The organism is Heliorestis convoluta, assembly GCF_009649955.1.
In the GTDB taxonomy this organism is placed as follows: Bacteria; Bacillota; Desulfitobacteriia; order Heliobacteriales; family Heliobacteriaceae; genus Heliorestis; species Heliorestis convoluta.
Map to the genome: position 1 here is coordinate 634,384 of NZ_CP045875.1, position 57,671 is coordinate 692,054.

General features: G+C 40.3%; 55 protein-coding genes, 1 tRNA gene and 1 pseudogene (2 of these 57 only partly in view). 10 read left to right on the forward strand and 47 right to left on the reverse strand.

The window, feature by feature from the left end; translation table 11 throughout:
• The 10 genes and pseudogenes from FTV88_RS02870 to FTV88_RS02915 form a co-directional block, all read right to left on the reverse strand.
• Nucleotides 1–361 carry the beginning of an SGNH/GDSL hydrolase family protein gene (locus tag FTV88_RS02870; RefSeq protein ID WP_207707902.1) on the reverse strand. 449 nt of this gene lie to the left of the window's left edge, so 361 of the gene's 810 nt are visible here — the first part of the coding sequence; the start codon lies at nt 359–361; its stop codon lies off the left edge, out of view.
• Between the two features lie 234 nt (nt 362–595).
• On the reverse strand, nt 596–1,846 hold the full coding sequence (locus tag FTV88_RS02875; RefSeq protein ID WP_153724320.1) for a hypothetical protein: 1,251 nt from the start codon (nt 1,844–1,846) through the stop codon (nt 596–598).
• 144 nt (nt 1,847–1,990) lie between these two features.
• On the reverse strand, nt 1,991–2,224 hold the full coding sequence (hfq, locus tag FTV88_RS02880; RefSeq protein WP_153724321.1) for an RNA chaperone Hfq: 234 nt from the start codon (nt 2,222–2,224) through the stop codon (nt 1,991–1,993).
• Between the two features lie 21 nt (nt 2,225–2,245).
• A complete protein-coding gene (gene miaA / locus FTV88_RS02885; protein WP_153724322.1) occupies nt 2,246–3,214 on the reverse strand; it encodes a tRNA (adenosine(37)-N6)-dimethylallyltransferase MiaA in 969 nt (322 codons plus the stop codon).
• A complete protein-coding gene (locus tag FTV88_RS02890; protein ID WP_153724323.1) occupies nt 3,211–4,017 on the reverse strand; it encodes a class I SAM-dependent methyltransferase in 807 nt (268 codons plus the stop codon). The genes miaA and FTV88_RS02890 overlap by 4 nt, the downstream gene beginning before the upstream one ends.
• Nucleotides 4,014–5,951, reverse strand: a complete 1,938-nt coding sequence (gene mutL, locus FTV88_RS02895; RefSeq protein ID WP_153724324.1) for a DNA mismatch repair endonuclease MutL — start codon at nt 5,949–5,951, stop codon at nt 4,014–4,016. Before mutL ends, FTV88_RS02890 begins: the two co-directional genes overlap by 4 nt.
• Nucleotides 5,951–8,676, reverse strand: a pseudogene (mutS, locus tag FTV88_RS02900) (DNA mismatch repair protein MutS). Before mutS ends, mutL begins: the two are co-directional and overlap by 1 nt.
• A gap of 51 nt (nt 8,677–8,727) precedes the next feature.
• Nucleotides 8,728–10,050 (reverse strand): tRNA (N6-isopentenyl adenosine(37)-C2)-methylthiotransferase MiaB, encoded by a 1,323-nt coding sequence (miaB, locus tag FTV88_RS02905; RefSeq protein WP_153724325.1) that lies wholly within the window; start codon nt 10,048–10,050, stop codon nt 8,728–8,730.
• A 167-nt stretch (nt 10,051–10,217) separates the two neighbouring features.
• Entirely contained in the window at nt 10,218–10,952 is a 735-nt protein-coding gene (locus FTV88_RS02910) for a cytochrome c biogenesis CcdA family protein (protein WP_162007870.1), read from the reverse strand.
• 58 nt (nt 10,953–11,010) lie between these two features.
• Entirely contained in the window at nt 11,011–11,763 is a 753-nt protein-coding gene (locus FTV88_RS02915; RefSeq protein WP_153724327.1) for a hypothetical protein, read from the reverse strand.
• Between the two features lie 188 nt (nt 11,764–11,951).
• Here FTV88_RS02915 and FTV88_RS02920 point away from each other — a divergent pair.
• A tRNA-Trp gene (locus FTV88_RS02920) sits at nt 11,952–12,027 on the forward strand.
• A 157-nt stretch (nt 12,028–12,184) separates the two neighbouring features.
• Nucleotides 12,185–15,295 (forward strand): type I restriction endonuclease subunit R, encoded by a 3,111-nt coding sequence (locus FTV88_RS02925; RefSeq protein ID WP_153724328.1) that lies wholly within the window; start codon nt 12,185–12,187, stop codon nt 15,293–15,295.
• 677 nt (nt 15,296–15,972) lie between these two features.
• On the opposite strand, the gene FTV88_RS02935 is transcribed toward FTV88_RS02925, so the two are convergent.
• The 7 genes from FTV88_RS02935 to FTV88_RS02965 all read right to left on the reverse strand — a co-directional run bounded on the left by FTV88_RS02935 (nt 15,973) and on the right by FTV88_RS02965 (nt 21,403).
• Complete coding sequence (locus tag FTV88_RS02935) at nt 15,973–16,233, reverse strand: hypothetical protein (protein ID WP_153724329.1); 261 nt, start codon at nt 16,231–16,233, stop codon at nt 15,973–15,975.
• Nucleotides 16,230–16,523, reverse strand: coding sequence for an HAD family hydrolase (locus FTV88_RS02940; protein WP_153724330.1), 294 nt, complete (start codon nt 16,521–16,523; stop codon nt 16,230–16,232). The genes FTV88_RS02935 and FTV88_RS02940 overlap by 4 nt, the downstream gene beginning before the upstream one ends.
• Nucleotides 16,524–16,525: 2 nt before the next feature.
• Complete coding sequence (locus tag FTV88_RS02945) at nt 16,526–16,750, reverse strand: hypothetical protein (RefSeq protein WP_153724331.1); 225 nt, start codon at nt 16,748–16,750, stop codon at nt 16,526–16,528.
• A gap of 85 nt (nt 16,751–16,835) precedes the next feature.
• A complete protein-coding gene (locus FTV88_RS02950; protein WP_153724332.1) occupies nt 16,836–18,425 on the reverse strand; it encodes a VWA domain-containing protein in 1,590 nt (529 codons plus the stop codon).
• A gap of 67 nt (nt 18,426–18,492) precedes the next feature.
• The gene (locus FTV88_RS02955) at nt 18,493–19,749 is read right to left on the reverse strand and encodes an AAA family ATPase (RefSeq protein WP_162007871.1); all 1,257 of its coding nucleotides are present in this window, start codon (nt 19,747–19,749) and stop codon (nt 18,493–18,495) included.
• 56 nt (nt 19,750–19,805) lie between these two features.
• Nucleotides 19,806–20,747, reverse strand: a complete 942-nt coding sequence (locus tag FTV88_RS02960; RefSeq protein ID WP_153724334.1) for a DUF6744 family protein — start codon at nt 20,745–20,747, stop codon at nt 19,806–19,808.
• Nucleotides 20,748–20,941: 194 nt separating this feature from the next.
• Nucleotides 20,942–21,403: a single-stranded DNA-binding protein gene (locus tag FTV88_RS02965; protein WP_153724335.1), complete on the reverse strand. Its 462-nt coding sequence runs from the start codon at nt 21,401–21,403 to the stop codon at nt 20,942–20,944.
• A gap of 589 nt (nt 21,404–21,992) precedes the next feature.
• Between FTV88_RS02965 and FTV88_RS02970 the strand changes: the two genes are divergently transcribed.
• From FTV88_RS02970 to FTV88_RS02980, 3 genes are read left to right on the forward strand one after another with little or no spacing between them, the layout of a single operon-like run.
• Nucleotides 21,993–22,910, forward strand: coding sequence for a hypothetical protein (locus FTV88_RS02970; protein ID WP_153724336.1), 918 nt, complete (start codon nt 21,993–21,995; stop codon nt 22,908–22,910).
• The gene (locus FTV88_RS02975) at nt 22,853–23,299 is read left to right on the forward strand and encodes a hypothetical protein (protein ID WP_153724337.1); all 447 of its coding nucleotides are present in this window, start codon (nt 22,853–22,855) and stop codon (nt 23,297–23,299) included. The genes FTV88_RS02970 and FTV88_RS02975 overlap by 58 nt, the downstream gene beginning before the upstream one ends.
• 2 nt (nt 23,300–23,301) lie before the next feature.
• Entirely contained in the window at nt 23,302–24,471 is a 1,170-nt protein-coding gene (locus FTV88_RS02980) for a hypothetical protein (RefSeq protein WP_153724338.1), read from the forward strand.
• 249 nt (nt 24,472–24,720) lie between these two features.
• On the opposite strand, the gene radC is transcribed toward FTV88_RS02980, so the two are convergent.
• The 13 genes from radC to FTV88_RS03045 form a co-directional block, all read right to left on the reverse strand.
• Nucleotides 24,721–25,455: a RadC family protein gene (gene radC / locus FTV88_RS02985; RefSeq protein ID WP_151620507.1), complete on the reverse strand. Its 735-nt coding sequence runs from the start codon at nt 25,453–25,455 to the stop codon at nt 24,721–24,723.
• A 106-nt stretch (nt 25,456–25,561) separates the two neighbouring features.
• Nucleotides 25,562–26,980 carry a RecB family exonuclease gene (locus FTV88_RS02990; RefSeq protein WP_162007872.1) on the reverse strand — a complete coding sequence of 473 codons (1,419 nt, stop codon included), beginning with the start codon at nt 26,978–26,980 and terminating at the stop codon, nt 25,562–25,564.
• A gap of 87 nt (nt 26,981–27,067) precedes the next feature.
• A complete protein-coding gene (locus FTV88_RS02995; RefSeq protein ID WP_153724340.1) occupies nt 27,068–28,231 on the reverse strand; it encodes a DUF3854 domain-containing protein in 1,164 nt (387 codons plus the stop codon).
• Nucleotides 28,232–28,243: 12 nt separating this feature from the next.
• On the reverse strand, nt 28,244–28,528 hold the full coding sequence (locus FTV88_RS03000) for a hypothetical protein (protein WP_153724341.1): 285 nt from the start codon (nt 28,526–28,528) through the stop codon (nt 28,244–28,246).
• A 145-nt stretch (nt 28,529–28,673) separates the two neighbouring features.
• Nucleotides 28,674–29,573, reverse strand: coding sequence for a hypothetical protein (locus tag FTV88_RS03005; protein ID WP_153724342.1), 900 nt, complete (start codon nt 29,571–29,573; stop codon nt 28,674–28,676).
• Nucleotides 29,574–30,128: 555 nt separating this feature from the next.
• Nucleotides 30,129–30,644 (reverse strand): DUF1643 domain-containing protein, encoded by a 516-nt coding sequence (locus FTV88_RS03010; protein ID WP_162007873.1) that lies wholly within the window; start codon nt 30,642–30,644, stop codon nt 30,129–30,131.
• A gap of 179 nt (nt 30,645–30,823) precedes the next feature.
• Nucleotides 30,824–31,642, reverse strand: a complete 819-nt coding sequence (locus tag FTV88_RS03015) for a hypothetical protein (RefSeq protein ID WP_153724344.1) — start codon at nt 31,640–31,642, stop codon at nt 30,824–30,826.
• 341 nt (nt 31,643–31,983) lie between these two features.
• Nucleotides 31,984–32,715: an ion channel gene (locus FTV88_RS03020; RefSeq protein ID WP_153724345.1), complete on the reverse strand. Its 732-nt coding sequence runs from the start codon at nt 32,713–32,715 to the stop codon at nt 31,984–31,986.
• Between the two features lie 409 nt (nt 32,716–33,124).
• Nucleotides 33,125–33,739 carry a hypothetical protein gene (locus FTV88_RS03025; protein ID WP_153724346.1) on the reverse strand — a complete coding sequence of 205 codons (615 nt, stop codon included), beginning with the start codon at nt 33,737–33,739 and terminating at the stop codon, nt 33,125–33,127.
• A complete protein-coding gene (locus FTV88_RS03030; protein ID WP_153724347.1) occupies nt 33,736–34,788 on the reverse strand; it encodes a Fic family protein in 1,053 nt (350 codons plus the stop codon). Before FTV88_RS03030 ends, FTV88_RS03025 begins: the two co-directional genes overlap by 4 nt.
• 67 nt (nt 34,789–34,855) lie before the next feature.
• On the reverse strand, nt 34,856–35,725 hold the full coding sequence (locus FTV88_RS03035) for a hypothetical protein (RefSeq protein ID WP_153724348.1): 870 nt from the start codon (nt 35,723–35,725) through the stop codon (nt 34,856–34,858).
• A gap of 23 nt (nt 35,726–35,748) precedes the next feature.
• The gene (locus FTV88_RS03040; RefSeq protein ID WP_162007874.1) at nt 35,749–38,160 is read right to left on the reverse strand and encodes a type IV secretory system conjugative DNA transfer family protein; all 2,412 of its coding nucleotides are present in this window, start codon (nt 38,158–38,160) and stop codon (nt 35,749–35,751) included.
• Nucleotides 38,161–38,236: 76 nt separating this feature from the next.
• Nucleotides 38,237–38,467 (reverse strand): hypothetical protein, encoded by a 231-nt coding sequence (locus FTV88_RS03045; protein ID WP_153724350.1) that lies wholly within the window; start codon nt 38,465–38,467, stop codon nt 38,237–38,239.
• Between the two features lie 219 nt (nt 38,468–38,686).
• On the opposite strand from FTV88_RS03045, the gene FTV88_RS03050 reads away from it, so the two are divergent.
• Together FTV88_RS03050 and FTV88_RS03055 are read left to right on the forward strand one after the other, a co-directional pair.
• Nucleotides 38,687–39,100, forward strand: coding sequence for a RelB antitoxin-like protein (locus FTV88_RS03050; RefSeq protein WP_153724351.1), 414 nt, complete (start codon nt 38,687–38,689; stop codon nt 39,098–39,100).
• Nucleotides 39,093–39,311: a type II toxin-antitoxin system HicA family toxin gene (locus FTV88_RS03055; RefSeq protein WP_153724352.1), complete on the forward strand. Its 219-nt coding sequence runs from the start codon at nt 39,093–39,095 to the stop codon at nt 39,309–39,311. The genes FTV88_RS03050 and FTV88_RS03055 overlap by 8 nt, the downstream gene beginning before the upstream one ends.
• A gap of 23 nt (nt 39,312–39,334) precedes the next feature.
• Here FTV88_RS03055 and FTV88_RS03060 read toward each other — a convergent pair whose 3' ends face one another.
• On the reverse strand, nt 39,335–39,865 hold the full coding sequence (locus FTV88_RS03060; protein ID WP_162007875.1) for a metal-dependent hydrolase: 531 nt from the start codon (nt 39,863–39,865) through the stop codon (nt 39,335–39,337).
• Between the two features lie 103 nt (nt 39,866–39,968).
• Here FTV88_RS03060 and FTV88_RS03065 point away from each other — a divergent pair, with 103 nt between their 5' ends.
• Nucleotides 39,969–40,157, forward strand: coding sequence for a hypothetical protein (locus FTV88_RS03065; RefSeq protein WP_153724354.1), 189 nt, complete (start codon nt 39,969–39,971; stop codon nt 40,155–40,157).
• Between the two features lie 56 nt (nt 40,158–40,213).
• Here FTV88_RS03065 and FTV88_RS03070 read toward each other — a convergent pair whose 3' ends face one another.
• The 8 genes from FTV88_RS03070 to FTV88_RS03105 form a co-directional block, all read right to left on the reverse strand.
• Nucleotides 40,214–40,564: a hypothetical protein gene (locus tag FTV88_RS03070; RefSeq protein ID WP_153724355.1), complete on the reverse strand. Its 351-nt coding sequence runs from the start codon at nt 40,562–40,564 to the stop codon at nt 40,214–40,216.
• A gap of 1 nt (nt 40,565) precedes the next feature.
• Entirely contained in the window at nt 40,566–40,883 is a 318-nt protein-coding gene (locus tag FTV88_RS03075; RefSeq protein WP_153724356.1) for a hypothetical protein, read from the reverse strand.
• Between the two features lie 117 nt (nt 40,884–41,000).
• Nucleotides 41,001–41,243 (reverse strand): hypothetical protein, encoded by a 243-nt coding sequence (locus tag FTV88_RS03080; protein WP_153724357.1) that lies wholly within the window; start codon nt 41,241–41,243, stop codon nt 41,001–41,003.
• Between the two features lie 227 nt (nt 41,244–41,470).
• Nucleotides 41,471–42,553, reverse strand: coding sequence for an ATP-binding protein (locus FTV88_RS03085; RefSeq protein ID WP_153724358.1), 1,083 nt, complete (start codon nt 42,551–42,553; stop codon nt 41,471–41,473).
• Between the two features lie 236 nt (nt 42,554–42,789).
• A complete protein-coding gene (locus FTV88_RS03090) occupies nt 42,790–43,986 on the reverse strand; it encodes a replication-relaxation family protein (protein ID WP_153724359.1) in 1,197 nt (398 codons plus the stop codon).
• 752 nt (nt 43,987–44,738) lie between these two features.
• On the reverse strand, nt 44,739–45,320 hold the full coding sequence (locus FTV88_RS03095; RefSeq protein WP_153724360.1) for a hypothetical protein: 582 nt from the start codon (nt 45,318–45,320) through the stop codon (nt 44,739–44,741).
• A 212-nt stretch (nt 45,321–45,532) separates the two neighbouring features.
• Complete coding sequence (locus tag FTV88_RS03100) at nt 45,533–45,898, reverse strand: hypothetical protein (protein ID WP_153724361.1); 366 nt, start codon at nt 45,896–45,898, stop codon at nt 45,533–45,535.
• Nucleotides 45,899–45,913: 15 nt separating this feature from the next.
• Nucleotides 45,914–46,972 (reverse strand): ParM/StbA family protein, encoded by a 1,059-nt coding sequence (locus FTV88_RS03105; RefSeq protein ID WP_153724362.1) that lies wholly within the window; start codon nt 46,970–46,972, stop codon nt 45,914–45,916.
• 100 nt (nt 46,973–47,072) lie between these two features.
• Between FTV88_RS03105 and FTV88_RS03110 the strand changes: the two genes are divergently transcribed.
• On the forward strand, nt 47,073–47,588 hold the full coding sequence (locus FTV88_RS03110) for a manganese catalase family protein (protein ID WP_153724363.1): 516 nt from the start codon (nt 47,073–47,075) through the stop codon (nt 47,586–47,588).
• Nucleotides 47,589–47,865: 277 nt separating this feature from the next.
• On the opposite strand, the gene FTV88_RS03115 is transcribed toward FTV88_RS03110, so the two are convergent.
• The 3 genes from FTV88_RS03115 to FTV88_RS03125 form a co-directional block, all read right to left on the reverse strand.
• Nucleotides 47,866–49,368, reverse strand: coding sequence for a PAS domain-containing sensor histidine kinase (locus FTV88_RS03115; protein ID WP_153724364.1), 1,503 nt, complete (start codon nt 49,366–49,368; stop codon nt 47,866–47,868).
• A gap of 21 nt (nt 49,369–49,389) precedes the next feature.
• The gene (locus FTV88_RS03120; protein WP_153724365.1) at nt 49,390–49,710 is read right to left on the reverse strand and encodes a hypothetical protein; all 321 of its coding nucleotides are present in this window, start codon (nt 49,708–49,710) and stop codon (nt 49,390–49,392) included.
• A 231-nt stretch (nt 49,711–49,941) separates the two neighbouring features.
• A complete protein-coding gene (locus FTV88_RS03125) occupies nt 49,942–50,370 on the reverse strand; it encodes a hypothetical protein (protein ID WP_153724366.1) in 429 nt (142 codons plus the stop codon).
• 337 nt (nt 50,371–50,707) lie between these two features.
• Between FTV88_RS03125 and FTV88_RS03130 the strand changes: the two genes are divergently transcribed.
• A complete protein-coding gene (locus tag FTV88_RS03130; RefSeq protein ID WP_153724367.1) occupies nt 50,708–51,364 on the forward strand; it encodes a helix-turn-helix domain-containing protein in 657 nt (218 codons plus the stop codon).
• Between the two features lie 172 nt (nt 51,365–51,536).
• Here FTV88_RS03130 and FTV88_RS03135 read toward each other — a convergent pair whose 3' ends face one another.
• The 5 genes from FTV88_RS03135 to FTV88_RS03155 form a co-directional block, all read right to left on the reverse strand.
• Complete coding sequence (locus FTV88_RS03135; protein ID WP_153724368.1) at nt 51,537–51,839, reverse strand: recombinase family protein; 303 nt, start codon at nt 51,837–51,839, stop codon at nt 51,537–51,539.
• An 808-nt stretch (nt 51,840–52,647) separates the two neighbouring features.
• Nucleotides 52,648–53,652, reverse strand: a complete 1,005-nt coding sequence (gap, locus tag FTV88_RS03140) for a type I glyceraldehyde-3-phosphate dehydrogenase (RefSeq protein WP_153724369.1) — start codon at nt 53,650–53,652, stop codon at nt 52,648–52,650.
• A gap of 183 nt (nt 53,653–53,835) precedes the next feature.
• Nucleotides 53,836–55,323, reverse strand: a complete 1,488-nt coding sequence (locus FTV88_RS03145; protein WP_153724370.1) for a putative amidoligase domain-containing protein — start codon at nt 55,321–55,323, stop codon at nt 53,836–53,838.
• Nucleotides 55,301–56,338: a YheC/YheD family endospore coat-associated protein gene (locus tag FTV88_RS03150; protein WP_153724371.1), complete on the reverse strand. Its 1,038-nt coding sequence runs from the start codon at nt 56,336–56,338 to the stop codon at nt 55,301–55,303. Before FTV88_RS03150 ends, FTV88_RS03145 begins: the two co-directional genes overlap by 23 nt.
• Nucleotides 56,339–56,437: 99 nt before the next feature.
• A protein-coding gene (locus FTV88_RS03155) for a YheC/YheD family endospore coat-associated protein (protein WP_153724372.1) crosses the window boundary here: on the reverse strand, nt 56,438–57,671 show its 3' portion. It continues 71 nt past the right edge of the window; only the last 1,234 of its 1,305 coding nucleotides appear in the window; its start codon lies off the right edge, out of view; its stop codon occupies nt 56,438–56,440.

Consider the following 57,671-nt stretch of genomic DNA (forward strand, 5'->3'; position numbering starts at 1 on the left):
CCAATTGTTCAATTTGTTGTGCCAATTGATCAGAGCGCTGACCGTTGATGGCTAGGTTGTGAATGGATACAGTCTCTTGAGAGTTTTGACGAAGATAATCAACGAGATGACCTACATACCCTTTGCCTGTACTGTCACCGGTGCCACGAGTCAAAGAATCACCTAAAGCTACAACAGAGAATCTATCTTTTAGCGCTGCTGTGGGCTCTGTAGCGCTTCTCTCTATTGTTAAAGGTACCATTGTTGCCATAGAAGGACCGTTAATATAGCTCTGCAATGTCATGGAAAGGCCGACGATCCAAAGTATTGATAGCATTGTAGCAAATAAAGCAAAGACTTGTACTTGCCTTACTTTAACCATGTTACTTCCTACCTTTCTTCGTTCTTTGATGAGGATTCTTATTGTCAGTCATCATATCACTTCTATTCAGGCACTTCAACCAATTCAGCCAAGCCTAGGCCCCTCTTTATTGATTTCATTGTACGAAACAATTGTACCGTAGAGAAAGTACAGGCGGGTCAAGAAGTTATGTAGATTAAGCAGAGAAAAAACCAGCCTTGTTACAAAAGGCCGGTTCGATTCCATCAAATATCCCTATAGGCTTTGAGGTTCTTTGGCTGTAAAAACATGGACTTGGCCTTTACGGTCGCCCACTAGCAGTTTTCCTTTTTCTAAAAAAGCGAGTGAAGCGACAGAATTCTCAAAAGGCATGGCATATACTTCTTTTCCACGACTTGACCAGACAATAAGTTCTCGCTCCGTTCCAAGAAAAATATATCCTTCTAAGTCTACAGCCAAAGCTTGTATAATTCCTCGTTCTAGTGGTAATTTACCTACTTCGCGCTCAATCTGTCCTTCCGTGCCTACAACGTATACAAGGCCTTCTAAGGTGGCAGCTAACAAGCGCTTCTGTAACAGTGGTTGAATGGCAATGGGTGTGTAATAGGTTGTATCGGTGGCTATCTCTTTGACCATATCACCATATTTGTTCACGATTTCAAAGCCAAAACCAGATTCATGCCAGCGGATAAATTCGTTATTCGCTGTAACGCCTAAAATAATTGCACTTCCTTCTTCAGGAAGAGGATGTTCTTCAAATGGACGCTGTAAGTTGCTCCACCAGACAACAGACTCTATGCCTTCTGTAAAAGCAGCAACTCGTCCATTTTCCGATCGGGCAAGGCTTGTCCACTTTCGAAGAACGCGGTCACCACTAACGCCCCATTCTTCTGGCCCTTTAGACCATACAATAGCACCTGTCATATCAATCCCTTTTAAGATGCCTTCTTCTTGACTAACAGCTAGAAAGTCTCCGCTTAGTAAGGGTATGATCTGAATGGATCGCTTGATTTCTTTTGGTGCTTCTCCCTCTTCGCTGGCCTCGTAGCCAGGTATCTCACTGATAGTCCAAGTCTGTTCGAGAAGCAAGCCTTGCTCCCATTTATGCGCTACTAGATGGCTTGTATTGCTTGCACCTGCTATGCTGTCTGCAACGAATAGATCTTCTGTCCTATCTATTATGTAAGCATCTTTTTCTACAGAGTCATCGCCTGCGAAAAGATTGGACTCGACGAAAGGTTTCGCAGAAAAAGAAATGATTCCTGCATAGGATGAAAAGGCTATAGCACCTGCAAAAAAAATAGAAACGGTGATTGTCGCTACAAGTACTTTATTCCAAGGGCCTTTCCTTTTCTTCCGATATTTATAAGGCGGCAAAGTCGGCTCTACAGGTTTATAGCCAGACACAGAGACAATTCTTTTCTGGCTGGGCTTAAATTCGCGTTCTATCGGTGTATCAAATAGGTAGTCTTCTTGATCTGTTGAGAGGTCAGAGCGCTTATCCATACGTATTCCACTCCTTGGTTTGGCATATTATGGTTAAGTACTTCTCTCTTTCTTTGGATTCTCCTTCCAATTTATGATAAAAACATCAAAATAGGGAATAAAAAAGACACCTCTCTTATTGAAGAGGTGTCTTTCTCTACCCAATTAAGCTTTATTCTCTAATGTTAAAGAGACTGGACGAGTCGGCATGATTGTCGAAATGGCATGCTTATAAACCATCTGTTGCTTTCCTTCTACGTCAAGGAAAACAGTAAAACTGTCAAACCCTTTTACCATTCCTTTGATTTGAAAGCCGTTTACTAGAAAAATGGTAACGAGGATATTTTCTTTGCGAACTTGATTCAGGAAAGCATCCTGAAGGTTAAGCTGTTTGGTCATCTGAGCGCCCCTCCAAAAAATTCATCGTCTCTCTATAAACTCTCTGAGAGCTTTTCGCACTGTTCTTTCGCTCTCTTGTATTAAGCTGTCTTGATCAAGATTATCAACAGCAAACCACTGCAGGGAAGATTCACGGCGAAACCAAGTCAATTGCCTTTTGGCATAGCGTCTTGTGTCTCGTTGCAGTAGATAGAGAGCTTGGGAAAGGTCGTAGTCACCGTTGAGATAGGAGATGATCTGTCTGTATCCCAATCCTTGCATCGAAGGGAGGTCAGAACTATACCCTTTCTCAAGCAATCCTTGTACCTCATCCACTAACCCCGATTCTATCATGTTTTGGGCTCGAAGGTCAATGCGATGGTACAAAGAGGCGCGATCCATCGTTAAACCGATATAGGATAGCTGGTATTTTGGCTGATGAACAGTGGCTGCATAATGAAAATCGCTTTGTCTTTTTCCTGTCAAATAATAAACTTCTAATGCTCGAATGATTCTTTTCCGATCGTTTACATGGATGCGCGAAGCCGCTACTTCATCAATTTCGCGAAGCCGCTCATGAAAGGCCTCCAAACCGACTTCTATCGCTTCCCGCTCTAAGCGAGCTCGCAATTGCTCATCTTTGGCTTCTTCTGCAAAATCATAATGCGCAATGATGGAGCGTACATAAAGGCCTGTACCGCCAACTAAGATTGGAATGCGCCGACTTGCAACAATTCTGGGAATTAACTCTGTCACCTTTTTTTGAAAATCGGCAACGCTGTAAGGTTGATCAGGATCGATAATGTCAATTAAATGATGAGGAATCCCTTGCCGCTCTTCTTGTGACACTTTGGCAGTACCGATATCCATACCACGATAGACTTGCATGGAATCTCCAGAGATGATTTCTCCATCAAGGCGTTTGGCCAGTTCAATGGCCAAGCTTGATTTGCCAACGGCTGTTGGTCCTACGATAGCTACCAAGGGAAGAAGTTCTGAGGGAGTCGTCATGAGCTCACCTCCTTCTCCCAAACACCATAGGCCACTTTCATATTGTTACTGCTAATAATAAAAGTTGGCTTCAGGCGATCCCATTCGGGACTGTATTTGCGCTCTTTGATCACAACGCGACGGCGAGCTATTTTTTTCGCTTGTTCTAAGGCTTCTAAGGAGATAGGCCGTCGGTCAGCCCATTGACGAATTCCATGAATGCCTGAAGAAACTTTGATCTCTTGACGAAACATGGGATCAAAATATACAACATCATAGGATTTTTCTGACATTGTCAATAAGAGTTCTCGATGATCGCCTTGCTTAATAAGAATTCTAGCCATCGCTTGCGCGAGCGGTGGCGCCCATTCTTTCTCTGGATTACGAAGCCCTTCCGCAACAATAAAAGCAACAAATGGATTATGTTCGATACCCAGGACTTTACCCTCTTCGCCTACAAGATAAGACGCTACAATAGCATCAGAAGCCTGACCAAGGGTACAATCTAAGAAGGCATCTCCAGGTTGCAACTGTAACGCCTGGGCCAAGTAATCTTTTTCCCCGCGTTGTAGTGCCAATATGCGTAATGAAGCCATGTTCGGATGGAAAAAGAAATCGCCGTCATCACTTTTTAGTACCCAGCGCTGTCGTTCTAAGACAAGTACTTTAGAACAGTTGTATCGTTCGTATAGCTTTTCTAAAGATTGTTTTTTTCTTTCTACAAAAGGGAGGCCCAACAAGGTTGCTTTTTCGGACGCTCGTTTTTGTAAAATTTCATCGTCATGGGAGGTTGTAACGATAACAGTGGCAGTCTTTTGGATCATGTTCGATGAAACTTCCCTTCCAGTTCCTTCAGACCAATGCGAATAAGATAGGGTCGACCATGAGGACAGGTGTCTGTGCCTTCTAATTGGGCCAATGCTTGTAATAAGGATGTCATTTCGCTGTAACTCAGGCGCTGCCCTGCTTTAACGGCACTTTGACAAGCTAGGCTTTCCAAAGCTGCCTTGTGGACCCATCTTCGATCTCTGGCGCTGCCGTTCATAACTTTGCTAATAAATTGGCGTAGGTAAGATTCTTCTTCTCCAATCGGTAAAGTAACTGGAACAGCTCGAACTAAAAAAGTGTAACCGCCAAAGTGCTCCAAGATAAAGCCAACATCGCGAAGTAATTCTAGGTTCTCTAGGAGAGTCTGAAATTCCATAGGGGTAAAAGAAAGTGATTGAGGCAGTAAAAGTTGTTGACTCTCCTTTTGTTCTGTTGATGATTCTGCTTTCTTGACCAATTGATGATACAGTACTCTTTCGTGGGCTGCATGTTGATCGATGATGTAGAGGCCTTCTTCAGCTTCTGCAATGATGTAGCTAGACCGAAATTGAGCAAGGGGAATCCATTTTTGGATTTGTTCTGCCTTTAATGTTATCTGCTCTTGCTGCTGAGATAGAGCCGGATCAAGCGTAGCTGGTGCAGACTCCTTCGATCCTTGCGCTATCTCTAGGGTCTTCATAGCATCATTGCTCTCTTTGTAAAAGTCTATGGCTTTTTCTCTAAGAATTATCTCTTTCTTATGATTTTTATTATCTTTTTGTTCAAAAGAAAGGTACGGCTCGACGGGCCTTTCTGGAAAGGGCTTGTCTCTTGCTTCTGAGAATGATTTCTCTTGCGGAGATACTTCTTGATAAGAGCCTACTGGGTAAGAGCTCTTTGATTGTGTCTTTATAGATGGTAGCTCTGTCTTGGTTGACCATAGGGGTCTTGCCAAAGAACGCTGCTGCAGCCTTTGATAGATCTTGTCGTAGATAAAACGACTGATTTCTTTTTCACGGTTAAATTTTATCTCTTGTTTTGTGGGGTGGGCATTCACATCGAGATGTTCCGAAGGAATGGTTAAGTAAAGGACATAAAAGGGAAAGCGATGCAGAGGCAGTGTGCCCTCGTAGGCTTCTTCTAGTGCTTTTGTTAGAGCAAGACAACGAATCCAACGACCATTTACAAACCAATTCTGGTGGTTGCGATTGGGTCGATTCAGTGCTGGTTGCCCTATATAACCATGAAGGCGCCAACCTGTTTCTGTCATCGTTTCATCAATTTCTAAGAGATATTCCAGTGGTTCTTTGCCATAGACTGAAGAAATGACTTCTATCGTTTTATTATTCCCAGCTGTGCGAAATGTAATCTGCTTGCCTTGTCGCAATGATAAGGCTATGTGAGGATGAGAAAGTGCCAATCGGTGAATTACTTCCCCACAAGCGGCGCTTTCAGCAGCAGAGGAACGCAAAAACTTCTTCCTAGCTGGCGTATTATAGAAGAGGTCTTCTACATAGACTTTCGTCCCTGGCGCTGTTCCTACTCTTTCAATTGGAAAGACAGTGCCACCTTCCACACGAAGACGGTATCCTTGATCCAGTTCTTTGCGACGCGTTGTTATTTCTAGCCTCGATACAGAAGCAATCGATGGCAAAGCTTCACCGCGAAAACCTAGCGTAGCAATCGATAATAAATCAGAGGCCGAAGCAATTTTACTGGTAGCATGACGCTCTATGCTTAAAGCAAGATCGACTTCTTCCATACCCATACCATTGTCAACGATAGCTATCTTCTCTTTTCCACCTTCTTGGAGCTCTATGTCAATACGACTGGCCTGGGCATCAAAAGCATTTTCCATTAATTCTTTGACAATGGAAGCAGGACGTTCAACGACTTCACCGGCTGCAATTTGGTTGATCGTATGAGAATCAAGGCGTTTGATTAAACCCATTAGGAGATACCTCGTTGTAGTTTTTTCTGCCACTTGGCAATCCAGTTCAGGCTTTCTAAAGGTGTTACGTGATTGATATCGAGCTTTTTCAATTCCTCTACCATTTTAGCTGCCAAAGGCGTGGGTACATTCTTTTTTTCTTCCTGTCCGTAAAAAAGTGCCAGTTGGCCTTCATAGGTCGTAAGCTTTTCTGCAATTTCTTGATTTTTTTCTTTTGTCTCTTCTCTTGGTAGGCTTGTGAGTGCAGCATCTGAGCTAGAGCCATGGGGGAAAGCCTTCACTGGAACATTTGGCATCAACTGTTCTTGTTCTAGTGCTATTAACAATTCTTTGGCTCGTTCAATAACCTTTTCCGGAAGTCCTGCTAGTCTGGCAACTTGAATGCCATAGCTTTTATCAACGCCACCGCGTCGAATCTGGTGGAGGAAGATGATCTCATCGCCCATTTCTTCTATGGCAATGTTATAGCAAACGATGCCTGGTAAGGTTTTTTCTAGTTGTACCAACTCATGATAGTGTGTGGCAAAGAGGGCTTTGGCGCGTCGTTGTTGAATCGCTTCTGCGACAGACCAGGCAATGGCCATCCCATCATAGGTGCTTGTACCACGACCGACTTCATCAAGGATGATTAACGATTGGTCTGTGGCATGGTGCAGTATGTGAGCCACTTCTGTCATTTCAACCATAAAAGTACTTTGTCCCGTGGCTAGATCGTCGGAGGCACCGACACGCGTAAAGATGCGATCGACAAGGCCGATAGAACATTGAGCAGCAGGCACAAAAGAACCAATCTGAGCAAGAAGAACGATCTGGGCGACTTGACGCATATAGGTGCTTTTGCCTGCCATATTGGGTCCTGTGATTAAGAGCAATCGCTCATTGCTATCAAAGGCACAATCGTTGGGCACAAATACACCGGGACCAACATGATCTTCTACGACAGAGTGCGTCTCTGAGGATGACGACCACCATAGATGTTAATGCTGTCACCTTGATGCACTTCCGGACATACGTAGCCATCTTCTACGGCTTTTTGGGCTAAAGAGAGCAAACAATCGAGGCGAGCTATGGCTCTTGCAGTCTGTTGAAGTGGTTCAATTTTTTTCTCAATTTTTTCTCTTACATCTATAAAAAGTCTGTATTCAAGTTGTACCAGCTTGTCTTCAGCACCGACGATTTTTTCTTCATAGTCTTTGAGCTCTTTGGTGATGTACCGTTCTCCGTTGGCAAGGGTTTGTTTGCGCATGTAGTCGTCTGGTACGTGGGCCAGATTGGAACGTGTCACTTCTATGTAGTAGCCAAAGACTTTGTTGTAACCGATTTTGAGTGATTTGATACCAGTTCGTTCTCGTTCTCGTTGTTCAATGCGCGTAAGCCATTCTTTGCCAGAGCCAGCTATCTGACGAAGCTCATCCACTTCTTCATGATAGCCTGTTCGAATCAAAGAGCCTTCCCGCACGGAGAAAGGTGGCTCATCTACGATAGCCTTGCGAATGAGAACTGCCACTTCTTCTTGGGGATCGATGGTGCCGGCCAAGTCTTCCAAGGCTTGGCTACCACCGTACAAGCTTTCCAGCAAGGGAGGCAAGGCTTCTAAAGATGTGGCTAGCGCCAGAAGATCACGTCCATTGACGGAGCCATAGGCAATTTTTCCACAGAGTCGCTCCAGATCATAGACAGACTTGAGTGCTGCTCTTGCTTCTTCTCGCAACAAGCCATCATCGACAAAAGCAGCTATGTTTTTTTGTCGTTCTTCTATTTCTATTAAACTGAGAAGAGGTTGCTCTATCCATCGCTTCAAGAGTCGCCCGCCCATGGCTGTGACCGTTTTGTCCATAACACCAAGAAGAGAGCCTTTTTTGCTACCTTCTCGCATCGTTTGCGTTAACTCTAAATTGCGCCGCGTCGCTGTATCAAGGCGCATGTACTGGTTTGTGCTATAGGATTGGAGAGCCCGAATGTGTTGTAAAGCTCTTTTTTGCGTTTCTTGTACATACGATAATGCAAGGGCCGCTGCTATTAGACCTGCTGGCCAATGGGCACAACCGTACGCTTCTAGGGATGTGACGACAAAGTGCTTTTTTAAGAGGCTTCGCGCTTGTTCTACAGAAAAAGTTCTATCTACAGTTGTAATGAGATAGTCCTGGGAGTGCCACTGTTGTAACAATGCTGGTTCTTGTTCTGCCAATGATGGCATAACCAGTATTTCTTTCGGCGCCAGACGACAGAGCTCGCCTTGTACATTCATCTTCTCTTTTTCAAGCCACTGGGTAACTTGAAAATCACCCGTTAAAACATCGATAGCAGCTAGGCCCCACTCTCCCTGGTGGCAAGCCAGAGCTACGAGAAAGTTGTTCGCTTTCTCTTCAAGCATCGTACTGTCTGTGATAGTACCTGGCGTAACGACTCGAAGAACTTCACGCTTTACGATGCCTTTTCCTTTTCCCGCTTCTTCTACTTGTTCACAGATAGCCACTTTATAGCCTTTTTCGACGAGTCTGGCTATATAGCTTTCAGCAGCATGATAGGGAACGCCACACATGGGAATACGTTCCCTTAGACCACCATCACGAGCTGTTAATGTAATTTCTAGCTCCCGGGAGGCTACAATGGCATCTTCACCAAACATTTCATAAAAGTCACCCAGACGAAAGAAAAGAAAAGCATCGGGATGTTCTTTTTTAATCGAAGCATACTGCTGCATCATCGGTGTGGGCCCTTTCAGCTCTTTCGCCCCTTTCAATGTCCGTCACTCCCTTTCTGCTAGAATCTTTTGTTACAGGATTTGCCCTAAAAGGGTCCAGGTTCTTGCTTCTTCAATTTTGACAGAGACAAGCTGGCCAACAAGATCTGGCTGTCCATCAAAAACGACGATTTTGTTCCCTTCACTTCGCCCTGTTAGTTTGTCAGGATTGGTTTTGCTAGGTCCTTCTACGAGAACTTCAACTACTTGTCCGAGCAATTTCTGGTTGTGCTCTAAGCTGATCTTGTTTTGCAGTTGCAAAAGTCGCTGGAAGCGCTCTCTTTTTACCTCATCAGAAACCTGGTTTTCCATTTCTGCTGCCGGTGTGCCAGAGCGACGAGAATATAAGAAAGTAAAAGCGTTGTCAAAGCGAACTTTTTCGAGTAAATCAAGAGTATCATTAAAATCTTCTTCCCGCTCTCCCGGAAAGCCGATAATAAGGTCTGTTGTTAAAGCTACATTTGGTAAGGCTTGGCGAATTTTTGCAATCAGTTCAATATAATCTTCTCTCTTGTAGCCTCTATTCATGGCTTCTAAGACAGCGTTGCTACCAGCTTGTACAGGCAGATGGATTTGTTCACACACTTTTGGGGCTCTTGCCATGGCTTCGATCAGTGTCGGGTCAAAGTCTTTGGGATGGGACGTGGTAAAACGAATTCGCTCTAGCCCTTCGACGCCGTTTACATCTTGAAGTAAGGCGCCAAAAGAAAGCGGTGGATTCATATCTTTTCCGTAGGAATTGACGTTTTGCCCGAGCAAAGTAACTTCTTTTACGCCTTGCCTGACTAGGTTTTCTACTTCTGCTACAATGTCTTTCGGTTGGCGACTACGTTCACGGCCTCGCACGTAAGGCACAATACAGTAACTACAGTAATTGTTACAGCCATACATAATGGTGACATGGGCTTTAATACCTTCTACCGTTCGTTCTGGAAGATCTTCTACAACTTCTCCTTCACTATCCCAGACATCAACAACACGATTTTTGCTTTGATGACATTGCTCAATCAGTAAAGGCAATTGGTGCAAATTATGAGTACCAAAAATGATATCAACATGACGATAGCTGTTGCGAATTTTTTCGCTCATACCGGGTTGCTGAACCATACATCCTCCAATGCCGATAATGACATTCGAGTCTTCCTTTTTATATTTATTGAGTTCACCCAATCGTCCTAGAATTTTCTTTTCTGCTGATTCACGGACACAACAGGTGTTGATTAAGATCACGGAAGCATCTTCTGGCGCAAGGGCTTTATCATAACCCATTTGCTGTAAGAACCCGGCTAAGGATTCAGAATCTCGTTCATTCATCTGACAACCAAACGTATAAATAAAGTAGCCCCTTTTTGTCATGGTTAAAATGTCTCCCTTGCATCGTTCTTAACTTTTCTGATTACGTTATTATATCCTTTTGTGGCTCTATTGAAAAGTTTGGACAAAAAGGAAGTAGCCTCGATCGGACAATTCGATCGAAGCTACTTTAGTTAAGCAAGGTCTCTCTGTAAAAAAGCAGTTGCAGATTAGAAGGTGGGGATGAAGTTGAAAAAAGCGGTAACTCGCCCCAATTGATTCGTAATGATCAAGATTCCTAAGAGAATCATAATAGCTCCACTGACGATAGAGACCATAGGCAGATAACGACCCATTCTAGAAAGATACTTTTCCACAGTAGTGATAAAGAGAGCCGTGACAAGAAAAGGAATGGCTAGGCCAGCTGAGTAAGCCACCAGCAGATAAATGCCCTGGGCCAGTGTTTCTTTCGTAGCAGCGTAGAGATAGATGGCTGAAAGTATAGGTCCTACGCAAGGGGACCAACCTGTTGCAAAAGCCATACCTAGTAAAATGGATCCAATAAAGCTACTTGACTTTGGTTGCTGGGTAAAACGAATTTCACGGTATAACCAGTGAATCGGTAACAATCCTGTTAGGTGAAGACCGAAAATGATAATAATAACGCCAGCAACAGTCTGTAAAGTAGATTGATAAGCCCACAACCATTGACCTGCATAGGTTGCAGAAGCGCCAAAAGCAATAAAAACAGACGAAAAACCAATGACAAAAGCCAGTGCCCGCCAGAAGGAAGTGAAGTTGAGTCGATTGACAGGACCCAATGAGCGCTCTGTAGCCTTGTTCAAATCTTGCGATGAAGTACCTGTGAGATAGGTGATATACGCTGGTATGAGTGGTAAAATACAAGGTGATAAAAAAGATGCAATACCAGCAAAAAAAGCAACGAGCAGTGATACGGAATCCAAGATACCCCTCCCCCCTATACCATATCAGTGTACAGGAATTATTAGGGAGGATCAAGTCCTAGTCTAAGTAATAACTTGTGTAAGGTTCAATAAGACCTTCTTTTTCATCTCGAGCTACAGCCGGTGCGAGAACCTGGGCTACTGCTTTGGCATCATCAAAACTGGCACAAGGTATACCACCTATCACAAAAGGTCTTACAACCTGGTATCGAGGAATTTCAACGCGCAATGGTTCTGCTGGCAAACGTGTTACGACAGTTAGATAAGGTACTTTCTCTTGTCGTGCATACTTACGCAAGATATGTTGTAGTTTATTTTCGAATTGTTCTCCCATAGGACCAAGAGACGTGCTATGATCATAAAGGTCTTTCCCTGATCGTTGCCACAGTTTTCCGAGTTCTTCAAAGCTGTTAAAGCGATTTTTGGCTGCGAATTGAGCTGATTCGGCTCTGGCTGCTTTGGCCAACTGCTGCAGATATTCTTTGCGAGTCTTATTCATGTCTAGAAGAACAAAAGGTTGTAAACTTTTGGCCATAAATCCTGTGGCCAATCGTCTATCTTCGGCAAGGTGAAAAGTCATTTTAATGATGATTAGCGAAAGATTGATGTCACGAAGCAAGTTTCTTTCTTCTTCGTCATATAAATAATGTTGTCCACCACCAAGATGATGTCTACTTCTTGGAACCTCCCCTTGTACAATGGTTCGCTGACTTTTGTAAACAATAGAAGTAGGGCTATCTTTTTCTTGTGTCTTGTTGGTATTTGATTGAGTCACTCCACCTTTTTGTAGTAATTTAAATAAAATACCCAAAGCTTCCTCCTCCTAGTTTATTCCATTTTTTCCATATGAAACCTCCTATTCGCTTCTTCTTCCAAAATTTCCTTTATCGATATTTATTCTTTTTTGTCGAGTTTATAATTTGATTTGAGTATTTTTGTTTTCTTAAAAATTCTTGACAAAATAATTGATTGTATAGTATACTAATCAAAGTCTTCTGAAGGGGAGTAGCTCAACTGGCAGAGCGGCGGTCTCCAAAACCGTAGGTTGCGGGTTCAAGTCCTGTCTCCCCTGCCAAACATACTTTTCCTTTCTCTAGCGCCATTTGTGGCGATTGCTAGGCGAGAAAAGGGCCAGAAAGCACATTAATAAATCGATAAATAAGACGTTAAACCGTTGCTCTTGAATAAGGGCAACGGTTTTTTGATTTTTAATATAATCAGAGACGCACTCGATTGAGGCGCTCTCCCAAAAAGGTTGGGAACCTAAAGTCCTGAAATATCCCTCTGAAGAAGATTTGCTAAAAAACTGGGCGGATATTCTCTTTGAAAACAACAGAGATATCGACCGTTTGAATGATTACCCTCTGACAAGCGGCGAGATGCAACAGATTATGGAGCAGATCACCACGCTGCGGACGCCTTTGAAATTGAACGGCTTTATCAACGGGAGAACTGTAGCCATTGTTCGTGATAATCCTGATGATACTCTGCACTTCGGGAAAGAGGTCAGCCTCAAGATTTATGACCGCCGTGAAATCGCTGCCGGACAAAGCCGCTATCAAATCGCACAGCAACCAAGATTTAAGAGCAAGTCCAAAATATTAAATGACCGTCGCGGAGATTTGATGCTCTTGATCAACGGTATGCCGGTTATTCACATCGAACTGAAGCGCAGCGGAGTTTCGGTCAGCCAGGCATATAACCAGATAGAAAAATACTCCAATGAAGGGATTTTCACTGGTATATTTGCACTGATTCAGATTTTTGTTGCTATGGAACCGGCAGAAACAGTTTATTTCGCCAACCCTGGAATGGACGGAAAGTTCAATAAGGATTTCTATTTTCACTGGGCAGATTTTAATAACGAGCCTATCAATGATTGGAAAGATATTGTTTCTTCGTTGCTTTCCATTCCGATGGCACATCAGCTTATCGGCTTTTACACCATCGCCGATGATACTGATGGTGTACTGAAAGTCATGCGCAGCTATCAATACTATGCAGCAAACGCCATTTCTGTCCGTGTTTCCAAAACCAACTGGGATGGTCGCGACAGACTTGGCGGATATGTTTGGCATACCACAGGCTCCGGCAAGACTATGACAAGTTTCAAGTCGGCGCAGCTTATTGCAAACTCAAAAGATGCCGATAAGGTTATCTTCCTGATGGACAGAATTGAACTCGGAACGCAGTCCTTGAAAGAGTATCGCGGTTTTGCAGATGAAAATGAGTCCGTTCAAGCAACGGAAGATACCATTACTTTAATTTCAAAACTAAAAAGTGATAACCCGGCAAACACGCTTATAGTCACCTCTATCCAGAAAATGAGCAATATCAAAGACGAGGGCGGCGCAAATACTCATGATATTGAGATAATGAGTTCCAAGAGAATCGTCTTTATTGTCGATGAAGCGCATCGTTCTACCTTCGGAGATATGCTCAGGGTTATAAAAGACTCTTTCCCGTCTGCCCTTTTCTTTGGATTTACAGGAACACCGATTCAGGATGAAAATCAAAAGAAAATGAACACCACATCAACTATTTTCGGTGACGAGCTGCACAGATACAGCATCGCCGATGGTATTCGTGATAAGAATGTCCTTGGATTTGACCCTTACAAGGTGATGACCTACAAAGATAAAGATGTACGGAAGGCAGTTGCTTTGGAGCAGGCAAAAGCGGCAACCGTTGAAGAAGCCCTTGCTGATCCTAAAAAGAGCGAAGTCTTTTACAAATACATGAATTCTTCTCAAGTAAAAATGGCGGGCTATATCGGTGATGACGGAAAGTATGTCAAAGGCATAGAGGACTATTTGCCGACATCCCAATATCAAATTGAAGAACATAAGAATATGGTTGTTCAGGACATTGCTGACAACTGGGTGACCTTAAGTCATAATAGCAAGTTCCATGCAATCTTTGCTACAAGCAGTATACCGGAGGCGATCTGCTATTATCGGATGATAAAAAAAGCCATGCCCACATTAAAGGTCACCTGCCTGTTTGACCCAAGCATTAACAATAACGGCGAAGTAGTTTTTAAAGAGGACGGTCTTGTTGAAATAATAGAGGATTACAACGCCAGATATGAACAGGAATTTAGTCTGAAGAACTACGATAAGCTGAAAAAGGACATTGCTGCGCGACTCGCTCACAAAAAGCCCTATCAACTGATAGAAAGAACGCCGGAAAAGCAGCTCGATCTTCTGATTGTGGTCGACCAGATGCTTACAGGCTTCGATTCCAAGTGGATTAACACGCTTTATATGGATAAGAAGCTTCTGTATGAAAATATCATCCAGGCATTCTCCCGTACAAATCGTCTGTTTGGCCCGGACAAGCCTTTTGGAACCATACGATACTACAGATATCCGCATACGATGGAGCAAAACATCGAAAAAGCTGTGAAGCTCTATTCTGGTGATAAGCCTATTGGATTATTTGTAGAAAAGCTTGACTACAATCTAAACAAGCTGAATGCATTTTTTGATGACATCAGCGAGCTGTTCACCCGTTCCGGGATTCCGAATTTTGAAAAGCTGCCGGATGACCGTTCGGAGCGTGGGAAATTTGCATCTCTCTTCAAATCATTCAATGACTATTTGGAAGCGGCAAAAATTCAAGGCTTTACATGGAATCAGTCAACGTACTCGTTCAGCCATGGAAGTGGCAAGCCTAAGACTATAGTCGATATGAAGCTAGACGAAAATACCTATTTGGTTCTGGCGATGCGTTATAAAGAGTTGTTCAGTGGCAGCGGCGCAGGTGGCGGCGACGATGTTCCTTTCGAGATTGATGGTTACCTAACGGAGATTGATACCGGGAAAATCGACTCGGACTATATGAACTCGCGCTTTGAAAAGTTTTTGAAAATCCTTACACAAGATCATCTAGATGAAACTGAAATGCGGAAGACGCTTGACGATTTGCATAATTCATTCGCCATATTGACGCAGGAAGAACAAAAGTATGCAAACATCTTCCTTCACGACGTACAAAGCGGAAATGCTAGGATGGAAAGCGGTAAAACTTTCAGGGATTACATCACTGAATATCAGTCCAAGGCAAAGAATGACCAGATCCGCCGTATTTCACGATTCTTGGGGGTGGATGAAAAGAAACTCCGCAATCTCATGGCTGCAAATGTAACTGAGGTAAGCATAAATGAGTTCGGTCGCTTCGATGATTTGAAGGCTTCTGTAGACAAAGTCACGGCAAGGGAATATTTCGAAAAAATAGAAAACACAAAAATTCCACCATTTAAGATCAACATAAGAGTGCATAATTTGCTTCAGGAGTTCATTCTTAAAGGTGGCTTCTATATCAAAGAGCCGACAGAATAAAGGAGGCGGGATCGTGGCTGCAAGAAGTGGAAAAAGCATAAATTTATTTCTTATGGATGGCGAAGCAAGCGGCCACATTAAGTGTACGTCAGCAAACCGGACTGGTGTTGCATACAAAAATTCCACGCACGTAATTAGATAAGTGTAAATATAATTTCTAGTACTTTAGAACGAGTCATAGATAAGCAAAACCCCCAACCTCTATAATGAAGTCGGGACTTATGAACAGAAGAGCTTAGTCTCTAGCTCAAAAATCTTTACCCGCTCAGGATTTTCCATCTTTTTTTCTCGTTCCATCCAGCGATAGCTGGTCTGAGCGCTGATTCCAAGGTCTTTAGCTACGCTCTGTACGCTTATGCCTTCACTATCAAATCGGGTACAGGGCAGCTCTTCTTTTTAATAAGAACACCAATTCCTTCATAACATTTGGATACTTTACATCTGAAAGGCGATTTCCCTTTTCATAAGAAATTATCTGTTCTAGAAGACTCTCAAACTCCTCAATAGAATTTTTACCTACATCCAGAACCTCGTGCATAAACGACTTAACATTTACAACACATAATCCTCTTAATTTAAATCCCGAGTTTTTCTCGGGATCATTTTTAGTTTTTTATTCTTGAAATGTTTACGTAAAAAATAAAACTCTGGTGCCTATTAACACCAGAGTCCTATCGTTACCTATGCAATATATGCTTTTCACTCTTTAGGCTTATTTTACTCCACATTATGTCTGCCATCTTCCAATCCATCTTTAAAGCTGGAAAGTCTATATTATAATCTTGTCTAACCATAAAAACCGGAATCCCAACTTCTTTCACCTGCTTAGCAAAAACGGGGTCATCTTCAATCATCAACTGAACATCCATATCTAAGCATGCATCCCCTTTTTCCTCGCTAAAGACCACTTCACCACTAGGAAAACCATGCTCTTTCAACCACGCCGAGTTACTAGTTCCGATTCCTTAGGTTTTGCAGTAATATATACAACTCTATGTCCTGCACTTACTAGCTTATTCAGCGTTTCTGCCGCTCCCTCATAAGGTTTGGCCTCAAAAAAGAGACGCAAGCCTTCATGAGTACGAAAAAAATCTGGATTTAAGCCTGGAAGGTCCCAACGACGCTGTTTGCGTAACTCTTGGGGAATCTCTGAAGTTCCTAGAAAACGCAACGCCAGTGCTTCATTGATTTTGGCGATAGTATTGCAAATATCTACGCCGATGAGCATACCTACGACCTCCCATTGCTTCTGTTCTCAAATGGTACGATGATTCCTTTTTCACCGGAATCATCTTTTATCCGTGGCCCGAGGATTATCGACCCATTTTGATCTTCTATCCACTCGATGACGACTTCTTTTGTTCCACGAATGTTACGAATCGCAGGCAATAGTTTCTGCCATTCTTCAGGAGTCAAATCGAGAATGTTTTTCACTTCGTTCTTAATACTGTTCATAATACCTCCTGTGCACCGAAACTTGCAACCGCCGAAGCAGTTAATAAGCTTCGGCGGTTGCCTATTTTAGTCCCGACAACAGCGGTTATTTTTGAATATCATCGAAAATTAAGTCTATCGTTTCTGCATCCTGACCTCTAACGACTCTTGTGATTTTATCGCTGAATTGCTCTACGGTTTCCGTATTCCAAGCATCTAATAAAACCGTAATCACAGAAAACTGTTTCTTTTCTTTCAGTTCATTAAACGACTGAAGAAAGTCAGAGGATACATAACTTTCTCCATCTGTAATAAAAACAATATCCGCTTTCTTGTAAGACGACTTTTCTATGATCTGTACCGCTTCTTTCAGTGGTCTCTCAAAATTAGTCCCACCACGCAGAAAAAGCGTTATCATATCTAACAATTCTTCAGGTTTAGCTTTTTTAGGTTTTGGAAAGAGATAGCTCTTTATCTTGTGCTCATTAGCAAAGTGAACGGCTGCAAAAGCCCTTCCTTGCCTTAATGCAATATCGAACAAGGCAAGAGTTATCGCCTTTGACCATTCCTCTCTAGTTGCACCGTTGCCCGTTTCCTGCTTCATCGAGCTTGAGGAATCAAGGCAGACAACAATAGGACCACGACCTTCTTTCTCTTTTCCTTCTAGCTTTCGTTGCATCAGATTTCCTTCTGAATAACGACGAAGAAAGTCTATTTTCGTGGCGGGATTGCAAAAAAGTGCTAGTTCTGATGGAAGGACGTTGGTCAAATTGTTGCCAAGTTCAACATCCACAACCTCTGTTGGAGGCTGGTGCGTCTTATTTTTTCGCTTGTGCGAAGCGATTGACTTCATTCTTCCTGCTATTTGGGTAATCTTACTTAGCTTCTTGTTTTTGCGTAGTGCCGAAGCTAACTCAATTCTTTTGGCAGGGTCCATATATTGAGCCTGCCCTGCTCCTAGCCCAAACTGTTGCATAGCTTGAGTTGTATCACTTTGCTCCTTTGCTTCTTGTTGCAGCTCCTGTCGCATCTGTCCTGCTATGGCTTGAACTTCTTGATTTATTACATCTGATAGTTCATGCCCTAACTGATTGAGCTTTAACTGCGCTTCTTCATTCTTCTTTTCCTCTTGTTTAGCTTTTCTTTTCATGGCAGTAGCTTTTTTTGTTGCTTCTTTAGCACCTGTTTCGTCGCCAGCATCTTTCTTTTGCTCTGCTGCTTGTTCTAGCATTTGAGCCGCATTCAAGAAGTCTTCCATTCGTTCTTGAGCTTGTTGTGCTTTTTCTTCTGTTTGATGTACCTGATTCATTTGCTCTTTTAAGTCTTGTGGAAGTAGTTCGCAAACCTTTTCTGAAAGAGAAAGACCGCCCAATGCTGCCGCTGCTACATCTTGTTTTGTCCAAGCATGGACTTCTTCCCACTCAGACATAGCAAGTACTTTTTCCATAATGGACTTATTCAGACGTTGTGATAGTGGTATATCTTCATCTTCTCTAAACTGCGATGTATCTTGATATAAAGAAGTCCATAAGTCTTGAAGCATCGGTGAAAAGGAATTGTAGTTTGCACCCTGTCTTCTCTCTACTTCCTGAATCTTTTGGGAAGCTTCCCTTATCTCTTTCCACTGTCGTCGCTCATAGCGAGTGGTTTCAATCGTTCCGTCTATCTCTGGAAGATAACTTCTTTTATTGAGCATCCTAATTAAAACCCCCTTTTATTGTAAGAAGCAAGTGGACAGATTTTGCCCACTTGCTCTTTTTCTTTTATAGATCAATGCCAAGGCACTTTTTGTTGATCTGTTTGATCATTTCTTGAATTACACCCGAAGCATCCACGATTTTCTCAAGTTTTCCTGGATGAGTTGTTTGCCCCTTCAGATCGTCTACTTCTTTTTTAAGGCTCTTTAGAGCTTTAATTGCTTTACTTCCCTCTACAGGATCGTCTTCTTTGGCTAACGCATTTTGGGAGATTTCCTTTGCTTCTGCCAAACGCTCATCAAGCTTGCCTGTAATCGGATCTCCGTACTGTCTCAGTACTTCTTCTACAGCTAACTTTTGTTCTATCTCATCCCATAAGACGTTAGATAGAATTGGCAAATCGTCTTCATCAACAGAACCTCTGCCTTCTAAAACGGCATTGGCCTTTAGAATAGAAAGAGCATTGACAAAGCGACGATCACTAGGCACAATCTCTTTTTCACGTAAAGACTTGCGAATTTTAAGCAAGGTATCAAGTATATGTTGTGGGACCCCTACTTGATCCGCTGCCTGTTGCAAAAGCATAAGCTCTTCTAAGGAAAGTGGTATTGGTTTATTTAGACCTTTCCCTGATTGCGCTAGCATTGCTGTAAAAGAATCATCTTCGGAGATGTACGAAAGTTCGTATCGAAGATGAAATCTATCGAATAGAGCTGCAAGATTTTCACCGTCTTCTGCGTACTCATTACTTGCTCCAAACACACTTACCAGTGGTGTTTTTGTTGGAGAACCATTGTTGTAAAACAGTCTTTCGCTCATCAACGTAAGTAGAGCATTTAATATAGCGCTACTACCTTTGAAGCATTCATCTAAGAAAGCAAAGTGCGCTTCGGGCAGTTTACCAGTCGTTACACGCTTGTATGTGTCCTGCTCTAATGCCCGTAAAGAAACGGGACCAAATACTTCTTCAGGTGTCGTAAACTTTGTTAAAAGCCACTGAAAGTAGCTTCCACCTGAAATATTCTGAGAAATGGATGAAATTAGATCACTTTTTGCAGTACCCGGCGGTCCCACCATAAGCATGTTTTTTCTTGCAACCATGGCAACAAAAGCACCATGGATCACTTCTTGTCGCTCGACGAAACGGTTACTTAAGTAGGCTTGGATATGGCCTATCCTTTTTAGGGCTACTTCTGCATTAACACTACCTGACTGCGGTGCAACAAGTGGACGCTGCTTGACGGAAGTTTGTATCTCTGATGGCTTACTTTCAAAAAGGTCATCGAGATTGCCGTTAAAATCAAGAAAGTTGTTTTGAAACATAGAGAGCCTCGCATCAAACAAAATGCGAAGCTTCACCTCCCCTTTTGTTTGATGACTTAAGCTGCGCCCTCTATGGCCGCTTTTTCAGCTAACTGCTGGGTCTGGACTTTTAAGCTAGACAAGTATGTTTGCAAACCTTCCATTTCACCGGAAAGAAGGATTTCGTACTCCTTAAAGCTCTTTATGTTCTCTTTGGCAGACTTTAAGAGCTTATTAAGCTCACCTTTTGAAATATCAGGATTTTTCAAGCCTTTCGCCATTTCCCGTAATGCTTGCTCTAAACGCTCTCGCAAACCATCTCGGATCATGTCACGAGAATCTTCCATATCAACGACAGGAATGATTTGTGCTTTTGATTCATCCAGTGCGCTGATTAATTTTTTCAATCCTTGTGTCGTTTGTTCATGAGCTTCAGGTACAAAGTATAATCCTGGCCTGATCTGAACAGCATTGACGCTTTTTAGAACCTGATTTACAAGTTCACGCACGTTTCGGGCTGTAACGTAAGTTAAGTAATACTCAAAGCTTTTTCTCGCTTCTCCTATCACCTGAACGACAGCCGACTCCGATGAAGTAGAATGAGCTACAAAATCTTCATCTTCTCTCGAAAACTTCAAGATGGCTTCTCCAGGTTTATACCGTAGCTCCCCTTGCTTTTTATCAACCTTTTCCACGACAAGAGAACGGATGATTTGTTCTTTGTCCGCTACTACATCACGAACAAGAATGTTAAGATGTTCATCACTATCTTTTTTGTTCTGCTCAGCCGTTAAAGATTGTCCGATTCTTTCAAGCTCTGTCGTAGCACAACGAAAGGCATCGGCTGCACTTCTTTGACGCGGCATAAAGTCTTCTGATACGCCAGATTTAATTAGCAGTTTTCTTAGTTCTAACCGCTTTAAGGCTGCTTGTTCTGACACAGCAAATGCAATTAAGTCGCCAAGACGATTCGTAGCTTCGCCCTTACCAACAGCGGCTAGGTTTTCTATTTTTGACATGATAACCTCCTTGCACTGAAAGCTCGACGATCACCGAAGTGATCTGTCGTACACTTCAGTGATCGCCCTTTCTTAGCCCCGACGACAAGGGTTGTTTTAAACAAAAAAGCCAGTCTTCTGATCGGTTTTGCCGAATAACAGAATGACTGGCTTTTTGCCCTATAAAGGGTATTTTTTATTGGAGCTTCTTTTCGCTAAAAAGGCAGATCTTTATCATCGCCTGGATAGCTGATTTCTTGACCGTATGCATTACTCTGCTGACGTTGTTGCACTGGTCGTCCTTGCTGATAGGAGGACTGATTTTGATGCCCCTGTCCTGTTTCAGAGCGTTCCAAGAAACGAACATTTTCAGCGATAACTCTAGCAGCTGAACGCTTTTGTCCTGATTGTTGGTCCTGCCATGTGTCTATTTGTAGGCGACCTTCAATGGCTACCAATCTACCTTTTGATAAGTACTGACTGCAAACTTGAGCTTGATTGCCAAAAGTGACAATGCTAATCCAGTCTGTCACTTTTTCAGCACCTGCTTGTCTCTGTACTTGCCCTTGAGGGCGGTCTACGGCAACGCTAAAGCTACATACTTGCGTGCCACTTTGTGCCTGCTTAAGCTCAGGATCTTGCCCAAGCCGGCCGATGAGGATTACACGATTTAGCATGAGTACTTCCCCTTTCTTTTCGTTAATCTTCCAAATGAAGATTCGTTTAAAACAAAAAAAGCCATTGTCGGTGTGTTTTTGGGCACACCAATCCAATGGCTTTTTGTTTCAAAAATTGGGCATGTGGAAATAGATCCACTACCTTTTTCTCATGCGTAAGCACATGAGTTAATCAATACGCGATGGCACCCTCACGTTGGGTACTCCAGAAATCTGCATAAATACATGCAAACCATTTCTACCTGGAGCATCTGCATCTGGAATCAGCTTACTAAGCAGTCCCTTTGCAGTTCGCTCTTACGAAAGGTAAGAACTTAAAAAGAAATATTCTTAACTATTTTAACATAATTTTTTAGCTTATTCAAAGAATAATCTATTCACGAATATTTTTTCTTACTATGTTTTGAAATGAACCTATCCGTTTTTTTATAATACTTCTTTACTCGCAAGATTTACCATCTCCAAGTGACATATAATACAAGAAAAAATAAAAATAAATATTTTTCCATATTAAATCTTGAATTATAGGAAGTATTTTGTCAAAATAAGAAAAACAACAAGGTATTCGTCGACTAAGGAGTGTGTTTGGATGAGAGATATTGTCGACAATAATTTAAGAGTTTTATCTGAAATACATGAAGATATTTGGAGAAATGAATTAGAAACAGACTTTTCTGCTGTAAGTACAATTGCATCCATTGAAGAAATTATAAAAGTACTTAACTCATTAGCAAATCAAGTACGTACAATAGTACTAAACCGAAATGAAGTTGCTACGATGAATGATTTTGATATTTATAACGATATAACTGAACTTCCCGAAAATTTGATAAATGACATAAAAGTAATTAAGATATTAAAAGAGTTTGTAGGCAATCAAAAAAGAGAAGTAATACTTAATTGTACAAAACCTTCTTTAGAAGCAGCGGGATTTTGGAATATAATTGAAACCTTTGCTCAACATAAAAGAGCTTTGTCTTGTTTATTGATTTTTCCACAGATCTCTACAGAAGTATTGAAGCAATGTTTGTTCCTTAGTAGCTATGACAGGTTTACATATCACGAATACATACTTATACCTGATTTCGAAGGTGTTACAGATTTACGTGAGAGAGCAAGACTCGAACAAGTTCAGCATGTAGGAATTCAAAACCCTCAGTTTACTGTTAGCCTTGTCAATCAAATTGTTAACCAATACGAACGTGAAAAAAGGACACGAATGCTTAGTAATTGTAGGAATATATTAAACCATGATAATGAAATAATTATTTTTATTTTAAGAGAGTCGCAAAGAAGTGGTCTTAGGACAATAGAAGAATTTGTGGTTGGTATGAACGCAGATTGGATAGTCCTTAGTTTTTCACGTGATTTACGTTCTTTAAGGGTAAGAGCTGTCAATTCAGTAAAGCCAGAGGTTTACGAAACATATGCAATTAAACTATTTAAGTTATGTCAAAACTTGAATATAACTACGTTAGACGAAGTGATGGTAATGGAATTGATGTAGTTAATGAATTTATAGCATCCATTTGTGGAAACAGAATAGCTCATGTTGAACTTGAAGAGTTAGAGTTATCAAACTGCCCTTTTCCTGGAAGACCAAACATCACTATTAGAAGAACATCAATAAATGTTACTCTTACTCAAACATTGGATGCAAATTTCAATGGTTTCTTTCTTCACTCCCTATTACCGGAGTGTGATGTTAGTAAAATGAAGTTTAAATACGAGACATTAAATAATAAGCACTTATTTACATTAAAATTTAAGAGATATGATATGCAAATATATATTCATATTAGTGGAACTGGTGGAGGGATAAGGAAAAGACAAAGTTTAATTCAATATCTAAGAGATATAGCTAATATCACAATACTTGAAAAAACAGAGGGATGATTATGTTACTATTAATTGGAACAAGATTTCAAGCTGAAGCCGTTCCTGAAGATATAACGAAACTTACTAGTTTTGGCTTTATAACTCTATCTGAATATTTATTATCAAATTGTAATGGTCGAGAGAGTGTAAACATTGCCAACAGAATTGAAGGCTGTGGAGAATTAATATCGATAACTAATAGAAAAACAGAAGAGCTTATTCAATGTTCTAATTGTGAAGCAGAATATACGTATGAAGAAATAAAAGTAAACGCTCAGCGTATAAAAGAAATTAAAGAAATAAAATACAATAAAATAATTGATTACATTCTCGAAAAAGTAAAAAATACAAATGTTGAAATCGAAGAGATAGCACGCAGGACAGGTAATTATATTTTTAGAATAAATGAAAAAAGTTTTTTTGTTGTTTTTAATTTTCCTAATTGTAATTTGGAGACATTACTCTTAAATAGAGCGAAGAATCAATTTATTATCCTTATAAATTTTTCTGAAAAGATTCCCTCTATACCTGGAGAAGTTATTGTATTCTCTGGTTATGAAATATTAGAAGATGGCTTTGAATCGTTTAAGCATATTTTAAGAGATTTGCCTACCTGTTCGGAATTAATAGAAAAAGTAAGGCTAGTCCCTTCAATTGAAACAAAAATAATTGAATTGGGGAAAAAAATAGAGTGGCAATTTTTCGAAAACGAAATATCTAATTTTATAATGCATGAGATTAAATCCAGAAGTGAACAGAGATACCTTTATTGGTTATTATTAAACCATCATCCGGAGTTAAAACATATATTGGTAAATGCAGGGGGTGCTGGTAAAGCAGATAAATTACCAATTATATTAAGCGAATATTTATCAGACATGCTTAGGGAACCAGCTACTATGGATGCTAAGCTTTATTCTACGACTAAAGTAACTAATACTACTATGGAAAAAGTAACTCATCACATGCTTTTAAGTGATTCCAAAACAACTAGAGTAATAATTTTTACAACAACAAACGATGTGACTTGTTGGGAAGATGTTTTTTCAGCTAAAAGAAAATACGGATATTTCAAACTGCTAATTTTGACTGCAAGGATTCTGTCTGAAATATCAGTTCATCTTGAGTTTCATACTGAACTTATTGAGAAAATGCAATCTCGTATACCCCATTCAAAAACAAGTGGTTGAGTCTGGGAGTAGGAGACCTCCCACGCATAAAATTCAATGCAAACACAAAAAGAGCTAGGACTTCCGAGTGAAGTTCTAGCTCTTTGGTTTATGTTAAATCTATCAAATATTGTCCCGCCGTGGTACGCATTGTAAAGAGGCATGGCGGGTTCTGTTAATAGCAGTTTATAGTGAATCTACGAGAAGTTCAATCAATCCATATTTGCATTGATTGGCTCTTCCTTGGAAAGAAGATAAATCAGATACTGATTAAATATAACCAAGCTCTTTTAGACTGGAATACTTATTGTCTCCAATGACAATGTGATCAAGCACTTCGATTCCAAGTAGTTTTCCACTATCAACAAGGCGCCTCGTCATTTCTCTATCTTCTTTAGACGGTGAAGGATCGCCGCTAGGATGATTATGAACTACAACGACTGCCGCAGCACTTTTCCGAATAAGCACCTTAAACAGCTCTCTTGGATGAACGATTGTAGCATTTAAGGAACCCACCGAAATGTCTGTTATATCTAAAACATGATTTTTCGTATTCAAGGCAATGGCTCTGAAAACTTCTTTGTCGAGAAACTTCATTTCATTCATCACAAGTTTGGCTACATCTTCTGGACTCTGAATGAGCGTTCGTTTTTGACTTGTCGCAGAGTTTACTCTACATGCAAGCTCAATGGTAGCTTCAAGTCTAGCCAGTTCAAGAGGCGTTAGCTTTGGCAGTGGTAAATATGTTTCTGCCTGTCTTGCGTCATATCTACCACGATCTTCTAAGAACACAGCTTGCGTCAAGCTTCTTAAACCGTCAGCATTGTTTAATAGTTGATCAGCTCTGCTAACTCTGTCACCGTTTCTTTTATCTAGAAGCACTGCGATTAACTCCCGATTCGAAAGGTTTTTAATGCCTTCTTGGTTAAGCTTTTTTACTGGATCTGAATAAGAAGGCAAAACTTGCAGTTCTTCTTGTAGAGTTGTCAGTTGCTTATCTTTCATATAGGTTCCCCTACCATAAAAAAGCAGGGGAGGGGGCTTTGTATGCCCCCTCCTACTTTAACAATGGAGGGGACACCCCCTTTCACTTTAAAATTTTAGTGCAACCTTAGCCAGCTTGGGCTACATTTTCAATCTGCTGTATCATGTAGGCTATCTCTTGGGCTTTTTCATTTTGAAGACCCTGCCAAGCGACGGCCGACATGAGAGCATCCCAGAAAGTTTCATCATATTTACCTGATTCAGAGCACCTATAGGCTACTCTGACATTCTCAAGTGCTTCTTGTGGTGCCTCGGCACCCTTTAAGAAAACACCGAAGTCTTTCACAAGCGAAGAAACTGTAGGCTGTTCTGGTACAGCTTTTTCATCTTCAGCTAGAATCTCTACTGTCTCTTTCACCGTATTCACGGTAGATTCTAGCCCAACTGTTTCGACTTTCTTTATAGACCATGTTGGTGGGGAAGGCTTTTCGGTGTAGCATCCTTCAAGGTCAATTTTTCTTTCTAACTTTTTAGCCGCTGTAGAGGACAAGGTAATATACTCTAGAGGATTTAGCCCTCGCTCTTGGCAACGCTCAATAACTTTTTTTACATCGAATTGCCGTTGCGCAGCTTTTTCAAACTTACCCATTGCCTGATCACCAACTAACAAAGGACCGTGCTTCTCTGTCCAGATTTTCAACACATTTTCGATCTGTTTAACCTTGCCTTGCAAGGCTAAAAGACGAGAAGCATATTTTTCGGCCATCTCTGAAGTTAATAATTCAGGACTTGTCGGTAATTCTGCCAAATCTTCTATGCTGTCCTCTACAGGGGGGTTATAATCTCCACTTGTAGCTGGACATTGTTGAGCATACCCACAGTAAGCACAAACATGACCAGGATTGCAGGTAAAACCTTCTTCACCTTTTCGTAAGGCTTTATCGATTTGTTTCACCTGTTGGTTTATCCAAAGTTCTATCTCAATGAGATTTTTTTCGCTATAGTGGTATTCGTCTTTCTCGTTTAAACGCACCCACTCATAGCGAACCAAAACATCATGAATGCCTCCAAAGCTTTTGACTACTAAGAAAGCGTAGATAGCCAATTGCTTCGTTACTGCACGATTGCGACCTGTTTTTAGATCTACGATTTTTGCTGGCATTCCAGGAAAAAGTGGCATAAACAGCGCATCCATCTGCCCCGATACTGTATGCCTACCAACAGGAATCTGTAGACGTATTTCAGGAATGACTTGGTAGTCAAAACCACCTTCGCCATACACGCTGATAAACTTTTTAGCTAAACCTGCTATCTCAATCACGTTTTCTATGTTCAAAGTATCAGGAAATTTTTTTATTTCATCTTCAGCAGCTTTTTTAAAGCCCGGGAAGTTTTTCCCTTCTTTGTACCAACGCTCAGCCACAGTATGGATTGCTGTTCCAATATCAGCGGCTGCGCTTGGTACTTTTAACCCAAGGATGTTCTCCGCAAAGAAACGTCGTGGGCAGTCTTCGAAAGTAAGCAAGCTAGTTACCCGAACATTCATATTATTCGAACGACTTCCACAAAAAGTCGTCCTTTTACACCTCCTACAAGGTATTTTAAATCCTCCCAAGTGTGGGAGCATTTTGTTTTAATCTATTGACTTAAGAGAGATTGCACTTGAACCATACGCATTCAGTACATCATCAATCCCTTTGCCGTTTTCCTTATGCCAGATCGCAGTATGGACTGATAAGCCTTTTTGATATAAAGCATTAGCAAGATTTTTACAGTGTTTGGCTACAACTTGCGCTGTCTTTCCACTGTCTTGATCATAGGCAATCACAACATGCTTTGCTTTTATGTGCTCTGCTAAGTCAGGAATCAGACGCCAATTGCCGACACCGGGAACAGACACAAAGTTTTGCTTCAATGCCAAACTGGATCGATCTGCTTTTATTTCACCTTCTGTAATCCAGAGTGTATCTGAATGAAGAAATCTAACAGTGTGAAGTAAAGCACCCGGTGAAGAACCACCTGAAAGAGCACTTCCATTTTTATCACGCAAGGATGTATACCAAGCATAAACTCGCTCACCATTAACTGCGGAAATCCGTAAGCGTAAGCCATAAATCTTTCCGTTCACATTGCGAACCGGAATTAACAAGGCATTGTGGGTTTTGCAAGCCCATTGACCATTTTTTGTCTGATAGAAACCAGGTATTCCGGTGAAAGACGAAATGCCCGTTACCTTGGTAATCTGCTTCGTCAATGCGATTCCATCTTGATAACGCATTTGTGAGTAACCAAAAGAAGCTATCTCTTCTTCTGTAAAACCTCGACGTAACAGGTTTTCTTTTTGTTGATCTCCCAAGCTAAACAGTGAGAGTAAAGCTTTGTAGACTTTATCTCTCATAACTACGGGAGCAAGTTTTGGATCTTGACGAACCTCCGGCGTTTTTAGAACCGAAAGCATGATTCTTTCAGACTTCATGCCTAAGATTTCTTTTGCTTTCTCTACAGCCTGCGGAAAGTTTAGCTGAAGAGCCATCATCAGTAACGTGAACACGTCACCACTGGCTCCACACTTTTCACATTGCCACAGATCGGCACCATCACGGGCAGCGGGGGCGTGTTCCATGAAGTGGCATGATTGCATTTTCCCATCGGACCCGTGTACTGGGCACTTCATAAACCAATGACTACCTACTTTTTTCACTGGGATTCCCAAGTGAGCACAAACTGATAAAATACGAAGACCAGCACGTATGCTGGCCTTCTCATCCATAGAGTTACGATAGGTTTTTACTAACACCTATAGCACCTCCTAGTATTCTTCTGGTAGTAACACTGTTGTAGCAGAACGATCCGCTTCGGTGATAATCCAGAATTTTTTTCCTTTGCTGTCTCGATAGGAAGAAACTAACCTTCCTGCATGCAACAAGGATTCATTGTTTAGCTCCCAATCTTCAGAGCAAATGTCACCCCAGTCACCGCTATGATGACGCAAGAGGGCGATTTGTATATCTTGAGCCTCGATAGTGTCCATGACACCAGGGGTAGCGTAAACCTGCCCCAGAGGAAACAAGACAAGCGGGAATGAAGAAACCATGTTTCTCTTCCTCCTATTGGTTCACCAATTGCTCTTTGGATAAAAAAATGCTATATTAAAAGATAGCTATTTTTCTTTGCGCAAAAGGAATTGGTGACTTTTTATACATGCTTTTTGACTAGGTTTTTCCTAGTCTTTTTTCTTTTTAAGCAGTAACAACGACAAGAGAACCATTGTTTTCTTGGCGAGCTTGAAACTCGACTTCTTGTCCTTGTTTCCAAGCAGCTACGATGGGCGCTGTTCCATCGATTCCATAGACGTTTATGTTTTGACCATTCATAGTCACGATTGAACGAGCTACTTTGCGTCCATTGTTTTCAACGGGTCCTTGCCCATTTTGAGATACTGTACCTACAAAAGTGGGTTGGCTTTGTTGTGCTTTCATTTGCGAAATCGCTCTTAATTCTTGCTCCGTTGTTGGTTGCTGCAATTGACCACCTTCAACAACATCTAACCGTGGCTTTTCTTTCTTTTCAACTTCTTCAATAGCTACATGCACTTCTTCAGCACTGGCAATGCCACTACCAAGTAGAACATAGCCTAAGAAGCCCAATGCACGACCGATAACGCTTGTTTCAGCATTTTCAAAAGGATTTGTTGAATCCACACCGCCACCACCGACACCAAGCTTTGCTGTGGCCGTGACGCTTCCATGGATTTCTGAGTCAATTGTTACTCTTGCAAGTTTTAATTGGCTATCAAACTGAACTGGATGAATTGTAAGTTTGCAGCCTTTTTCTTTATGTTCGTGTCTTGCCCAAGCTACACGTGCCTCTACGGTTAAGTAAGGCTTGCTAACGCTTAGATAAGTGCCTTTGTCACTCGACCATAACCCTAAACTTTGAGCGACTTGATCAATAAAAATTTGTTGGTTGGCCATCTTTTGATTACGCTCAATGGCAACAATACCACCGTGTAACCACTCTGGAATTGCAGCCTTTGCCGAAGCAAACTCTTCACTTTCTTTGACCTTGATTGCCCTGGCTTTTTCGATAAGCCAACCTTGTGTCTGTTGCCCTTGGCCTCTTTGCTGGTTTGCTTGCACATCCATCATCCTTTCTTTTTTTGACTAAAACAAAAACCGCTTGCATGATTGATAGTAGAAATCAATTCGCACAAAGCGGTTTTGTTTCAATCTATGGTTTTCGTCGCTCTCCGAAAAACTGGAGAACATTTTAAACAAAAAAAGCCGTTGTGAAGTGCTTTTTGGGCACACTTCGACAACGGCTTTTTGTTTACTAAATCTGGTATGTGGTAAAACCACTACCTTTTTATGCAAGGATAGAACCCCTGCATAGACATCAATACGCGATGGCACCCTCACGTTGGGTATCCCGGAAGTTTGTAGAGTACAAACCATTTCAGTCCGAGACATCTGCATCTGGAATCACTCTTTAACAAAGTGTCCCTTTGCAGTTCGCTTGAACTTTGGCTCAAACTTAAGTAGAAACTACATTTTCATTGTAGCACAATTAATAGTTATACTCAAGAAATTTTAGGGTATTACAGTAGTCTGCCTTGTATATTTTTAAGAGAAAATTATGGGATTATACGACGAAATCCGCCATAAAGGCGACACTTTAAACGAAAGCCTCAAAACCTAAAATCCGTATTCTACTAACTCCCATTCATCACTATATCCGATACTAAGATGGCAGTTGATATTGCCTTTTTTGTCTTTAAAACACTTAACAATTTTACTGTATTTACTTAGTTCTCCTTTTATCTGAGCAATTGCAGCTTTATATGCTGACTTCTTCTCAACATTTCTTCCCCAACCAACTATAATTAGCTGAGAATTATTTAGAGCTTCTTTAATGTAATGCATATTGGGTTGCTCAAATTCATCTTTTCTGTTAATAAGGATGCTTGGGTCTTTTGATCTAAAGGAAAACAAGTTAACTATTTCAACAATGCCATATCCGCTGTAAATTAAATGATTGGTTAAATTCATAACTGTCTTATCCATTATTAGCTCTGTAGCATCACTGGGATTAATACCTATAAATGTTGCCCTTGGTTTATTCTCATCCCAAATCCTAGTTAGTGAGTATCTGTATTTTTCATCATCAGAATAAACAGCTATGTTTTTGATTGTGCCTTCTTTCCTTTTCAACTTATCTCCCCCAGTACATCTCAACTTCCTGATTTCTAAAGAAGACTCACTATGGAACGAGATGTAGCGAACTTGCTCTATTGAGCGACGATAAAAAAGTAACAGCCCTATTGGTTGGACTTATTGAAAAGTACATATTAAAAAAAATTACTAGATTAATAATATAATACAACCCTTATCTAATCTAGTAATTTGAAGTTTAAGTTTACAACCAATTCTTCAAGAGAGACTGTTGTTTGGCTAGTAAAATCTTTTAAGTCTTTCCATAACGCCCATCCACTATCAACGTTGTTAATATAACATATTGGATTACCATAGTCATCATTATCTATGTAACTTAAAAATCCATATCTTTCTAACATTTCATAATGCTTTGTCATTTCAATAACGTTTATGCCTGTAACCTGTTCTATTTCATGAAGAACTACCTTTAAACCATACATATTTTCTGTTGAGCGTTTTATCATTATGCAGAAAATCTGTCTTGTTGATTTTGGTAATTTTTTTAATTTTTCTGCCCAAAAATTGACCTCTTCCGAACATTCCTTTAGCTCAGAATTACTATTTCTCCAGCCCAATGTCTTATTAATTTTTTTACAGCAACTAGATAAGGTTATATCTGATAAGGTGGTTAAATCAGTTATTGAACTTTGTAACTTTGAAGCTATATCGGAAAACTTCTTTTCGTGTGATTCCTTCATATCTTTTAATCTATTAACAGGAAATTCATCAACTTTGTCGGTAATTTTATGATGCTCGTAACACATTAACATTAGATTATCAAAGCTACGACGTTCTTCATTTGTATGCTTTTCGTTAAATCTAGGTCCTCCTGGCATCGCGGCTTCTATATGACATACTTGGCCAACAAACACGCCTCCGGAGTTAATCATTACTTTTGTGCAACCTGGATAAGCACACTGATTACCAGATTTTAAGTATAGTTCTCTGAGTACTTCAATGGTTGGGGTTAATCTTTTAGATTTTTCTTTAGCCATTTAATCATCCTCTCAAATATTGTAAATAGATTAGATATACTTTTGTGTTTAGTTCTTTATCGTCGTTGACCAAGGTTAGTGTCTCGCATTAATTGCCTGTATTAAAACTGATATTATTTATTTACCCATATTCTGCTGACTATTTAACGTCAATCCCGCTTCCCTTGACCAAGACCAAGCCAGGGCTAGATGTTGAAGATTAGTCTGTGCATAAAATTACATTCCCAATTTATCATTAAACAGAAGTTCAATTATTCCATCATCATTATCTTTTTATATGTCTCACCCTTTCCAAAATAAACATATATTGCTAAATATAATTCTGAAAAGATTATTATGTATTATTGCTCTATCGACTCATTAATAAATTTTTGAAGAAACACAAAGAAAACCGCAGTAAATACTACATTAATAATGTAACTGATGAACATTTCTGTCTGAACAATTATTTTTATGATCTCACCTTTTGGTATAATATCCCCATAAGCAGAAGAGAAATAAGTACTAACACTAAAATAGAGACAATCGAATTTATTAATTACTTCATTACTTCCTGAATAAGCCAAATAGTTATTTTTACTTAACTGAAAGTAATAATCAGTATATGCATAATATATTGATGAGTATGATGCAATAACAGTTACAACTATTAGTAAAAACGATACTATAAGTATTATAACTCTATAATTTTTGAGATAAATGTATTTATCAAGAAAATTCAAATGCAGTCCAATATGAATAGCATTTATACACAATAGGATCAGTAATGTCAACATTAGAAACAATGAAAACAAAGTGTGAACCTGATTGTCTATTTTTAAGGAAGTTGATACTCCTAGAATAGAAAAACAAAGGATTCCAAAAGTAATTAATGAAACAACCATTCTTGTTGAAAACAGATAATTAAAAAACAACCATAAAACAGTTAATCCGACACATATAATAAGTATTTTTTCATTTATAGGTATACCTGTTATTTCTAACTTATTTAATATATTTATTGAAATATATATTAAAGTAGCTAGCGTACATAGATTTGCTATCTTTTTCTGAACTTGCATATACTTTTCCAATTAAATGCCCCCACACCAGTTACTTGTTTTGAAATTTATAACATTGTTTTATTATACATACTTGCATTTAGTTTCTTAAATATAATTATAATAGCAACTTATTCCACGTAATGTCAACCATTTGTGTAATCAATAGGACTTTTTTAAACACTCCTCTTCAATGATCTTAAAAAACAAAACACAGAGAACAAACATACTCATTTGTAATATCTAACCATAATAGTTGCTTAAAAACAGCCCCACAAAAATCCCCGTACTCTCTACAAAACTAACCACCTACGACCTCCAGCATACAGATTGGAATAGTAAACAAAGTTCGTTTAAAACTATATTAGAAGTTGTGGGCACTCAACAATCCAGACTGCACCCCAGTCATTTGCGTTAAAGAGATCGTAAAGGTTTTGAATTTTTATATTGAACTACTGATTAAAGTAGCATCTATTAAGATGAGCACATTCAAGTCCAGTGGCTCTAAGAACTCTTTAGCTTCTTCCAGCATATCTTCATCTGGAGCAATAAAAAGAATCTTCTTATCCCCCGCCCAACGTAACTCAAAAGCAAGATTGTATATCTCCATAGGATAATTCCGAGCCACAACAACATAATGCTCTTCGTTATCCATCGAAAACGAAGCCGTAAAAGGATTAGCATTTCTCGTTATCCAACTACAATGCTCCCTAACTGCTTCAGGCAATCTCACATAAATCATGTTACCTGTCATAATCTTTAAGGCTTGCAGCTCAGGCACCGCAGACGTACTGTTGGCACTATAAAAAGCAACTGACAAAGGATCACCTGTCCTAAGCCAGTTTTTCTTTATCTGATTCTTTTTTGCAAGTCTTTTCAAGCGACTTTTAGCGTTTTCAAGGTTCCCTTGCCAAAATAACTGAGCAATCTGCCAAGCTGTTAGATAATGCGTAGTTTCTAGGGTTTTAATTAGCTTTTTATCTCTATCGGTAAGATCAAAAGGGGGAGGGTCAATATTGACTCTCCCCCAGCTTATAGATTCAACTCTCTGTATCATTTGCTACTCCTTTTTTGCCACAAGGCATTCTTCCCTTTTCCTAAACATTCAATTTCACCAGCATGACTCATCTTATTTAATACTCTTTGAATTGTTGGTCTGCTGATATCAGGGCAACGTTCTAAAAGGTCCGCGATTCTAAACTTACTTTCCATCGTACTGATTACTTCTCTAACGTGCTTTTCCTTCCAACCTCGCTCCTGTCGAACCGTACCGACACGCTCTTCAAAGCGTTGATATGCTTTTAGAATCATATTGAGAAAATAAGTGAGCCAAGGAATAATGTCATGTTTTCCTTCGTGCCATCCTTGAGAAGACTTTTCCAAGGTCTCATAATATGATTCTTTTGTTTCTTCGATTATTTTTTCAAGGCTTATATATTTACCAAGTTGATAGCCACTCTGATACATTAGCAAAAGTGTCAATAGACGTGCCATTCGGCCGTTTCCATCTGCAAAAGGATGAATGCTAAGAAAATCTAATACAAAAGCTCCAATAAGCAATAATTCATCGACATTGCCCACATTTTTGGCTTCCTGAAATCTCATCAGTAACTCGCCAATTGCTTCCGGTGTCCTCCAAGCTGGAACTGGAACAAATCTTATTCTTTCTTGACCACTAGGCAAAGACTCTTTAATGACATTGTCACTTGCTTTCCACCGTCCACCACTTCCCGTTGCATAGGACATTAAGTCACGATGCATTTGTAGCATTAGACTCGGAGATAAAGCCATGTAAGATGCCGAAACATGAATGGTATTAAGTACATCACGATAGCCTGCTACTTCTGCTTCAGAACGGTTCATAGGGCTTGTTTTGTCTTTTGTTAACAAAGCAAGCCTTTTTTTTGCTACTTCAATGCCTTCTAAACGGTTTGAAGACTCCACGCTTTGTATTACGGCAACCTCTTTCAGTTGCCGTAATACTTCTGGAGCTTGCTTTTCAAAAAGTGCTTCTTTGCCTTTGAATTCACGTATTTCTCCAATCAAACGGATCATGACATTGGGCCAAGCTGCATTATCTAAATAGTTATCACGAAAAGACATCATATCAAAAACCACCTCATGATATATATCATAACCACATATATGATATATATCAACAAGGTTTTGTGAACTAAAAACGCTTTCCCGTGATGTTTGCTGTTATGACGGCTCTAATCCTTTTGCTTTCAGCATTGATACCTTGTATTTGAAGAATCACTTTATCGCCTACATCGATACGAATAAACTTAGGATGATTCACTCTTGAATATACGCCTGTTTCCAATGTCACGAAAAAGCCTGATTCGGAGTTTCCCGTAACTACACCTATGTACATGCCACCGAGCTTATACTTAGAGGGCACTGTTTGCCAGGGATCAGCTAGTAACGGCTTTAAGCTAACAGTAACTTCTTTCTTTTCCTTGTCCAGCCCAGTAATTGCTACAGTGACTGTATCACCAGCTTGATACTTTTCTCGTAAGTCTTCAATATAGCCGTGGCTAGCATTTTCAGCCTTTAGAATCGTGTAAACTCCACCTAAATCAACCATACCATATTTACGACCTACTCTTCTAAAAACAGCATCACGTGTTTTTCCTACTTCTAACTCTTTCCATGTGAGGTTCGCAATTTGTTGAAGGGCTTCCTGCCTTGACGCAACAACAAGGTTTATGTCTCTATCGACTGCTTTTACCTTGAATGCGACTTGTTTCCCAAGCAAGAAACGTAGCCTCTCTTCGTTGCTTACGCCACTTGCTGATAAGGGAATAATCACTCGTACATCTGTATCAAGAAAAACAATAAGACAAGGTTGTTCTTCAATGCCTACAACCTTGCCTTTTTCATCTCTGACGGGAGCTTCTAAGTGTTCCAGTCCTGTTGCTAATCCTTGCATAACCAGGCCGTTTTGTTGCGCTCGATAAATCTCTGGCCAGATTGATTCTTGTTGTTTTCGATCTTGTTCGTAACCTTCAGGACGAAGTGATGAAACTATGTTACTCATTATAACAACCCTCCACTAGCTGATTAAATATTTTCTGTATGTTTGCATTTTGGGAAGCCTGTACAACCATAAAAATATCCATTTCGACCTTTTCTCTGCTCCAATAAACGACTGCAACTAGGGCAAATTCTTTTCTTATCCTCCTTAGGCTTAGATTGCTCTGCTTTCTGTTCTGTTACTTTCGTGTTTTGTTCCGGTGAAGATGAAAGTGGCTTCGCTTCTGGTACATTCCCCTTCTCAAGTGCCTCTTTCTTAATGACGCTTTCAAGTACTTTACTTGTCACGATTTTTGGTTGCTGGTCGACTAGATCACTATCCTCTTTCTTTTGCTCCTTTCTTTTTGTCTCTTTTTTGGCATTCTCCGAAAGCTCTTTTTCATCAGCTACAAAGATAATCTCAAAACTTTTTTCTTCACCTCCTTTTGCTACTACTGGTTCAGGAATCTCTTGGGCTTTTTCTTTGACTACTTCCGTAGTTGGCGTTAAACCCATGCACTCAACGGCAAGCCTTTCTTTCATGTGCTTTAGCTTTTTTCGTAATTTGTCTTGAAGCTTGCCAAAAAGCTTTTTTTCTAGCGTATCTTTGTCGTACTCCGAAAGGTTCTGCTCTAGTTCTTGAATCTCTCGAATCACTCTACCGGCTTGCTCGACATCATCAGGATCTTTTAGGGCTGCTTCTGCTTTTTTCTTTAGAGCAAGCCATTTTTTTATCATAGTAACTTGAGGAATAACTTTTTCGATTCGCTCCCAAAACTCATCGAGAGCAGACTTTTCCTCTTTAACGTAATCGCAGATGCCTTCCCTTGGAGGTTGCTGGCTATTTTGTTTCACAATCTTGTAGATCACATGGCGCTCTGGCAGTTCCATAATGTAGGTGTAGTCAAAGCGTGGCTTTAAGGTATCGGTTTCTCTAATGCTCTTAGGCAAAAAGGGCTTAAAGATAGCCCCGTCATAAGTCTTTTGCTCTAAGTGAATCTCTACAGAACCACATTGTGTTTCCACTTCTTTTGCATCTTCAGCCGAAAGGCCGCCAAACCAGACTTTGTTACGGCAGTTGTTCAAGAGCGTATTCTTAAAAGACCTGGTTCCAGCATCGAGCAATTGACCGTGGTCTTGTACTGCCAAAATACCAGCACAGCGATATTTTCTAGCATTGGTTAAGAACCGAATGAAGTCTGGATTGATATACAAAGGAAACTCGTCGATACACAAAACATGGGGATCTCTTGTCCATTCATCACCAGGACGACGAAATACAGCGGATTGAAAGTGCATGATCATGAACTGTCCAAAGGTGTTGCCTAGCTTCCCTAAAGGTCCCATGGCCGTATTGACAGCTAACACTCCACCGCCTTTTAGGTGATCGTCTAAGTTAATATCGCTGTTTCCGATGAGCACCCGTTGTAATAACTCATTGCCACCAATATCAGCTAACTGCTGCCGAATGCCCGTTGCAAACTGAAAGAGCTTATCTCGCATGGCACCGAATGCTTCAGAGTAGAAATAACGGACTAAATCGTCATAGCCATACTTACTTTCATAGTCTTTGACAGCTTGCTCTAAGTCTTTTGTATCTTGTAATATCCGCATGACCGAAAGAAAATCTAGTTTGTCTCCGTGAAGCCGCTTTAAGAGCAATATGGTATTACGAGCCATTGATTCTTGTACCTGGGCAAAGAAAGCTTCCTGATCGCCAAAAAGAGAGCGAAGAACCGTCCTTGTCGCTTCAGCTACAGCGTTAGCCTCTCCTTGCATGGGGTTAAATTTATGCGTGTTTGGCTTGGTCGGGTCAACATGGATACAGGGGATGCCCATCTTATTCGCCATTTCAGCTACCCAATCAGCAAGGTCGCCCGATGGCTCGATGACCGTAACACCTATCTTTTCACCGGAAGCAATACGCTTCATATCCTGATATAACATGGGCTTGATGATGCTGCTTGTTTTACCGCTACCAGTCGGGCCAACAACGAGCATATGCAAAAAGCGATCCTTGCCGTTAATTACGACTGGATCGCCCGATTCTCTGTCTTTGCATATCTCTACGTCTATGGTTTCTGAACCTGTCTTTTTCTCTGTTTTGGAGAAGAACGAAGTGATTTTTTGCCATAGACCGTTGCTATTTACTTCTGCTTTCTTTACTCTTGGATCATTTTTGGCATGAAACTGATAAAAGAATAGACCACCTATCAGAAGTAGCAAAAAAGGTATCATAGATACAGTAAAACTTATCATTCCATGAAAAAAAGTCGCTCCTTCTGTCCTTGACAGGTGTACCAAAAATGGGTGTAAAACCATACTGAGCAGGACTGTGATAAACCAAGAAAAGCTCACGATTGCACTCCAACCATAACGATTACGCTTCTGTGTGTCTCTGCTATCTTTGCTTGCCACCACATAACCAATAAGAGCTACAAGGATAAAGCTAAACGGCAACCACAAACCTCCTACCTTTAGAGACCAGATAGCAGATAAAAAGAATAACAAAAGCGATAGACTAAGCACTATTTTATCAAGCAGAACCATCACCTTCCCTCCTTGTAGTTGCGATCAAAAATGTGCCTTGAACAAAATCGTTAATGTGTATCGTATCAAAATAAGCCCTTCCTTCTTCTCTTATCAAGGCAAACTTCGGGTAAAGCTCCTGAATGTTGCCCTGAAAAGCTAAATACTTTCCGTTAGATGTTTTCAAGCGCCCTCGTATCTTTGTTCCAGTAGTAATCCCAAGATCGTGCCATAGCAAATACCTCGTGCCTCCTATTAACCGATTTCAGTGAAAATACTATCTGATGAGCAATCTTCAAAAAATCTGTTTCATCATAATCTCTTTACACTTTTTTGTAGGAATATAACAGGTTTCATTGTCGTACAATAAAATGTACGTTGTGTACGTTTTGTTAAAGCTGTATAATGGGGGGGAAAGGTTATTCGAAAAAATAGGTTAGTCCAGGAGGGGATACTCGTGCAAGGAATATTGGATTCTACAGCAGTCCGAAAAAATTGGAGCAAATTTGTTGATGATGTAGTTCATAGCAAGCCTGCCATTGTAAAACGAACTCGTGATACCTTTGCAGCTATCTCATTAGAGCACTTACACCTTATCTTGGCGCAACATCGTTTTTCTATTGTTTTTACAAAAGAAGCTGATGGCACATACAGTGGTTCGTTAAAAGAAATAGACTTAGTTGCAAACGCTGAAAGCTTAGAGTCATTAAAAGAAACATTAGCTGAAGATCTGATTGAGTATGCCGATGAGTACATGGAAAACTTTGAGCTGTACTCTCGTTCCCCTAACCGTAAAAATCATTTGCCTTATATCCTTCACGTTTTGACACAATCAGATCTAGAGCATGTTAAAGGTCTCATCGATGCCTAGTTGGAAAGAGCTAAAACGCTTTTGTGAACGTGATGGCTGGGAACTTTATAAAAATACAGACCACTATTTTTTTCGAAAAGTAATGCCTGATGGTGCTGTTAAGAGAACAAAAGTTTCTATGGGAACGGGTGAAATCAAACCTTCACTATGGCGTGAGATTCTAAAGAAACAGTTGTTAGTAAGCCAAGAATATTTTAATAAACATTGTTGAACTGATTTTATTGATGTTTTGCTCTACAAAACCATAACTAAGATAAGAAGTACTACTAATGATGGGATGACTATTAAGCTCTCTCCTACTCCACCTGTATCAAACATAGGTATTCTGAATTTCTTTCTTGTAACAGGCCACAACCAAGCTACACCTTGCGGATTAAGGCTATCAAGTACTAGATGAGAAATATAACCGGCCAGCAATAGTACATAGAGAGCCATGTTTGTTAATGGATAGATCATCGACAGCAAAAGCCATACAAGAAAGGACACCGTGACCGCCCCCACGATTGAGTGAGTTGGTCCACGGTGTCCTATTGTTATTTTTAGCAAGCTTGGGAGCAGTAATAATTTGCTCCCAAGCTTGCTGCTTGGATGATCTATATCTGGTAGTAGTGAACCTAGAGCACCTGCCATCGCGCCTATTGCAAGAATAGCATATGGTTCAACAGGAGTTCCGGCCAGTGAAGGGATAAAGATAGCAGTATCGACTTGATTCGAAAGAAAAACGCCCAGGCTTGCTCCAGCCAAGGCGTGTGTTTTCCACAGCATATGTACCTTCTTTCTTTTTTTCAAGATTCTTGACTAGTAAATGACTGTGTTTCACTTCTTTTATTTGCTTTGACAGCATATTTCTGTTGATGAGGTGAGTGCTTTGTTAAGATATATAAAGCTAAATGGGGAACTCAGTGAAAAGAAAATTGGGATATTTGATATCTTAGAAGAAGAAAAGCCTTTCTTATCAGAAACGGTTGAAATTCATCAATTGGAAGAATTGCGAAATCAATTTAAAAAAGAACTAGAACAAGAAATTTATCATTTTGAACTAAACAAGCAACGCTAATAGGGGCATAAACCAAGTCACCCCTCGATCTCTTGTTAAAATCGAGGGGTCTACTTTTAGGGCGAAAAACGTATCGATAAAGCCTGAATCGCAGCTTTCGTGTTTTCTGGATCTAAAGTACTGAAACTGCTATATACATCGGCTTCCATATATCCTGCTGAAAAAAGATTGGCGGCGAGGTGAATCATAGCCTTTTCGCTACGGCTCCACTCCTTAGAAGACTCCTGAAGCTCAACAAAGTCTATACCTTCGTCATCTATAAACTGGCTAATAAGCATCGATTTCTTGGAAGTGATCGCTGCCAACAGGTACAAAGCAGAACCATATTCGCAATCTAACTTTTTCTTACCTGTTAGCACCAAAAACATCATGTAGCGACTTTTATGCTCTTCGTTTTTCCAGTACATCTCATGCTTCCTTTTTGAAGCAATCACCATGAGCAAGCTGCCTCCAGTTCAACAACCTTGACACAACTTCTTCGCTTTCGATTTCGTTGTATCGAAAACGTAAGACTAGTTCCATAAAGTAATCCCTTGAAAAGCCCTCACCTTGCTCTACATTAAAGTCATGCTGCGGTATACCAGCTAGATCTAAAATCAAATTATCAAGCTCATTCAGCTCATCATAGCAATAGCTACCTTCGACAACGACATTAAGACGTTCTACCTTATCCGTAAGTGCTTTGCTAGTTTTAAGAAGCGATAGTAAATTGCCGACTTGTTCCATTATTAAGTCCCCTTTCGTTTTGCTTAGTACGTATGTTTTAACATTAACATAGCTCTAATTTATTAACAAACTTTGGTAAATCTCCGAAGATATTTTTTGATTATCTTATTCTTGCTATTAAAAAGGACAGTTTTCGTTTAACTCCGAAAACTGTCCAATAAAGCTTAATGTCTCTTCCCAGCTATCAAATACAATTTGGCTGACTGGGTCGATTCGCACTCGACCATTTTCAATTTTGCCGAAGAAAACCTCCGCACCATTGCCAATACGGTGTGCGGTTAAACCAAGATTGTTACCGATTCGATAAACCAACATTGGATCGCCAAGTGAGTTTTCTATGTCTAGTAGCTGTTTGAGCAATAAGGTTGACCTCCTATTAGACATTTTTTTATTTCATTTTCTTTTTACCGGAAAAAGAAGTTATCAACTAAGGAAAAGCATATTTTCGTGCATCCATTGCTATCTCACCCACGTAAACGTAATTAGATATTGAGACGCGAAAGAACCTATCTCAAAGAAGTCTTGAGATAGGTTCTTTTCAAGCTCCTGTTCAGTAACTTACGTTAGAGTCAGGCAATAAGGCTTGACTATTTCAACTTTTTTGGAAACTTTACTGAAAAGCTTGTCCCATTAGAACTTGTTTCTACTTCTATTTTTGCTTTGTGCCGTTCCGCAATACTGTAACAAACAGCCAATCCCAGACCTGTTCCATCGGCCTTACTTGTAACAAAGGGAGTCCCCATCTTGCTGTAAACCTCTGAAGGAATACCTTTTCCCTCATCGATAACAGTAAGTAGAACGTAAGATTGGTCTGAAGCAGTTCGTATTGTAAGAGTTTTTTGGGGTTCCATTGCTTCAATGCCATTTTGAGCAAAATTTAATATTAGTTGTTTCAGCTCTTCTTCGTCACCAATTATATTTGCAGAAATGTTTAAGTCTAATCTGACATCCTTCCCTTCTGTAAAAGCCTTCGCTTGGATCAATGGAAAAAGATTAGCTACCACACTGTTTAAGTTAAGTGGTACGGGATTCTTCGATCTATTTTTCGAGAGCGACAAAAATTCCGTGATTATGTGGTTCGCTCTGTCTAATTCTGAAATCATCAGTTCTAAGTGTTCTTTTTCGTTTTGATACTTTTTTACGAAAAGTTGTAAGAACCCTCTAACAGATTGCAAGGGATTCCGAATTTCATGTCCTAACCCAGCAGCGAGTTGACTAATTAAGTTTAGTCGTTCAGATTTCTTTAACTGCTCCATCATTCGCTCTTTTTCAGTTACATCTCTGCCAACAACGAAAATTCGGTTTTCTTTTTCTATAGGAATCGCATTTAACTGAAACCACTTATAAGTACCATCTTTACATAAAATACGATTTTTGTATTTGACTTTCTTTTTTGTATTTTCCGCTATGATATTCTGAACATTTTCTCGTTCTTCTGGATGAACTAAGTCTATACATCTCTTACCAATCACTTCTTCAGGTTTAAATCCAAGTATTTCTTCAATAGCAGAGTTTATCGTGATAATTTGCCAATTATAATCGTGAACTAGTAATATGTCTAAAGATAGTTCAGCAAAGTGTTCTGATTCGAATAACTTTTCTTTCGTTAAAAATGTATTCCTATTAGCTCCTTCCAAGCTAGAGTTTTGATCTTCTAGCCAGTGACTCAACAGCCAAACAACTCCAATCGTTTATTACTTTCTTGCTGAACAATCGCTGATGTTTTAAAGAGTATAACATTTCCAAAAGAAAAAACCTGTCGAAATTTGTAATTCAAAGGATTTTTTCTTAGTTTTTCAATATTTGTTTTTGTCTGTTTTGTCGAACTTTGTCCATGATCTAAATTCCGAATATATCTACTAGCAATTAGGGGTATAAGCTTATCTACTAACAACAATGAAGTTCATTAAATCTCGACAGTCTTCCTTTCAATCATCTCTTTTATAAACTCTTCTACAGTATCCAATCCCCTATTTTCCACTTCTTTCTGTAACTTCGAATACACTTCTTCCGGGATAGTAAAGCTCACTCGCCTATTTCTTTTCCATTCCCTCTCATACACGACAGGCTCTAACAAAGGTTGTGGTCTGAAGCCGACAAACCGTAGCTCGAGTTTATCTAGAACGGGTTGATCCAGCACCTCTAAGTAATCAGGATTGCAGTAGCAGACAATTAGATCATCTTCATAACCTGGTTGAACTACGTAATGATTAATTTGTCTGACATGACGAACATCGGAAATGAATAGCTCTGCAATCTTTTTACCTTCTTTCGTCGTGTAACGAAATCTTCGTTCTCCGTATTCTGCTGATGTAAGGTCTTGCTCTAGTTCTTCTTCTAAGACCTGCTTCATGCGGTCGCTTTCATGCCAAAGCAGATAAGGAACATCTTTTGCATGAATGATACTCAGCCTGTTTAGGATGGGTTGGCTGTGGGATGGAAGGCTCTTGTAATGCTTTATAGCGTTTTTCCAGACATCTGTCGTTTCGCATAGAACTGCTATGTTTTGGTGCCTTCCTTCGTCTGCTACGGTACTAACCTGGTTAAATATATTTGTTATCGCTCTTTCAGTAGAGTGTTCTGGTAGGTACCAGAGTAAGTTGGGGTCCTTTCCTCGCTTAGCGACAGCACCCGCTAGGTACAAGTTTCGCGATAAGCTGTACTGTTCTTTTAAGGTTCTAGAATCTATCCACTCAAGCTCTTGAGATAGCCCATGCTCTACCACAGCAACCAATACGTCATTAATTTTCGTTTGCAACCGAAGTTTAGATTGGTCACTTGGAGCGTTGTAGCAGGCTTGTCTTGTTTGTGGCAGTCCTTGAGATTTTTCTGCAAGGCGAATTCCTTTTTCCGTTAGTACATAGCATTTCGCTTCGATGCCTGTTCCAGCAGGATTGTCTCGGCTGCCTAATGGTGCTTTTAGGACCTTTCCGTTTATCACACCGAAAACTTTCTCGAGTTTTTTTAATCGACTGTAGCAATATTCCAAGGAACGAGGAAAGAACATGCGATAGATTTGGTTGATTGTCAATGTTCTGTTATGGTACAGCGTAACCAGTATATCTTTATCACGTTTCGTTAGGTTGCTTAGGTTGTCAGCCAAAGGTGCTGCACTCCTTTTCTGTTGGTTTCACATAGATAGTTACGTAGGCTCGCCTCGCTGTCGCGTGTCGAGCATGAAAGTAACAACTTATCCACATAATCCACAACTTTTATTTGGTTGTGGATTATTTCGTGTTTGTGTAGGAAAACTGGCGTGGTGCTTTTGTTCTTTTCGGCTTTCTGATTGTGTTGCTCGCTCCGCTGTCGCGTATCGAGCTTGGCTTAGTTCATGAAAAATGCTGGACAGGTCACCGCATAGATACGAAGAAACTACCGCTTGATAAATGAAACCGCTGCTTCTTATTAAGTCGTGACGCTCGTCCCTCTGTCGAGTGCCGAGCTTGCCCATCTATGATTTGCAATTTCCTGAACTACGCTTTTTGAGTGGGCGTGTAGCTTGTCCCGCTGTCGCGTGCCAAGCCTGAAGTAGCATGAAAAAGAGGGTCTGTAAAAGCAGTGCTTTTTACAAACCCTCACCTCTATACATCTCTGATTGCCTTTCTCTTTCGATACCTTGCTATATCTCTAGGTTGAAATTGCAACCCAATAGGACTTTATCTAAATCCAACACCTATCTTAAATTCAAGGTTGAAATTAGAAGTTTGAACGTGGCTTAGATCCTTACGCAACAAGGTTTATCAAGCTTATAAATGTTCTTTAGATTCAACTATCTTTTGATTAGCACAAAAAAGAGTAATACTTAACACCATGCAAAGTCACACCGAAATCAAGGTTGAACATGATGTATTGAATTTAGGAAAATGACAAGACTTTTAGCAGATACTCTTTATCTCTTATAATAAGAATTTCTGTCCTTGGATTCACCTTGTCTTTGAATCCTTGTACTGCAAAACTAAGGCAATCCCATGAGTCTTTTTTGACAATGCCGTTTCTGGTCAATGCGTTAATAATTATAGATGTTGCTCTGTTATCAACGTCCCAGACCCTGTTTTCAGGCATGTAATAACAAACAAAAACAAGTGCACTATCCCATGGGATTCCCATTGATGCTTCGGTGGTATAACGCGCAATCTTCACAGCACTTCCAATGTACCCGAACCAACTGTCCTTAGCTTGCTTGATAGCTTCTAGATTCAAGTTTCCCTTAGTGTCATAGAGATCTGCATATCGTCCTGGATACTCAGGAACAGTGATTTTTAGAACGTCTTTACGTAGAATGTCTAACTTACTTTCTTCATATAACACAGGAATCGCTCTATCCTGAGCTTGCATTCGGGCAAGTTCACTAGAAATACGCCCTAACTCTAACTGATATGTGCTTGTGACCCTCTTTAACTTCCCTACATACTGCTCTAACCGGTCAATTTCTTTCATTTTTTAACATATCCCCCTGTATCCAGTGGAGTACAAAATGGAGTATAAGTTGGAGTACAATTGTATCCCCACTAATTTAGTCAGGATAAAGCAAGCTGATATTTTTTCGTTAAGTATTGCTACAGTAAGTTTTTTTATGGAGTACAATCTGGAATACACATTGGAGTACAGCGATATCCCAAGCAAAATGGTTGGGATATCGCCTTTTTTATTTAACTCCCTAGTATTTCGTTGATAGAATCCATTAGAAAAGTAGCTATTTCATCTTCGTCACTCTTGTTTGCTTTCGGTGAAGCAGTTGAATTATCTTGAGCAATCTGCAGCTTCCCCTCTTCGACCCTCGCTACCAGCCTTTCTAGTAGGTGCCGAATACTTCGTAACTCTTCTAAAGCTTCATCGTTTTGTACCTGAACCGCTATTGTATCTTCATTAGAAGCATTACGATGATGATTTACAAGTGCTTCTTCAGCAAGCAAGCGAACAAAAGGACCTTTTTCACCTTTATCAAGCTTTTCTAGAGCCAGGGATAAAGGTGAATCTTCTACCACCCAAAACTGGACTTTCTGGCGATTGCGCATAATCAAACACCACCATCAAGCAGATCCTGTTTTCTTTTCGGCCAACTCCGTCATCTTGGCCACTGATAAAAAACCTCGGGCGTTCGCCATTTGTGGATCATCGGAAATTTTGGCTAATGGATGGATCGTTTTTAGATCTTCTCCGAGTTCTCTGCTGCCACCGCCAACTAGAAATACCATGCGAATTAGATCTGCTTTGCTTCCCCATGAAGCCAATACTTTATTTCGAATCTCTTTTGCTACGGCCTCTTTGATTCGCTTAATGTCTTCTCTGAAGTCTCTTTCTTGACCAGCAAAAAAGATTGTTCCTGTTTGCAGAAGGATTTCAACTTCGTTCATATCAATCTGCCCACCTGTTCTTTTGTTAAAGAGAATTTGTAGTGGGCGATAGAGGCTAGAGATTCCTATATTTATAGTTCCTGATAAATCTCTGCGAAGGGAAAGGGAAGGTGTCATTTCAAAAACTACATAATCAGTCGTCTTAAAACCAACATCTACTACAGCGATGATAGATCCACGAACAAACAATTCCGGATATCGCATCTTACCTTCAGCAGTTTGCAAAAGTGAATAGGCAGCGCCTGCTGCTTGTGGGAATATGGTTAGCCTATCAATTCGAATCTGTCTGCGTGAATCTTTGAGTGGACCACCATGGAAATACACTTCACTTTGATACCCTTTATAGGCTTCTTCAAAAGTCTTACGCTGGTCTAGGTAGTGCTCAAAGGGTAAACCTGTTACAACATGCAAACTAACGGTCTGAGAAGGAACTAGCATAGCTAAAGACGTTGACAGAAGCACCTTGGTATTATCATTGCTTATTTTATTTCTTTCCAACGTGAAGCTCGAAGACAATGATTCTTTACGTGCTAGGTCCCCTACAAAATGCTCACTGTCATTATTTTTGTCTTTTATTTGCACATGTAGCGCTTCAAGTGTTCCTGTATCCTGACCAAACAGTTCTGTCATACGATCATGGGCTGCGCCTATGATTGAAGGAAAAATAATTGTTCTTCCTTCTTGGTTAATTCCTTTGGTGTAGCCATAGCCAAGGTCAATACCAATCTTAAACATGATGAAACCCCTTTCTGAGAAAATACTTGTCCTCAATAAAAAAGGCAGCCATCCAAACGTGGAAGACTGCCTTTTTTTACATTTATAACAGGTATTTTTTATGAAAATTTTTGGAGGTACTCCCCAGTATGGCGGACCTGATTCCGAGCTAGCAGCGGCGCTTCGTTATCTGACGCAGCGTTATACCATGCCGACCAAAAAAGCGAAAGGGCTTTTGACAGACATAGGAACGGAGGAAATGGCCCACCTCGAAGTCATTGCTACGCTCATCTATAAGCTAACGAAAGATGTGCCTGCTGATAAGATGCGTGAGGCTGGCTTAGGGGCTCATTATGCTCACCATGACAATGCTCTTTTCTATACCGATGCCAACGGTGTGCCCTGGACAGCGGCTTATATTCAGTCTACGGGCGATCCGGTGACTGATCTTCATGAAGATATGGCGGCGGAGCAGAAGGCACGGACCACCTATGAGCATCTCATCGATCTGACCGATGATCCTGGCGTGAAAGATGCGCTGCGCTTCCTTCGGGAGCGGGAAGTTGTGCATTTTCAGCGCTTTGGGGAAGCTTTGAATGATGTGCAGTTCCATTTGGCTCATCGGCATGTGTTTTAGTGGATTGTGTTGATTCTGCTGTTTTGATAGATTTGGTTACGAAAAAGGTACCTGCTTTTTTGTCGAGCAGGTACCTTTTTCTATGTTTGTACAGTTGACGCCGCCAAACCATGTCACTTAGTAAAGGATACAGCGTATTTATCAATCCGCTGAATCGCTTCTAACATATCTTGAAGACGGTCTTCTGGTGTTCTCATAAAGGAATTGCCTCACTTAATACTTGCTCATCCATCTATTAGCCGCAGCGATCAATCTTTTCGTAAAAAAGACGACTTCCTCATTCGAAAGTCGTCTTTTTTTCATAATTCTTTTCTATAACAGGTAAAATGATCATAACTGTGGTTCCTTTACCCAAGCCCTCACTGTAAATCGAAATAGAACCATCCATTTTTTCTGTTAAAGCACGACTAATTGTTAAGCCAAGACCAAGACCAGGGTAGCGTCGCTTAATCGTCCCATCAACTTGTACAAATTTTTCAAATATATTCTCTTGATCTTCTTTAGAAATTCCTATTCCTGAATCTTCGATTGCAAAGCATATAAACTTTTTCTTTCGATGCGCCGCAATCGTAATCTTACCTTTGATAGTGAATTTCATCGAATTCTCTATGATGCTCTTAAAGATCTGGTAAAGACGATTGACATCAACTCGTATATGACAACTTTCTGTTAAAGGTACAACTTCAAAAGACAAAAATCTATGTTTCATTTTCGATTCGTATAATTGCTTTATATTTTGCAGAAAATCATTTACCTCTACTTCTGTACATTCTAGACAGATATTGCCTGCTTCGATTTGCGCCATCGCTAAGATCTCTTCTATAACATCCAGCAGTTCCTTTGCACTGTCGTCAATTCTTTTTAAGTATTCCTTTTTTTCTTCTTCTGTTTCACAGAAATCGCTTTTTAACATCTCCAGATAGCCCAATACGGAATTGAGAGGCGTACGCAATTCATGGGATGTATTGGCTAAGAACTCTGTTTTCATGCGGTCCAAGGAAGTAAGTTCCGTGTTGGCTTTCCGCAATTGCTCTGCATATTCTAAGAGCAATTCATTTTGTCTTTCCAATTCTATTTGTTGTAGTTTTGTATCGGTGATATCTCGAATGATACCTTCTACAGCAATAATCTGACCTTCCTCGTTTCGAATCAGGAATCTATGATAATCCATCCAGAAAATTCTTCCGTCTTGGTGAACCCAACGGAAGCAATCTCGCTCCGAAATCTTACCGTCTTGCACGACGTTTTTGGCTTTCTCTTGATCATCAGGGTGGATAACCTGAGAAATCAAAGAACTATTGTGGTAAAAATCTTCAGGTGCATACCCTGTATACTTTTTAATGACGGGACTGATGTATTGAAAGACAAAGGGATTGCGTTGAAAACGATAAATGATGTCTTGGGAATTTTTCGCAAGCAAGGTGAGTCTCTTCTCACTTTGCTTGCGAGATCTTTCGCTTTTTTGAAGAGCTTCTAGTTGCGTATTAATTTCTCTGTAGGCTGACTGCAAAGACTTGTGTTTTTCCATAAGCTCTTCGTCCATCTTTTCTATTTTGTTGGTAAAATAGCGAACTGTAAAGTAGAGCAATGCTGTTATGATCAAGCCTCGCCAGATTTCATAAGGATAATAGTAGAGGTTTTCTGCATCGACCACCTGTAAAAAAAGAAAGTCGAAAAGTATGATAGAAGTTGCTCCAATTATTGCGTAAAATGTTGCCACAATTGTTGGAAGATGGTGAATTTTTCTCTTAAGAGATTGGCGATACTCTTGATATCTCATAGATTTTCACCTCTCAACTGTTCAGCCTAATTTACAAAATGATGAAACTTCCGTCAATTGATTATTTGGTTCAGAAAACTGCAATCTAATACTAGGTAAATAATCCCGTGTCTGATTGTATGTACGTTGAAGAATCCGTAAGCAGTTGAGTTTCTGACATTGTTCTTCTAGTTCTTCTTCTAGACGTAAATGAAAGGTGTTGAAATCTTCTTTTTTCTCCAGATAGTTTGTGTAAACGTAAAGACCTTGTAAAGTAAAATATTCATTCAACAAAGAGCCTATTTTTATTAATGCTTCTTTGTCTCGGGCTAAAATTTCTAAGGAAATGTCTAACATATTCATCAGGTATAACCTCCTTCGATATCTACGTAAATCTTACGTGGTTAAAAGAACTAACACTAGCATAACATTGCTTAAATGTAAAAAATAGAAAAAAAGAGAAAAAGTCGTTTTTAGAGTAAAAAAAGTAAAAAAAGAGTAAATCCAACATGAAAATAGTAGGAAATCAGGGAAATATGTTTTTTTATTTCTTTTTCGATATTGTCCTTTGGGACGGACTCATATTCTCTCATTCTATAGAACACCTCTAATAGGCTGGCTTTTATCACCTCGTACACCACACTTGCATTCAGACGTAAGCAGTAACGACAAATGCCTATTCAATTCATCTATATCAACAGAGCGACTAAACACCTTATTTACCTTTATCTGTCTTAGATTGTCTTCTACCTCACCAAAAGGTGTAATTAACCATAGTGACGTATTTCCGATTGCTTTTTTCATTTCTTTTAGCAGATTGAGATAATCACGGGGCTCTCTCCCTAATTCTACGATAACCAAACAGTAGTTGTTGATATTTGGCAGTTTTAAGGCTGATGTTACATTATTTTTAATATCGCCTTGTAGTCCGTACTCACTCACTACAATACATAACAGATGTGCAAAAACCTTATCTTTACTCACAATTAAAGCTCGCCTATTTTTCTTGTTATCTAACATCATTGCAACCCTCCCCTTATACTGTTATTTAATTGCGATAAATTCCCAGCAGAGCAAGATGACAACATTGTTAGAAAGTTATATTAAAAAAATAGAGCAAAAGAGATCAAGAGTCTACAGACAATAGATAACAAAAAATATCTTATTCCCATTTTTTTTTCGTTTTTTGTTGTTTTTAATTGTGGGAATATTTGTAATGGTTATTGTATGAATACCTTTTTTTCCATGAGTTTCATAAAGTGTTTTTTTATATATTTGTTACTTATTGTCTGTAGAAATAATAAGGTTTTTTTAAGATAATTCTAAATAAATATTTCTTAAGCGTTTAAGGTGATAAATCATGACCAATATTTTAGATACAGTAGCTTTCAATATTCGTAATATAAGGTTGAAAAAAGGGTTTACTCAAGAACAATTGGCTGAGTTATCAGGTTTACATAGAACTTATATTGGTGCATTAGAAAGAGGTAAAAGGAATATATCACTGGTAAATTTAAAGAAAATTTGTGCAGCCTTAGAGATATCGCCGCCAAAGATTTTCCTTAAATTAAGAAAAAGGGATAAAAACAATAAGGTATCAAGAAAGTGGTATAAAAGAAAAAATGGAGCAGGAGAAAACAACCATTGTGTGAGCTCAGCAAACCATTCCGATGAAATGTTTCATATAGCTTTAAAAAATACTTCCATTATTATTGCCCACTGTGATTTAGAATTGAAATATACATGGATTTACAATTCCCATCCCGATTTTCTATATGATAGCTGTATAGGTAAAAAAGATGACGATCTTGGTATAAACGAAGGCATTCTTCAATTGATCAATTTGAAGAAAAAGGTAATCGAAACAGGTATAGGAGCCCGAGAAACGATATCATTTCCTTTATCGAATGGAATGATAGCTTATGATGTGATTGCTGAACCCTTAAAAGATAATGATAATCAAATAATAGGCGTAACTACTGTTTCGACTCCCCAAAGGCCAAAATCAAAAGAATAGCGTTGGAAAGGTAAATATAGAAAAAGCGGAAAGGCTATGTTCCTTTCCGCTGCTTTTTTCGTTTATAGCGCACGAAGTCAAGAAAAGAGTGAAAGGTGCCTGCTTTTTCGCAGGTACCCTTTTTAATACGGAATTTACTCAAGAGATATATGCAACGATTCGTCAGCACGGCTTAGTCTAAAACTGTAATGACTTTGTTCGAAAAAAGGCCTAAAAATTTACTAAGTTCACTATGATCATCTGAAATCCGCGACATGTCTTTGACCAATAACAATGTATCAGGTTGATCTTGTATCAGCTTAACGACTTCATGTAGGGCTAAGCGATCCGTCGATGCTCCCGAAGCCACTTCTTTGAATAAGGCTACCACCTCAAAGCCCTTCTTCTTAGCAAAACCTAATAATTCTTGTACTTGATCGTCAAGTTCTCCAAGATGATTCGTGTTGTTTCGAGCATAAATTATGACCTTGGGCATAGTCTCTCTCCCTTATTTGCTTTGAATATACCTTTAACTTGCCCATCTTGAATCGCTATTGATACAGAAAAGGTCTTGTATTCGTCAAAATGGTGAGGCAAATATAGTAAAATAAGATAGAATAAGAAAAGGATTGTCCTATCTAAAGATTTAAGCTACAAATATATTAAACATGAGACAGAAATCAGAGATCTTCGCAGGGCAAAGTAATCTAAGCAAATCTATTTTAATACGAAAATAGATTTTTCATCATTGGTTGTGCCCGGGCGGGCATGAGGGGTTAACACGAAAATAGCTACCCTGTGGTGGGGTCAGGCGTTATGATTTCCTTCCGAACGGACTCATCCCACGCCATGAGCGGCAGCAAGCTGCCGATGGCTGAGGTCTGAAGTCCTCTCTCCAGGAAGTCATAACGCCTGACCCAGATACATCTTGCTGATTGTGACTGAGTTTTGGCCTATTGCATTGCAAATACAATAGGTAGTTGCGGATAGAAGAAAGTTTCGCCAAGCTATTCCAACGGAAGTAACAATCAGCAAAAACCTTCTGGGACTGGGCATCACGCTTTCCGCAGCGGGACTTGGGACCTCAGCTGTCGCCAGCTTGCTGGCGGTAACAGCGTGGGACCAGTCCAGAGCGGAGGAAAGCGTGATGACCTGGCCCCCTGCAAGAAGTAACCCCAACGTGATCAGGAAAACTTGATTTTCATCGTTGGTTGTGCCCGACCGGGCATGGGGTGTTAACACGAAGAAAAAGCGAGACCTTTTTTATGGCCTCGCTTTTTGTGCATTCTTTAAAGTTTTATTCTTTACAGGGATCGCCCGATTTTTTCTGCCAGATCAAGAACGCGGCAAGAGTAACCCCATTCGTTATCGTACCAAGCTACGACTTTAATCATGTTATTGTCCGTTGACATGGTAGAAAGAGCATCTACAATGGCAGAGCGTGGATCTGTTAAGAAATCCCGAGATACGAGTGGCTCATCGCAAACACCGAGAATTCCTTTCAGCTCTCCTTCTGCAGCAGCACGAAGAGCGGCGTTGACTTCCTCTTTGTCAACTTTGCGTTCTAAATCTACAACGAGATCCACAACGGAGACGTTCGGAACAGGCACACGCATGGAAAAGCCATTAAGTTTACCTTTTAGTTCTGGTAAGACAAGTGCGACTGCTTTGGCTGCACCTGTTGTGGTAGGTATAATAGACATACCTAGGGCTCTTGCTCTTCTTAAATCCTTGTGAGGATTGTCAAGAATCCATTGATCGTTTGTAAAAGCATGTACTGTTGTCATCAAACCTTGCTGAATGCCAAAGTTCTGATGCAGTACTTTGGCCACAGGTGCCAAACAGTTGGTGGTGCATGAAGCATTCGAAATGATATGATGCTTGTCTGGATCGTAAATGGAATCATTGACACCCATGACAATAGTTGCATCTTCATTTTTTGCTGGTGCCGTAATCAATACTTTCTTCGCGCCGCCCTCTAAATGCTTGGCTGAGCCTTCGCGATTGTTGAATTTACCTGTTGACTCAATGACAATATCTACACCTAATTCTGCCCAGGGCAATTGCGCAGGATCGCGATTTGATACGATTCGAACTTCTTTTCCATTTACGATTAAGCTATTCGAAGTTGTGCGAATGTCGGCTTTAAGTACTCCGTGTACAGAATCATAGGTTAGCAAATAAGCAACTGTCTCTGGATCAGATGTAACGTTGATAGCAACAATGTCAATATCTTCTCTTTCCAGTGCCGCTCTAAAAACATTTCGACCAATGCGGCCAAAGCCATTAATACCTAGACGAGTGGACAAAAGAAATGCCTCCTTGTACCCAATTATGTGATACTTATTCTACTCAGTGAGGAAAAATCCTCCTGCATTATGAAATAAAATAAAGAATCAGTATGACATAATTGCTTGTATTTGTCATCATAATCACAAGAAGGCCTTCTTTCTCGTCCTTTTGAAAAAAGAGTCCTTTGTTATACATTTACCCTATCGTATGGCTCGCCCTGGTAGCCAAGAGAAAGAGTGACGAGGTCTAGGAATATGCCTGTATCGTTGTACACCAATGGGTAAGTTCCAAGATCGACGCAAATCTACTTTCTCGTTATTACCGATACCATCTTGATACATAAGCCAGACCATGTTGATTAAGATACGTGTTTCTTCTGTTCCATCTACTTCATATAGTTCTGTCAGGGATTCTTTAAAAACAGGTAAAAGCGCTTCTACGTCACTGTTATAGAAAGCTTCTTGTACCTTTCGGTCGAGGAAGTCCCATCGTGATAAATTTCGATAGTTTTTTGCCACTAAGGAAGCCAGCGTCAATGCAATTCGAGTGAGTTCCGGTGTTGAAATCCAGGAACCTGGTGTTCGATATTCAAAGCCATGAGACTTGGTGCGAAAATCACCAAGTGTTCCATAAAACTGCCGCCTCTGTTTGGCTCGATCTTGATTTTCTAAAAAAAGCAAAGGCAATGCTACATATTGATCGAGAGCTCGTAGCAGTTGATTATTCGCGTCAATGCCACCAAAATGGATATGCCCTCCTGTAGGATAACCGGGATAAGGTTCTGAACCAGCGACCCAAGCTATATTGGCATAGGGACAAAGCTTTATTGCTTCTCGCAAGGCCGCTCTGATCTTTTCTACAGCTTCGTTGGCAGACTGTGCTGGTTCTGGTCGCACTTCTGCTAAAGGCAAATCGTCAGAAGCACCAAAAGCCCTACGACTATCACAGCCAACGACACCTTGGCGAGGAAAAAAGCGTGAAGCAGGGACCATGCGATGGCCTGGTTGTAAGGAAAGCATAAACTCTGGATCAGACCCAATGGTGAGTTTGCTTTTTTGTTGCCACTTTTTCAACGACCCTACTATCTGATCGGCATAAGCTTGGGCTAGTTTTTTTTGTACTGTTGGAGCTGCATCGATACCTAAGATTACCGGTCCATTGGAGCGGTTCATACCAATATGGACTTTACCAAAGTCCAAGCCGAGACAGTGCAGTGCTCTTGTTGCACTGGGAAGAAGTCGATCTTTTTCCCATTCTGTTAAATTACTCACCCATTGAAAGTTCTGTTGTGAACCTTTTTTGATATCTTTTAACTGGCTGCTAAGAACGATCCTTCTTTCTGTAGCGACTACCTTGGAGTCCCAGAGGTAGATTCGGTATTCTTTGGGCCATAACGTAATAGGCCACGCCGTTCCTTCTCCACCTAAAAAGGCTCGAAAATGATTTTGATGAAGAATTGCTTCTACTTCATTGTATTGCTCTGGATGAATATGGCTGCTCTGGCTGTTATAACTTCTCAATGCCGATGAAGTTTCTATTTTCTCTTTTGGTTGCATCCAGTGAATTAGCCAATCCACGTAATGGGTCGGCTTATCTTTTCCAGAAGAAACTTTGATTCCTTTGGCTGAAAGTTTTCGAATTAGATCGGATACACTTGTATATTGATCATAGCGTATATATATGTTCATTTTCTTCCCTCCTTTGATCCTGTAGATGGCGAATATAAGCAGCTAATAGATCGTAGCTTCTTCGTTGAATCGCTCCCTCATCAAAAGAACCTGGCTTAGAGTTGATTTCTAGAATCCATAATTTTCCGCAATCTGCACAAGCTACATCTAAGGTAAGTAAGCCAAAAGGGCTTTTGTATTCTCTCTCTATGGTAGTAGCCGCTTCTTCAGCCAATTGAGCCAGCTCTTTTTTCTTGTCCTTCCAACCACGATAGCCAAACTTTCTTACCATAATTTTCTCAGGCTTAACGATTTGCCCTCCATTGGGTCGATGGGTAACCACATGACCGGGTGCGGCCAATCGAATTCCCGCTCCTACATAGGCCCACTGTCCTTGTTCGTTTTTTTGTACCAGAACGCGCAAATCATAAGGTCTGTTTCGCCATTTGTCGAGATGGATACCTTGTTGGCTCAGATAGTCACGGCGCTGTAGCAATTTACTTAACCAATATAAAAGTTTATGATCTTGTTGAAAATAAAGCTTTTTCATCTTCATTCGTTGAATTCCTATGGCTTTCCAACCATAGCGGCATCCTTCTAGTCGAAAAATCCCTCTCCCTTGACAGCTTTCTAGAGGCTTTAGATAGACTGTAGGCCAATTCTTTAACGCTTCTATAACATCTTGCGGTGTTGGCTTGATGATTGTTTCTGGAATATGCTTTGCCAGCATACTTTCGGCAAGATGACAATGTATATCAGCCTTAGAAAGATAGCGAGGGTTGAAGTACATTTTCTTATTTTTTTGCAATCGTTCTAATGCTTTTTGAACGACTTCTGTCCCTTCTCTTCTTCGTCCCATGATACGATTGTAGTATATAGGTGGTGATTTTACTTTTTTTGCTTTCCAGTTGCCCTTCTGATCGGCGTAGACAGGACACCAGCCTAGAACTGTATCACTTTTTTCCGCCTTTTGGATCGGTATGGCTACTGCGTCGATGCCCCGTCTTTTTAATGCTACGATAATATGGGCCAACATATAGGACCACCTGCCAAAGGGCTTGGTTGTTGAATTTCTACCCCAGGCTAAAATTCCTATATCTGGCGTATTCAACGTAATTATCCCCTTTCATGTTGCTTAAAAGCCATCTAAGAGTCGACCATAGAGAATGGGTCGTTGTAGTGATAGGCGTACTTGCTCTGGGTCACCTTCTTCAGTAGAAAGACGTTTTCTTGGCTTTGAATTGATTTCCAGAAGCCATATTTTACCACTTCTGTCGACCGCTAAGTCTAAGCCGAGTTCGCCAAAATTTTTTCCTGATTGTTCTTCTAAAATTTGAGGTAGTTTTAAGCCCCAACGTCTCATTTCTTTAATGATAAATGAGCGTTTTCTTTTCCTTCCTACTGTCGATGCTGCCAGCGTATTGCGAATGCCCATGGCAGTTCCACCCTGGCTTAAGTTCGAAGTAAAGCGCCCCGGTGCAGCAATACGACCAAAAGCTTTGGTAAGCTGCCAGCTTGCTTTGCTATCTTTTTGTACTAGGAGACGAATGTCAAAGGGCGCTCCTTTTACTGTAGCAAGTCGCAAACCTTGTTGTACTACATAGGTTGTTTTGTCGAGTAGTTTTTTTACTTTTATTTCAATGGCTTCTTTCGAGAGGACGGGACCGAATTGACTCTTATTGCGCCCTTGAAAGTAATAACCGCCTGTGGAGCGTACGCCGATGCGGTAGATACCAAAACCATGGGTTCCATGAATCGGCTTTAAATATACCAATCGATATTTTTGTATGAGTGACCATATCTGACTCGGTTCTTGCAGTATTAATGTTTCGGGCAAGATAATTTGTGCTTCCTCGCTACCTGATAGATGCTCATGGGTTTCCCATTTGTCAAGGTAACAGGGGTTGAATAAGGTGATTCCCATTTTTTCGAACTTTTCTTTGCCTTCTACGACATCAGGATGATTTTCCATACTTCTTTTTAGAATGCGATTGTAGATTACTTTGGGCAAAGGAAATCTTTTTCTCACCCAGGTACCTGATTGCAATATCAGGCCATCTACAGTTTTTTCTTCCCAGGAGATATCTTGAACGGCAAATACAAGAGCTACAACGCCCAAGCGACGGGCTTGTCGCTGCGTCTCTTTTAAGTGCGCTGACCAAGAATATTGTCGCCCTTTTTTTCGATTGGCTAAGATACCGACTAAAGGTCCAAGAAGCAAAGCCTTTTCTCCTGTAGAATAGCGAACCTTATAAGGTACACTCGGGGGCCAGTGCAATTTTTGTAACAATTCTTTAGAAGCAACTGATGTTGATACTGTTTTCGATGTTAAATGAACTCTTGCAACGGCCTCCTTCGTACCAGCGCGA

What these genes read in the sequence shown, in the direction of transcription:
- FTV88_RS02875 (WP_153724320.1), bottom strand. Translation starts at nt 1,846, where the DNA reads ATGGATAAGCGCTCTGACCTCTCAACAGATCAAGAAGACTACCTATTT.
- hfq (WP_153724321.1), bottom strand. Translation starts at nt 2,224, where the DNA reads ATGACCAAACAGCTTAACCTTCAGGATGCTTTCCTGAATCAAGTTCGC.
- miaA (WP_153724322.1), bottom strand. Translation starts at nt 3,214, where the DNA reads ATGACGACTCCCTCAGAACTTCTTCCCTTGGTAGCTATCGTAGGACCA.
- FTV88_RS02890 (WP_153724323.1), bottom strand. Translation starts at nt 4,017, where the DNA reads ATGATCCAAAAGACTGCCACTGTTATCGTTACAACCTCCCATGACGAT.
- mutL (WP_153724324.1), bottom strand. Translation starts at nt 5,951, where the DNA reads ATGGGTTTAATCAAACGCCTTGATTCTCATACGATCAACCAAATTGCA.
- miaB (WP_153724325.1), bottom strand. Translation starts at nt 10,050, where the DNA reads ATGACAAAAAGGGGCTACTTTATTTATACGTTTGGTTGTCAGATGAAT.
- FTV88_RS02940 (WP_153724330.1), bottom strand. Translation starts at nt 16,523, where the DNA reads ATGCTCATCGGCGTAGATATTTGCAATACTATCGCCAAAATCAATGAA.
- FTV88_RS02945 (WP_153724331.1), bottom strand. Translation starts at nt 16,750, where the DNA reads ATGAACAGTATTAAGAACGAAGTGAAAAACATTCTCGATTTGACTCCT.
- FTV88_RS02950 (WP_153724332.1), bottom strand. Translation starts at nt 18,425, where the DNA reads ATGCTCAATAAAAGAAGTTATCTTCCAGAGATAGACGGAACGATTGAA.
- FTV88_RS02955 (WP_162007871.1), bottom strand. Translation starts at nt 19,749, where the DNA reads ATGTTTCAAAACAACTTTCTTGATTTTAACGGCAATCTCGATGACCTT.
- FTV88_RS02960 (WP_153724334.1), bottom strand. Translation starts at nt 20,747, where the DNA reads ATGTCAAAAATAGAAAACCTAGCCGCTGTTGGTAAGGGCGAAGCTACG.
- FTV88_RS02965 (WP_153724335.1), bottom strand. Translation starts at nt 21,403, where the DNA reads ATGCTAAATCGTGTAATCCTCATCGGCCGGCTTGGGCAAGATCCTGAG.
- FTV88_RS02970 (WP_153724336.1), top strand. Translation starts at nt 21,993, where the DNA reads ATGAGAGATATTGTCGACAATAATTTAAGAGTTTTATCTGAAATACAT.
- FTV88_RS02975 (WP_153724337.1), top strand. Translation starts at nt 22,853, where the DNA reads ATGTCAAAACTTGAATATAACTACGTTAGACGAAGTGATGGTAATGGA.
- FTV88_RS02980 (WP_153724338.1), top strand. Translation starts at nt 23,302, where the DNA reads ATGTTACTATTAATTGGAACAAGATTTCAAGCTGAAGCCGTTCCTGAA.
- radC (WP_151620507.1), bottom strand. Translation starts at nt 25,455, where the DNA reads ATGAAAGATAAGCAACTGACAACTCTACAAGAAGAACTGCAAGTTTTG.
- FTV88_RS02990 (WP_162007872.1), bottom strand. Translation starts at nt 26,980, where the DNA reads ATGAATGTTCGGGTAACTAGCTTGCTTACTTTCGAAGACTGCCCACGA.
- FTV88_RS03000 (WP_153724341.1), bottom strand. Translation starts at nt 28,528, where the DNA reads ATGGTTTCTTCATTCCCGCTTGTCTTGTTTCCTCTGGGGCAGGTTTAC.
- FTV88_RS03015 (WP_153724344.1), bottom strand. Translation starts at nt 31,642, where the DNA reads ATGGCTAAAGAAAAATCTAAAAGATTAACCCCAACCATTGAAGTACTC.
- FTV88_RS03025 (WP_153724346.1), bottom strand. Translation starts at nt 33,739, where the DNA reads ATGATACAGAGAGTTGAATCTATAAGCTGGGGGAGAGTCAATATTGAC.
- FTV88_RS03030 (WP_153724347.1), bottom strand. Translation starts at nt 34,788, where the DNA reads ATGATGTCTTTTCGTGATAACTATTTAGATAATGCAGCTTGGCCCAAT.
- FTV88_RS03035 (WP_153724348.1), bottom strand. Translation starts at nt 35,725, where the DNA reads ATGAGTAACATAGTTTCATCACTTCGTCCTGAAGGTTACGAACAAGAT.
- FTV88_RS03055 (WP_153724352.1), top strand. Translation starts at nt 39,093, where the DNA reads ATGCCTAGTTGGAAAGAGCTAAAACGCTTTTGTGAACGTGATGGCTGG.
- FTV88_RS03060 (WP_162007875.1), bottom strand. Translation starts at nt 39,865, where the DNA reads ATGCTGTGGAAAACACACGCCTTGGCTGGAGCAAGCCTGGGCGTTTTT.
- FTV88_RS03070 (WP_153724355.1), bottom strand. Translation starts at nt 40,564, where the DNA reads ATGTACTGGAAAAACGAAGAGCATAAAAGTCGCTACATGATGTTTTTG.
- FTV88_RS03075 (WP_153724356.1), bottom strand. Translation starts at nt 40,883, where the DNA reads ATGGAACAAGTCGGCAATTTACTATCGCTTCTTAAAACTAGCAAAGCA.
- FTV88_RS03095 (WP_153724360.1), bottom strand. Translation starts at nt 45,320, where the DNA reads ATGAAAGAAATTGACCGGTTAGAGCAGTATGTAGGGAAGTTAAAGAGG.
- FTV88_RS03100 (WP_153724361.1), bottom strand. Translation starts at nt 45,898, where the DNA reads ATGCGCAATCGCCAGAAAGTCCAGTTTTGGGTGGTAGAAGATTCACCT.
- FTV88_RS03105 (WP_153724362.1), bottom strand. Translation starts at nt 46,972, where the DNA reads ATGTTTAAGATTGGTATTGACCTTGGCTATGGCTACACCAAAGGAATT.
- FTV88_RS03110 (WP_153724363.1), top strand. Translation starts at nt 47,073, where the DNA reads ATGAAAATTTTTGGAGGTACTCCCCAGTATGGCGGACCTGATTCCGAG.
- FTV88_RS03115 (WP_153724364.1), bottom strand. Translation starts at nt 49,368, where the DNA reads ATGAGATATCAAGAGTATCGCCAATCTCTTAAGAGAAAAATTCACCAT.
- FTV88_RS03120 (WP_153724365.1), bottom strand. Translation starts at nt 49,710, where the DNA reads ATGAATATGTTAGACATTTCCTTAGAAATTTTAGCCCGAGACAAAGAA.
- FTV88_RS03125 (WP_153724366.1), bottom strand. Translation starts at nt 50,370, where the DNA reads ATGATGTTAGATAACAAGAAAAATAGGCGAGCTTTAATTGTGAGTAAA.
- FTV88_RS03130 (WP_153724367.1), top strand. Translation starts at nt 50,708, where the DNA reads ATGACCAATATTTTAGATACAGTAGCTTTCAATATTCGTAATATAAGG.
- FTV88_RS03135 (WP_153724368.1), bottom strand. Translation starts at nt 51,839, where the DNA reads ATGCCCAAGGTCATAATTTATGCTCGAAACAACACGAATCATCTTGGA.
- FTV88_RS03145 (WP_153724370.1), bottom strand. Translation starts at nt 55,323, where the DNA reads ATGAACATATATATACGCTATGATCAATATACAAGTGTATCCGATCTA.
- FTV88_RS03150 (WP_153724371.1), bottom strand. Translation starts at nt 56,338, where the DNA reads ATGTTGGCCCATATTATCGTAGCATTAAAAAGACGGGGCATCGACGCA.